This window comes from Pseudomonas fragi, assembly GCF_025426255.1.
GTDB classification, from domain to species: domain Bacteria; phylum Pseudomonadota; class Gammaproteobacteria; order Pseudomonadales; family Pseudomonadaceae; genus Aquipseudomonas; species Aquipseudomonas kulmbachensis.
In genome coordinates this window covers 113,338-169,201 of record NZ_CP104861.1, presented here as the reverse complement: position 1 = coordinate 169,201, position 55,864 = coordinate 113,338, and the positions used below count along the sequence as shown (strand labels likewise).

Sequence of the window (55,864 nt, the reverse complement as noted above, 5' to 3'; positions counted from 1 at the left end):
GAGGCCGCGTACATGAAATTTCGTTTTTTGCTCTGGATGCTGGGCTTTCTGATGGGCAAAGCCAGCCGTAAGAATCCTGCATTTCAGCAACAATTGGCTGAAAAGGATCTGGTGTTCCAGTTGCAAACCCTGGACGGCAAAGTGGCCCGTCATTTCAAGGTTAAAAACCAGCGCATCACCAGTCACAGCGGCATGTACCCCGAGCCTGCGTTTGCTATCGCCTTCAAAGATGCCGCCTACGGCTTCGCCACGCTGCAAGCGAAAAACAAGCAGTTGGCGTTTATGACCGGGATTCAGGACAAGTCGATTCAGATCAAGGGCAACCCGGCGCTGGTAATCTGGTTCCAGGGCCTGACCAAGTACCTCAAGCCGCGTAAAAAACCGAAGGTTTAAGCGTTACGGGTATTTGTAGCAGCTGCCGAAGGAACGAGGCTGCGTTCGATTGCGAAGCGATCGTAAATCCTGAACATACGGTTTTTCTATAAAAACCCATGACCTGGTTTTACGACGGCTGTGCCGCCGGACGCAGCCTCGTTCCTTCGGCAGCTGCTACGTGAAGCATCAGTTCTGGCTGAACTTCGCCGCCATTTCACGCAGCAACACCTCGGCCTCAAGCACTTTGCCGACCACCGCTTCAGCCTTGTCGCGAGGCACGCCCAAGCGGTCAAACAATGCATCCGGCAATGGCGTACAAGCCCCCTGCCCAATGCCGCGACTACGCAGCAACCCCAGCGCTACGCACACCAGATTCGGAAATTGCGCGTCTGTGCCGACGTAGTCCGGATCGTGCTGAAAACGCACCGCTATCGCCAATTCGTCCGGCATTTCCCAAAAACCCATCAACCAAGCGCCCATCTGCTCACGGCTGATACCCAGCAAGTGCTGTTCGATCACGCTATGACTGACGTGGGGATTAACTTCAAGATGACGGCAAATCAGCGAAAAATGCGGCGGAAACACATAGGCCAGCAGCAAATAACCAAAGTTGTGCAGCAGCCCCGCCAGGTAAGTCAGGCCGACTTCAGGGCGATGCTCACGAGGCATGGCACGGGTCAGCCCTTCAATCACCGCAGCGGTGTAGATCGACTGCTGCCAGTACGGAGTACTCGACTGCGGGTGATCCTTGGGCAAGCTCAGGGTTTTACCCAACGACAGGCTAAGCGCCAGGTTGATCACTAGATCAACCCCCAGCACCCGCACAATGGCGTCTTCAACCGAACGGATCTTGCTCTGTGACGCGTAGTACGAGGATGACGCCCAGCTCAAGACTTGTGCCGCCAGAGCCGGGTCAGTTTCGACAACGCTGGTCACTTCGTCGATGGTGACTTCAGGGTCGGAGCGCAACCGCATGATTTTGCGCACGCTCTCTGACAGCGGCGGCAGCTCGATGGTAGCTTCAAGTCGTTGCTGAATACGCCGTGCGGTAAATGCCTGGACCGCCTGGGTGATTGCCTCACCGTCGTCACCGGCATGATCCCGGTTGAGTTCGATCGTGCTCAAGGGCACACCAAAACGACCGGCGCTGGCGTTGCTGAGCAGGCGTTTGAAGTCCTCCCGGGAAATTTCCAGCATTATCCCCGACTCGCCGGCGCTGATGAGCAGCGAAGGCTGCAACAGCAATTGCTCTTCGTACAGGCAGGGTGAGTTGGTCAGCGCTGGCAAACCGGGCAGCAGGCTCAGGCCATGTTTGTCGAGCAGAAGTTGCAGGCGATCCGGCGCAACGGCGGTCATGCGGCGTCCGATCAAGTCGGCCAGCCGGTTCAGATCAAGCAAATGGCTCTGCGTATACAGCACCATCAGGGCGCCCACCGAATCATCGAGCAGTACGGCCTGCACCTTGCGCGCCGGGTCAAGCCCAGGGTGATCGGTAACTTCGCGGTAAGCGATGGCCAAGTCACCGAGCAAGCGCCCGATAACAGATGGCGTGCTCGCAACGGCAGGGGCGCTGGCAACTTCAGTCATGGTCTGCATCCGTTCTCTACAACTCAAATTTGATAAGCCGTTACTTGATCGGCCGCAGAGCCATTTCCTGAATGATATTTACACCTGACCGTATTGCTGACCGTGCCGCAGCCAGCGATCCAGCAAGGGGCTGACGTGGCTCGGCCAGCGCTCGATCAACGCCTGGGCAGCCTCGCGCACGGCGGGCAGCAGGTCGGCATCGCGCATCAGGTCGGCGACCTTGAACTGCAGAAGGCCGGTCTGGCGGGTGCCGAGCATCTCGCCGGGGCCGCGCAGTTCAAGGTCTTTTTCAGCAATCACGAAACCGTCGTTGGTCTCGCGCATGATACCCAGGCGCTGACGGCCAATTTGTGACAGCGGCGGGTGATACAGCAACACGCAGTGGCTCGCGGCGCTGCCCCGGCCGACACGCCCACGCAATTGGTGAAGCTGGGACAGCCCCAGACGCTCGGGGTTTTCGATGATCATCAGGCTGGAATTGGGCACGTCGACGCCTACTTCAATCACCGTGGTCGCCACCAGCAATTGCAGTGCACCGGCCTTGAACTCGGCCATGACCGCGGCCTTTTCCGCAGCTTTCATACGCCCGTGGATCAAGCCGACGCGCAATTCGCCCAAGGCGCTGGAAAGGTCTTCGTAGGTGGTTTCAGCGGCCTGGCAGGTCATCTCTTCCGATTCCTCGATCAGGGTGCAGACCCAATAAGCCTGACGCCCTTCCGCGCACGCGGCACGCACTCGCTCGATCACTTCGAGGCGCCGCGTGTCGACTACCAGCACGGTGTTGACCGGGGTTCGGCCAGGCGGCAGTTCGTCGAGGATCGAGGTATCGAGGTCGGCGTAGGCACTCATGGCCAGGGTGCGCGGGATCGGGGTCGCGGTCATGATCAACTGGTGCGGACACATGACGCCGCCCACGCCCTTGTTGCGCAGGGCCAGACGTTGCTGCACGCCGAAGCGATGTTGTTCGTCGATGATCACCAGCGCGAGGTTCTTGAACTGCACATGGTCCTGAAACAGAGCGTGGGTGCCGACAACCATAGGTACGCCGCTGGCGATTTGCTCCATCGCCGCCACACGGGCCTTGCCCTTGAGCTTGCCGGCCAGCCAGGCAACTTCAAGCCCCAAAGGCTCCAGCCAGCGCTTGAAGTTGATGAAGTGCTGTTCGGCGAGAATTTCCGTGGGGGCCATCAGTGCCACCTGATAGCCCGCTTCAAGCGCCTGCAAGGCCGCCATCGCCGCGACGACCGTCTTGCCGGAGCCTACGTCGCCCTGAATCAGGCGCAGCATGGGCTCGGGCTGGCTGAGGTCGTAGGCAATTTCGTTGCCGACCCGGCTCTGTGCGCCAGTCGGCGGAAAACCCAGATTGGCGAGAAACTGCACCGGCAGCTTTTTCGCCTTGGGCAAGGCGGGCGCCTGCTGGGAACGCAAGCTCTCACGCAGACGCTGCTGGGACAGTTGGTGAGTCAGCAGTTCTTCAAAGGCCAAGCGGTGCTGCGCCCAGTGATGGCCCAGGGCGAGCTCTTCGACGTCTGCATCGGCGGGCGGCTGATGCAAGTAGCGAATGGCTTGGTCCAGCGGGGCCAATTGGTAGTCCTTGGCCAGTTCTGGTGGCAACCAGTCGGGCAGGCTACGCGGACCGAGCATGGCCAGGCTTTGTTGGCTGAGCTGGCGCAGACGTTGCTGGGTCAGGCCTTCGGTTGTGGGATAAATCGGTGTCAGCGTGGTATCGACGGGGGGCGGCTCATCGCCCGTGATGGCGCGGTATTCGGGATGATAAATCTCCAACCCCGAAGCACCGGGGCGAGCCTCACCATAGCAACGCACTTCGGTGCCGCGCTTGAGGCTGTCTTTTTGCGCATTGCTGAAGTGATAGAAGCGCAGACTCAGGCCGCCGGTGCCATCGTTGATCCGCACCAGCAAGCTGCGGCGCTTGCCCATGACCACATCAGCACCGATGACCCGGCCTTCAACCACCGCATCCTGTCCGGGGCGCAGGGCGCCAATCGGCACCACGCGGGTACGGTCCTGATAGCGCAACGGCAAATGGAACAGCACGTCCTGGACGTTTTCCAGCCCGACCTTGGCCAATTTCTCGGCCATAGCCTCGCCCACGCCCTTGAGCGCGGTGACCGACACTTTCGACAACTCGGTCATCGGCAGGCTTACTTCACGGCAGGCGGCTTGGCCACCGAACACAGGCGGATCGAGTCAGCGAGAATTTCAATCGCCTTGGGCCGCGGAAAACTCGCGCGCCAGGCAATGGCCACTGTGCGGAACGGTACCGGCGGGGTCAACGGACGCACGGCCAGAATGCCGGGAGCGTAGTGGTGACTGTCGACGGCCGACAACGGCAGGATCGAAATACCCAGGCCTGAAGCCACCATATGACGGATGGTTTCCAACGAACTGGATTCAACCGTGGTGTGCATGGCGCCATCATTGCCTTTGGCCACGGTCGGGCACGCTTCAAGCACCTGATCGCGGAAGCAGTGACCTTCGCCCAGCAACAGCAGGCTCTTGTCGTTGAGCAGGCTGGCGTCGATGGTGTCTTTCTTGGTCCAGGGGTGTTCGCTGGGCATCAGCACGTAAAACGGCTCGTCGTACAGCGGCAAGGTCAACACGTCTGCTTCATGGAACGGCAGGGCGATGATGATCGCGTCGAGCTCACCGTTGCGCAGTTTGTCGCGCAGGACGTGAGTGAAGTTTTCTTCGATATACAACGGCATCTGCGGAGCGACCCGGTGCAGTTGTGGAATCAGGTGCGGGAACAGGTACGGGCCCACGGTGTAGATAGCGCCCACTTTGAGCGGGGCGGTCAGTTGGTTCTTGCCAGCTTGGGCCAGCTCGCGAATGCCCTGGGCCTGCTCCAGCACCTTCTGTGCCTGGGCCACAATGGTTTCACCCACCGGGGTCACGCGCACGGCGCTTTTGCTGCGCTCGAAAATCAGCACACCGAGTTCGTCTTCCAGTTTTTTCACACCTACCGACAGGGTCGGCTGGCTGACGTGGCAACGCTCAGCGGCATGGCCGAAGTGTTGCTCTTGGGCGAGGGTAACGATGTAGCGTAATTCTGTAAGCGTCATAGCGGGCGTCCCTGTGGTTGCGGGCCAAGCATAGCGGCTGCAATCGATAGACGCACGTTATCAGACATTACCCTCAGAGCTACAGTAGCCAATCATTGAATGACTGGTTTTTTATCCATACCGCAGATGCATAAAGGGCACCCTGAGGTGCCCTTTATGATGTTATCGCCGACGTTTATCGATGGAATAAACGAACGGTGCCACGATCTCGATGCTGCCATTGGTCAGCATCTCGGGCGGCGGCTTGGGCAATGGTTGTGCCCGGCGAATCATTTCCAGGGTGGCCCGGTCCAGATCAGCATTGCCGGAGCGCCCTACCAACTCGTAGGACAGCACCTTGCCTTCAGCATCCACCACGAAGCGCAGACGGTTCAGGCCTTCCTTGCCACGAGATTGCGCAGCAGGCGGGTACTTTTTGTACTTGCCCAAGTGGTTCAGCAAAGTACCTTCCCAACTGGCTTTGGCCGCCAGTTGTTGAGCCGATGGCCCTGGGGCCGGTGCGGCGGACTTCTCGCTGGTGTTCTTGGTCGGCGTCGCGTCGCTGGGTTTCTCTTCTGAAGGCTTCTCTTTGACCGGTTCCTGTTTCTCCACAGGCTTGGGCGGTTGAGGCTTTTGCTTGGGTTTGACCGGCTTGGGTACAGAAATCTTCGGTTTAGGCGCTTCGGCCAGCTTGGGTATCGGCAACTCTTCCACTGGCGCCGGGGGTTGTGGTGGTGTCACCACTTTAGGCGGCGCAGGTGGAGGCGGTGCGGGCAGTGGTGCCAGATCAACCATCATCGCCTGTGGCGGAAGTTCGATCGCGCGCGGGCTGGACCATTGCAGGGCAAGAATCACTGCCACTGCATGGACACCCAATACCACGGCCAGGCTGGTTGCGTAACGCGTCATCTTTTGGCGCGCTATGGTCATTTCTTGGCTGCCGTCTCAAGTCCGACCAGACCCACCTTCAAGTAACCGGCTGCGCGCAAAGCATCCATCACGCTCATCAGGTCACCGTAGTCCACGCCTTTGTCAGCCTGGAAGAAGATCGTCGTGTCTTTGTTGTTGTGGGTCCTGGCATCCAGGGTCGGGCCCAGGGCTTGAACCGTAACCGGCTCTTCACCCAGATACAGGCGCTGGTCAGCTTTGACACTGAGAAATACCGGTTTCTCGGGACGAGGTGCCGGTTTGGCACTCGACGCTGGCAGGTCAACCTTGATATCTACAGTGGCCAGCGGTGCTGCCACCATGAAGATGATCAGCAGTACCAGCATCACGTCAATAAAGGGGGTGACGTTGATTTCATGGTTCTCGGCGAGATCGTCATCGCCTTCTTTTAAATGCAGGCCCATGGCCGATTACCCCACTTTCACCATGTGCGGTTGCGAGCTACGCTCGGGCGGCAAGTGATCGAGGTCACGGCTAACCAACAGCAACACTTCAGCAGACGCATCAGCCACCTGAGCCTTGTAACCGGTGATGGAGCGGGCGAAGACGTTGTAAATCACTACCGCAGGGATCGCTGCAACCAGACCCAGTGCCGTGGCCAGCAGGGCTTCGGCAATACCCGGTGCAACAACGGCCAGGTTGGTGGTTTGAGTTTTGGCGATACCGATAAAGCTGTTCATGATGCCCCACACGGTACCGAACAGGCCGACGAACGGCGCAGTGGAACCGATGGTGGCGAGCACGCCCGTGCCGCTGCTCATGTTGCGACCGCAAGCCGCCACCAGACGCTCAAGACGGAAGCTCACACGCTCCTTGATGCCTTCTTTTTCGCGGCTATTGGCCGACAGACGCATTTCTTCGAGCGCGTCCTGGACCAACAAATGGGCCAGGGTACCTTCTTTGGCCGCAGATTCGCTGGCTTCCTTAAGGGTACGGGCTTTTTTCAGGTTGGCGATTTCAACGCGCAGACGACGCTTGGCGCCCAGGACTTCAAAGCCTTTGGCAATCCAGATCGTCCAAGTAATGATCGAAGCGATAGCCAAGCCGATCATCACGATCTTGACGATGATGTCCGCGTTTTTGTACATGCCCCAAGGCGACAGGTCATGGGCCATGCCCAAGCTGTTGTCGTCTTCGGCACTGATTTGCGGTGCGTCATCGGCAGGGGCAACTGCACCTTCAACCAGTGTAGGATCAGTCGCACCTGGTGTTGCAACAGGTGCCGGAGCAGCAGCTTCAGTGGCAGCATGCACGGCTGGGGTGGCAGGTTCGTCGGCAAATGCCGCGACAGGTGCCAGCATCAAGCTGAACATCAGTGCCACAACCCCACGCCAGACGCGTGTTGGGCTCAAAGGCTGGGTTGGCGAAGCGGTGGGATGATTGCGTGTCATGCTAGCCGGACCTGAGAAAAGTAATGAGGTAATGCCCTACAACGCGGTGTAAGACCAAGGGCAAAATGATGGGTTATTATTGCAAGTAATTCTTGTTAACAAAAGCAATAGCATCTGTTTTTTTCGAAAGTCACGACTTTGGTCGTGTCCATTTACGTCACTTTGTAACTTTTCATTAGGAATTCTGCGATGTCCCAAGTCTCTGTTTTGATCGTCGGATGCGGCGATATCGGGAGCCGCCTGGCTGTTCAGTTGCTCGATAAAAACTGGCAAGTGCATGGCCTGCGGCGCTCCATCGACCGGTTGCCTGCAGGCGTCATCGGGGTAGAGGGCGACTTGTTCAGCGAGCACTGCCCGCAGCAATGGCCAACGGGTCAGATCGACTATGTGGTGTACAGCGCGGCAGCGACCGAGCATGACGAAGCGGGTTATCAGGCAGCGTATGTCCAAGGGCTGAAAAACACGCTGAACTGGCTTGAGCAAAACGGTCAGCGGCCAAAGCGCCTGTTGTTTGTGTCCAGCAGCAGCGTTTTTGCCCAGAAGGATGGGGAGTGGATTGACGAGACATCCCCTGCCCAAGCGTCGAACTATTCGGGCCGGATCATGCTCGATGCCGAGCAGGTGGCACTCAACAGCGGCCTTGCGGCCAGTGTGGTGCGTCTGACCGGGATCTACGGGCCGGGCCGCGAGTGGATGCTGGGGCAGGTGCGCAAAGGTTATCGAGTGGCCGTTGACCCACCGATGTATGGCAACCGGATTCATGCCGATGATGCTGGCGGGTTTTTAGCTTTTTTGCTTGAGGCAGACCGCGAGGGCAAAGCGCTGGATGATTGCTATATAGGCGTTGATAACGCGCCGGTGCCTCTGGCTGAGGTCGTGGGTTGGTTGCGCGAGCGTTTGGGTATTACCGAATGGGCCGCCGAAACCAGTACGCGCCGGGCGGGCAGCAAGCGCTGCAGCAATACCCGCGCCAAGGCGCTGGGCTGGGAGCCGCGCTACTCGAGTTATCGCGAGGGCTATGCCCAAATTTTGGATGGGAAGGCGTAGGTTGACGCGAAACCTGTAGCCGCTGCCGAAGGCTGCGACAAGGGCCGAAGGACCTTCGATTTCAGTAAAAACCGGGGGCGCCACGCAACCCATCGCAGCCTGTGGCAGCGGCTACATAGCGCGGTTTTTGGCGATCAACTACAGCTTTTCCAGGGACCACTCGAGCTTGCCTGGGTAAAACTGAGGCATATCATCGGGCTCGGCGGAATCCAGCGCCTGGAAGATTTCAAGCCTAGGGCCATTGCGGACAAAAATGTGCGCTGCGCCAATCTCACCTTGTTGCAACCAGAGGCTGTCGTGTTCGCCACTCATCGAAGCGCAGTCACCCGCCAGGCACAGTACGTAATTCTGGGTGTTGGGCAAGCCGTTGACTTGGCCGTCGGCTAAAAAGGTCACCTGATTACCCTTGCCCATGCCGCTGGTCACACGCCACTGGCCGCCCAAATAGGCAGAATTGAGTGCTGTTTCAAAGCTTGCACCCAGCGGTGCGTCGCTTGCAGCAGTGATCCGTGGACGAACGAAAGGTTGGCGCGGCTCGGCATCAGTCTCGCCCTGGATCAACTCTTCACCTTCCAGGCTCAGGCCCGTGGAGCTGCTCCCATAAAAGCTGACCTGCCACGTACCATCGTCTTCAGGTATCAACTTGCCTTCAACCGACTCAAAGCCGTTGGTGTAATTGGCCGTAGCGTTTTTGGCGTCGATATCCCACTCAAGGTTTGGCCCATAAGCCAGCAGGGCTTCACGCAAATTACCGCCATGGGCAGCTGCGTCGATTGCAGCCTGGTTGATCCAGACACCACTGATGTCGCGGTGAGCGGGTTTGCTGGCACAACCACCCAAAACAACGGCGAGTAGTGACAACACGAGCGCTTTGCGCATGGTGGGATCCTTTTGAAACAAGGAAGAGCGAGGGTTGGCGCAGCATGAAGAGGCTGCGCCGAGGGTGTTACTCAAGTACCAGAATAGCGTCCATCTCAACCTGCGAACCCTTTGGCAGGGCTGCAACGCCAATGGCGGCGCGGGCCGGGTAAGGCTGTTCGAAGTATTTACCCATGATTTCGTTGACCTTGGCGAAGTGGCTCAGGTCCGTCAGGAAGATGTTCAGCTTGACGATGTCCTTGAACGAACCACCAGCAGCTTCAGCCACCGACTTCAAGTTTTCGAAAACCTGGATGGTCTGTGCTTCAAAGCCTTCAACCAGCTCCATGGTTTTTGGGTCCAGCGGGATTTGACCGGACATGTAGACAGTATTGCCAGCTTTGATCGCCTGAGAATAAGTACCGATTGCAGCAGGTGCCTTGTCGCTGGTGATAACAGTCTTGGACATGGGTGACTCCTTGTAATTAGATGGCTACGCACGCATACGAGTGATGCGGATAACCCCGGTAAGGGCGCGCAGTTTTTTGATCACGCGAGCCAGGTGCACGCGGTCGTGCACACTGACTACCAGTTGGACCACGCTGATGCGACCATCGCGTTCGTCCATGCTGATCTTTTCGATGTTGCCGTCGGCGGCGTTGACGCTGCTGGCCAGCAGCGCAATCAGGCCGCGCTGGTGCTCCAGCTCGACGCGCAACTCGACGTTGAATTCGCCGGTAACGTCCTTGGCCCACGAAAGCTGGATGCATTTTTCGGGGTTGTGGCGGATTTCACTGATATTGCGGCAGTTGTCCAGGTGCACAACCATGCCTTTACCCGCAGACAGGTGGCCGACAATCGGGTCACCCGGAATCGGCGTACAGCATTTCGCGTAGCTGAGCACCAAACCTTCGGTACCGCGAATCGCCAGCGGACCTTCCGGGCTCGGCAACGCCTCGCCTTCGCCCAGCAAGCGGCGCGCAACCACATAGGCCATGCGATTGCCAAGACCGATGTCTTCGAGCAGGTCTTCGATCTGTTCCAGGCGGTATTCCTGCAGCATCGCCTGAATACGCTCGGCCGGGATTTTCTCCAGCGCGCTGTTGAAACCGTTCAGTACCTTGTTCAGCAGGCGTTCGCCCAGATTGACCGACTCGGAACGGCGCTGCAGCTTGAGCGCATGCCGAATGTGCGTACGCGCCTTGCCGGTAACCACAAAGTTGAGCCATGCCGGATTGGGGCGGGCACCGGGAGCGCTGACGATCTCGACCGTGGAGCCACTTTGCAGTGGTTCGGACAACGGCGCGAGACGGCGATTGATCCGGCACGCAATGCAGCTGTTGCCGACGTCGGTGTGCACCGCGTAAGCGAAGTCGACCGCCGTGGAGCCTTTTGGCAGCTCCATGATCCGGCCTTTGGGCGTGAACACATAAACCTCGTCCGGGAACAGGTCGATCTTCACGCTTTCGATAAATTCGAGGGAGTTGCCTGCGCGCTGCTGCATTTCCAGCACGCCCTTGACCCATTGCCGCGCCCGGGCGTGAGTGCCCGTGTGCTGCTCGTCACCACTGGATTTGTAGAGCCAGTGAGCGGCGATACCGTTGTTGGCCATTTCTTCCATTTCACGGGTACGGATCTGAATTTCGATCGGTACGCCATGCATGCCAAACAGCGTGGTATGCAACGACTGATAGCCGTTGGCTTTGGGAATGGCGATGTAGTCCTTGAAACGCCCCGGCAGGGGTTTGTACAAATTATGTACAGCACCCAGCACGCGGTAACAGGTGTCGACCTTGTCGACGATGATCCGGAACGCGTAAACGTCCATGATCTCGTTGAAGGCCCGACGCTTGCCGCGCATCTTTTTATAGATGCCATAGATATGCTTTTGACGACCGCTGACTTCGCCCTGAATGCCGTCGATGGCCAGACAGTGACTTAGCGATTCTTCAATTTTGTTGACGATTTCCTTGCGATTGCCCCGGGCGCGTTTGACCGCCTGATAAATGCGCGCGGAGCGCATCGGGTACATCGCCTTGAAACCGAGGTCTTCGAATTCGATACGAATGCTGTGCATACCCAGCCGATTGGCAATGGGTGCATAGATTTCCAGGGTTTCCTTGGCAATCCGTCGGCGTTTTTCGCCGGACAGCACTTCGAGGGTACGCATGTTGTGCAGACGGTCAGCCAGCTTCACCAGGATCACGCGGATATCGCGTGCCATGGCCATGGCCATCTTCTGGAAGTTTTCAGCTTGGGCTTCGGCCTTGGTTTCGAAGTTCATCTGAGTCAGCTTGCTGACTCCATCGACCAGATCGGCCACGGTTTCGCCGAACTGCGCGACCAGCGCTTCCTTGGCAATACCGGTGTCTTCAATGACGTCATGCAGCATGGCCGCCATCAGGCTCTGATGGTCCATATGCATATCGGCAAGGATGTTTGCCACTGCCAGCGGATGCGTGACATAAGGCTCGCCGCTACGTCGGCGTTGGCCGTCGTGGGCTTGTTCTGCGTAGAAGTACGCCCGGCGGACCAGATTGACCTGGTCCGGGCCGAGGTACGCCGACAAGCGATCGGCGAGGGCGTCTATGCTCGGCATGAGGAAACCTCCTGCCAAAACTTTTTACCCTTCGCCGTGCTACGTCGACCGGGCATAGGCTTAGTTCGCCTCGTTGGACTCGTCCTCGAACGCTGCGAACAGCGGTTCGTCTTCGACGATTTCAGCGTTGGCGATAAACTCGTAGCTCATCAGGCCTGCAGCGATTTCACGCAAGGCAACAACAGTAGGCTTGTCATTTTCCCACTCGACCAAAGGCTCTTTACCGCCGGTGGCCAGTTGACGGGCACGCTTGGTAGAGAGCATGACCAGCTCAAAGCGGTTATCCACGTGTTCTAGACAGTCTTCAACGGTTACGCGGGCCATGGTCTTCCTCGTAGCAAATGCAATATGCGCGCTGCCCGGATGGGCAAGCGGACTAAACAGTTTAAAAAATCACCAGCCAATAGGGAAGCGCTGATTTTTCGGGCACTGCCCCAAAAACCTCTGTAACCGCCAATGTAAAGCCCTTACAGGGGTTTTGGGAAGAGTTGTTTAACCGAGCAGTTCGGCCAGTAATTTGCCAAATCGCTGCTGCTGACGTTTTTGCTGGAGCCGATTGGCGCGGAAAATGGCCTTCAGATCCTCAAGCGCCAGGGCGAAATCGTCATTGATGATCAGGTAGTCATAGTCGACATAGTGGCTCATTTCGCTCACGGCTTCGCGCATCCGGCCGTCAATGATCTCGTCGCTGTCCTGACCACGATTATCCAGTCGCTGGCGCAGCGCTTCCTGGCTAGGCGGCAAGATAAAGATCGAACGCGCCTGCGGCATCAGCTTGCGAACTTGCTCGGCACCTTGCCAGTCGATTTCCAGAATCAGGTCATGACCTTCATCCAGGGTCTGCTGCAAATGGCTTTGCGAGGTGCCATAAAGGTTGCCGAACACCTCGGCGCGCTCCAGGAAGTCACCGTGCTCGATCATTTTCACGAACTCTTCGCGCTCGACAAAATGATAGTTCACGCCATTCACTTCACCTGGGCGCATGGCGCGAGTGGTGTGCGAAACCGAAACCCGGATTTGCGGCTCAACGTCGATCAACGCTTTGACCAGGCTGGTCTTGCCTGCGCCCGAAGGGGCAGAAACGATATAAAGGGTGCCAGTGCTGTGGGTCATGTCAGGGAATGCCTTACTCAATATTCTGTACTTGTTCACGCATCTGCTCGATCAACACTTTGAGGTTGACCGCCGCTTGGGTGCTGCGTGGATCGAATGCCTTGGAGCCCAGGGTATTGGCCTCGCGGTTCAGCTCTTGCATCAGGAAGTCCAGGCGCCGACCCGCAGCACCAGCGGACTTGAGCACGCGCCGCACTTCAAGAATATGGGTGCTCAGGCGATCCAGTTCTTCAGCCACGTCGCTTTTTTGCGCCAGCAAGACCATTTCCTGCTCAAGACGCTGCGGATCAAGCTCGGCCTTCATGTCGGCAAAGCGATCGAGGACCTTTTGACGCTGGGTGGCGAGCATCTGTGGCACCAACTCGCGCAGAGTCTCGACGTCGCCTTCAATGGCGGTCAAACGCTCGCTGATCAAGCGCGCCAGCTCCGCGCCTTCGCGCTCGCGACCATTTTTGAGCTCTTGCAGACCTTGCTTGAACAACGCCAGCGCCTGAGTGTTCAGGGCTTGCGGATCGCTGGCGTCCGCCACCAAAACACCGGGCCAGGCCAGCACTTCCAGCGGGTTGAGCGGGGCCGGGTGCTTGATCAGGCTGGCAATGGTCTCGGCAGCTGCCACCAGTTGCGCGGCGCGCTCACGGTCGACTTGCAACGGTTTGCCGGTGGTTTCTTCGGTGAAGCGCAAGGTGCATTCCAGCTTACCCCGCGAAATCCCCTGACGCAGCGCTTCACGCACCGCACCTTCGAGGTCACGGAAAGATTCAGGCAGACGCAGGTGCGGCTCCAGGTAGCGGCTGTTGACCGAACGCAGCTCCCAACTCAGGGTGCCCTGAGTGCCAACGCTTTCGACGCGGGCAAAGGCGGTCATGCTGTGCACCATGGACGGTACCTCGCGATCTGATGAAATAAGCCTGACGGCAATTAAGGCGAAGGATTGTAACGCAGTGCAGTGGGTGGCCCCAAATGGCGTCTGTCGTAAAGGCACTTAAACCTGTAACCGCTGCTGCAGGCTGCGATAAGGGCCGCAGGACCTGCGCTTTAAATGTGAAGAGCGGGGTCGCTACGCAACCCATCGCAGCCTGCGGCAGCGGCTACAGGATTGGATTGCTTTAAAAATGTGCCCTGTTGGTCTACGGCCTTTATAATGCTCGGCAGTTTTCCGTCCCGTACAGGTATCCCACATGAAACGTCCAAGTGGTCGCGTTGCCGATCAGCTCCGCCCGATCCGCATCACCCGCAACTACACCAAACACGCAGAGGGTTCTGTACTGGTCGAGTTCGGTGACACCAAAGTCATCTGCACCGTCAGCGTCGAGAACGGCGTACCACGCTTCCTTAAAGGTCAGGGCCAGGGTTGGCTGACTGCCGAATACGGCATGCTGCCACGCGCTACCGGCGACCGTAACCAGCGTGAAGCCAGCCGCGGCAAGCAAGGCGGACGCACCCTGGAAATCCAGCGCCTGATCGGTCGCTCCCTGCGCGCCGCGCTGGACATGTCCAAGCTGGGCGATATCACCCTGTACGTCGACTGCGACGTAATCCAGGCGGATGGCGGCACCCGCACCGCGTCCATCACCGGCGCCATGGTTGCTCTGGTAGACGCTCTGAAAATCATCAAAAAGCGTGGCGGCCTCAAGGGCGGCGACCCTATCAAGCAGATGATTGCAGCGGTATCGGTGGGCATGTACCAAGGCGTACCGGTGCTTGACCTGGACTACCCTGAAGACTCGGCAGCCGAAACCGACCTGAACGTGGTAATGACCAGCTCAGGCGGTTTCATCGAAGTACAGGGCACTGCCGAAGGCGCACCGTTCCAGCCTGAAGAGCTGAACGCCATGCTGGCATTGGCACAAAAAGGCATGAACGAAATTTTCGCCCTGCAACAAGCTGCATTGGCCGACTAATTAGCCGGATTGACTGTCAAAGCCTTCAAACGACCTACCGGAGAACGCCATGAGTGAGCTGGACCTTTCAAAACCAGAACCGAGCCGAGACGCTCGCAAATGGGCCATGTTCTGTCATTTTTCGGCGTTCCTCGGGATGTGGTTTCCGTTTGGCAGCCTGATCGGCCCGCTGATCCTGTGGCAGGTAAAGCGCGAGAGCGATCCCTTTATCGATGACCAGGGCAAGGAAGCAATGAACTTTCAGATCACCGTGGCAATTGCTTCGGCCATTTGCTACGTGCTGATGTTCGTGCTGGTCGGCTTCGCCTTGCTCGGCCTGGTGCTGATCGGGGCAGTGGTGCTGGTGGTGATAGCCGGGGTCAAGGCCAATGACGGAGTGGTTTACCGCTACCCCTTCACCTGGCGCCCGCTCAAGTAACAATTCCGAGCCTGTAGACGCTGCCGCTGGCGGTGGGGGCTACAGGTTTAGACCAAAAAAATGCCCGTATCTTTCGATACGGGCATTTTTTATGACGGCGAAAAAACACTTAGATTGTCAGTGTCCAGTCGTAGTCCACGATCAATGGCGCATGTTGCGAGAAGCGTGGCTGACGCGGCAAACGAGCGCTTCGTACAAAGCGGCGCAAGCCCGGTGTCAGCAACTGGTAGTCGAAACGCCAGCCCAGATTCAGCATCTCGGCCTGTTCGTTGTCCGGCCACCAGCTGTACTGGTCGCCTTCGCGGCTGACTTCACGCAGGGCATCGACATAGCCCATGTTGCCGACAATCTCATCCATCCAGGCCCGTTCAGGCGCCAGGAAACCAGGCGATTGCTGGCTGTCACGCCAGTTTTTAATGTCGAGTTTCTGCTGCGCCACATACAGCGAGCCGCAGTAGATGTACTCACGACGCTTGCGACGCTGCTTATCCAGATAGCGTGCAAAGTCGTCCATTAGCTTGAATTTTTGATTCAAGTCTTCATCGCCATTCTGCCCCGAAGGGAGCAGCAAGGTCGCGATGCTGACCTTATCGAAATCGGCTTGCAGGTAGCGCCCGTAGCGATCGGCCGTCTCGAAGCCAAGCCCGGTGATGACTGCTTTCGGTTGCAACCGCGAATACAAAGCCACACCGCCTTGGGCAGGGACTTCAGCTTCACAGGCATAAAGAAAGTAGCCATCGAGCTGGTAGGCTGGATCGTCCAGTTCAAAGGCGGAGGCGCGGGTGTCCTGCAGGCAGATAACGTCGGCATTCTGAGCTTGCAGCCAACTGAGCAAACCGCGCTCGACTGCCGTCTGAATACCATTGACGTTCACACTGATGATCCGCATAAATGGCCCCAAAAATCACGTGCGTGTATGATACACGCGGTCTTACTAATTAGCTAAATCCGTGGTATCTGGGGCTTTTTTCATGCAAGCGTATCAGCGCGACTTCATCCGTTTTGCCATCGATCGCGGCGTACTGCGCTTCGGTGAGTTCACCCTGAAGTCGGGGCGTACCAGTCCTTACTTCTTCAATGCCGGCCTGTTCAACACAGGTTCTGCGCTGGCTCAACTGGGGCGCTTCTATGCGGCCGCCATCGTTGACAGCGGCATTTCCTTCGACGTGCTCTTTGGCCCGGCCTACAAGGGTATCCCCTTGGCTGCGACCACCGCCGTCGCGCTGGCCGAGCACCACGATCGCGATCTGCCATGGTGTTTCAACCGCAAGGAAGCCAAGGCCCACGGCGAAGGTGGCAGCCTGGTCGGCTCGCCGCTTGAAGGCGATATCCTGATCATCGACGACGTGATCACGGCCGGCACCGCCATCCGTGAAGTCATGCAGATCATTCAGGCTCAGGGCGCCAAGGCGGCAGGCGTGATGATTGCCCTGAACCGCCAGGAGCGCGGCAATGGCGAGCTGTCGGCAATCCAGGAAGTCGAGCGCGACTTCGGCATTCCGGTCATCAGCATCGTTTCGTTGAACCAGGTTCTGCAGTACCTGGCCGAAGACGAAACGCTCAAGCAATACCTGCCAGCCGTTGAAGCGTACCGGGCGCAGTACGGGATTTAACTCCCCGCCCATGAAAAAGCCCCGCCCGGATCGCTCCGGGCGGGGCTTTTTTTGTTCTGCTTAAGCCGGTTTGCTGTTGGTAATCAACGTACCCACACCAGTGTCGGTGAAGATTTCCAGCAACACCGCATTCGGCACGCGGCCGTCAACGATGTGCGCGGTAGTCACACCACCTTGCACAGCTTCCAGCGCGCAACGGATTTTTGGCAGCATGCCGCCGTAAATGGTGCCATCGGCAATCAGGTCATCCACCTGAGCAGTGGTCAGACCGGTCAGCACCTTGCCTTCCTTGTCCATCAAGCCCGCAATGTTGGTCAGCAACATCAGCTTCTCGGCCTTGAGGGCTTCGGCAACCTTGCCAGCCACCAGGTCCGCGTTGATGTTGTAAGACTCACCGTTTGCGCCTACGCCAATCGGCGCGATCACCGGGATAAAATCACCCTTGGTCAGCATGTGCAGCAGGTCGGTATTGATGCCGATGACTTCGCCCACATGACCGAAGTCGATGATTTCTGGCGTGGTCATTTCCGGTGTCTGACGGGTCACAACCATCTTTTTGGCGCGAATCAGGGTTGCATCCTTACCCGTCAGACCAATGGCGCTGCCGCCATGGCGATTGATCAGGTTGACGATTTCCTTGTTCACATGACCGCCAAGTACCATCTCCACCACATCCATGGTTTGCGAGTCAGTGACCCGCATCCCGTCGATGAAATGACTCTCGATGGACAAACGCTTGAGTAGATCACCGATCTGCGGCCCACCACCGTGTACCACGACCGGGTTGATACCCACGGCCTTCATCAACACGATGTCACGGGCGAAACCGGTTTTCAGGTCATCGTTCTCCATAGCGTTGCCGCCGTACTTGATCACCAGCGTCTTGCCGACGTAACGGCGAATGTAGGGCAGCGCTTCGGACAAAACCTTGGCGACGTTGGAGGCGGCATCACGTTCGAGGGTCATTCAGGGCTCCGGTAAAACTAGTCGATCAAAACGGTAGTGGGAGATCAGGGGCCACACGCTTCAGTTGAGCGTGAAAGACGTCCTTGATGCGTTGCAGTTCGGCCTCGGTTTCGGCCTCAAATCGCAGCACCAGCACCGGGGTGGTGTTGGACGCGCGAACCAGACCCCAGCCATGAGGGTAGTCAACCCGCACACCATCAATGGATGTCAGCTCGGCGGCGTCCCCCCATTGGGCGTCGTGCAGAGCTTCAATGATGCTGAATTTGCTCTCATCCGTCACATCGATATTGATTTCTGGCGTAGAAATATCGTTCGGGAAGGTCTCAAACAGCTCTTCGGCCGTCACCTGGCGCTTGCTGAGGATCTCCAGCAGGCGCGCGGCGCTGTAAATACCGTCATCGAAACCAAACCAGCGCTCTTTGAAAAAGATATGCCCGCTCATTTCACCAGCCAGCAGGGCACCGGTTTCTTTCATCTTCTTTTTGATCAACGAATGACCGGTCTTCCACATCAGTGGGCGACCGCCATTTTCCTTGATCAACGGGATCAGACGACGCGTGCATTTCACGTCGAATATGACCTCGGCCGTAGGGTTGCGTTGCAATACATCCTGAGCAAACAGCATCAGCAAATGATCTGCGAACACTATGGTGCCTGCATTAGTCACCACGCCCACGCGGTCAGCATCACCATCAAAGGCCAGCCCGATATCGGCATTGGTTTCTTTGACTCTGGCGATCAGGTCCAGCAGATTTTCAGGCTTGCTAGGGTCTGGATGGTGGTTGGGAAAGCTACCATCCACTTCGCAGAACAGCGGGATCACTTCACAGCCAAGGGCTTCAATCAATTGCGGTGCGATCACGCCGGCTACGCCGTTGCCGCAGTCCACCACCACCTTCAAGCGTTTGGCCAACTTGATGTCCCGGGTAATCACATCGGCGTAGCGCGGTAAAATATCAACGCGCTCGATGCTGCCTTCGCCCCAGGTCAGGTCGTTGGTTTTCAGTCGCGTGTGCAGCGCGGTGATTTGTTCGTCCGCCAGCGTATCGCCCGCGATCACGATTTTAAAACCGTTGTAGTTTGGCGGGTTATGGCTGCCCGTGAGCATCACACCCGACTTGCCCGCCAACACGTGAGTTGCGTAATACAGAGCAGGTGTAGGCACCAGACCCACATCACTGACCTTGCAGCCACTGTCCGCTACACCCTGGATCAAGCGCTCGACCAGCTCAGGACCGGACAAGCGTCCATCCCGGCCCACCGACACATGCGGTTCACCCTTGGCCAAACTCTCTGCACCGATGGCACGGCCTATCCAGTACGCGGTCTCAGGGGTCAAGGTTTGCGGGACCACGCCACGAATGTCGTAGGCGCGAAAAATGCTGTCAGGGAATTTTGGCGGGACCGAAGCGGGGCTAGTCATTGCGGGTGGGACTCCACGCTCAGAGGATTCAGTAAAACGTTTAAGGTCAGGCATCACGCCTGACCTGATACTGCAAAATCAGAGCTTGCCGGAATGGCCAAAACCACCAGCGCCACGCTGGCTTTCATCGAATTCTTCGACCAGTTCAAAGTGAGCCTGCACCACCGGTACCAGTACCAACTGAGCAATACGCTCGCCGATCGTGATGTTGAATGCGGTTTGGCCACGGTTCCAGCACGACACCATCAGTTCGCCCTGGTAATCGGAGTCAATCAGGCCGACCAGGTTACCCAGCACGATTCCGTGTTTGTGGCCCAGGCCCGAGCGCGGCAGGATCAGCGCGGCAAGGCCCGGATCGCCGATATACACCGACAGACCCGTCGGGATCAGCAGGGTCTGGCCCGGCTCCAGAACGGTGTCTTGTTTAAGCATGGCGCGCAGGTCAAGGCCTGCAGAACCTGGGGTGGCGTACTGTGGCAGCGGAAATTCGTTACCAATGCGTGGATCGAGGATTTTGGCTTGCAAAGCGTGCATACGAGTTAAACCTGGTTCAGACGTTCGGCGATAAAAGTGATCAGCTGGCGGGCAATCTTGCCCTTGCTGGTCTGGGCAAACACAGTGGCGTGCAGTTCGCGATCAATCACGCTGCACGCGTTTTCCTCGCTGTTGAAGCCGATGCTGGGGTTAGCCACATCGTTGGCCACAATCAGGTCGAGGTTTTTGTCTTTGAGCTTGCGCGCAGCGTAATCGAGCAAGTGCTCGGTCTCTGCAGCAAAACCGACACTAAAAGGGCGATCAGGGCGCGAAGCGATGGTGGCCAGAATGTCTGGATTGCGCACCATCTGCAGCAACAGGCCGTCACCCTTGGTAGGGTCTTTCTTGAGCTTTTGCGGGGCTACGACTTCCGGGCGGTAGTCTGCAACTGCAGCGGATGCAATAAACACATCACAGGGAATCGCCGCCTCACAAGCTGCGAGCATGTCCCGGGCACTGACCACGTCGATGCGGCTAACCCGATCCGGGGTCGGCAAGTGAACCGGGCCTGTGATCAAGGTTACGCGAGCACCGGCTTCAACTGCCGCTTCGGCCAGAGCAAAGCCCATTTTCCCGGAGCTGTGGTTGGTGATGTAGCGCACCGGGTCGATGTTTTCCTGGGTCGGGCCAGCAGTAATCAGTACGTGCTTGCCGGTCAGCACCTGACGCTGAAAGCACTCGGCGGCGCAGTGCACCAGATCATCTGCTTCCAGCATGCGACCAAAGCCTACATCTCCGCAGGCCTGGCTCCCGGAGGCCGGGCCAAATACGCGCAAACCGCGGCTCTCAAGCAATCGGGTATTGGCCTGGGTAGCCGGGTCACGCCACATGGCCTGGTTCATTGCAGGCGCGATGGCGACCGTTGCATCAGTGGCGAGCACCAACGTGGTCAGCAGATCATTAGCCAAGCCTTGGGCAAGACGAGCGATAAGGTCAGCGGTCGCCGGGGCGATCAGTACCAGATCGGCCCACTTGGCCAGTTCGATGTGGCCCATGGCCGCTTCAGCCGCCGGATCGAGCAAATCCAGATGAACGGGGTGCCCGGACAACGCCTGCATGGTCAGAGGGGTGATGAATTCGCTGCCGCCGCGGGTCATCACAACCCGTACTTCCGCGCCTTGGTCCAGCAGACGACGAACCAGCTCTGCACTCTTGTAAGCCGCGATGCCGCCGCCGACGCCCAAAACAATGCGTTTTCGATACAGCCGCTGCATAGGCCTGCCTTTTAGTTCGATGATGACTGCGCGGAAAATGGCCAAATGCCACGCAAAAATGATGGGCTAAGATAACACAGCGCCTGCCAGGGAACAGCGGCGCCCACTTACAAGGAGGTGTTATGAGCATTCGAGATTGGCCCGCGGCCGAGCGCCCGCGCGAGAAGCTTTTACAGCACGGATCATCCAGTCTTTCCGACGCAGAGTTGCTGGCAATTTTCCTGCGCACCGGGGTTTCGGGCAAAAGCGCAGTTGATCTGGCGCGTCATTTACTCACCGAGTTCGGCAGCCTGCGGGCCTTGCTCGAAGCCGATCTACGCGCATTCTGCCGCCAGCTCGGGCTGGGCCCCGCCAAGTTCAGCCAGTTGCAGGCGGTACTGGAAATGAGCCGTCGTCACCTGGCCGAGCGCCTGCGCCGCGACAGTGCTCTGGAGAGCCCGCAAGCAGTTCGCGACTATCTCAAGTCGCTGCTGCGCCATGAGCCGCACGAGGTTTTTGGCTGCCTGTTTCTGGACTCAAAACACCGCATGCTGGCCTTTGAAATACTCTTTAGAGGCTCCATCGACAGCGCCAGCGTTTACCCACGCCAGGTGGTCAAGCGCGCACTTGCGCACAATGCCGCAGCGGTAATTTTCTGCCATAACCACCCCTCCGGTATCACCGAGCCGAGCCAGGCCGACCGCACCTTGACCAAACGCTTGACCCAAGCGCTGGATCTGATCGAAGTGCGGGTGCTGGATCATTTTATTATCGGCGATGGCCAGCCGCTTTCAATGGTCGAGCACGGCTGGATGTAAGGCTCAAGGCTTGACGCTGACCGTCGAAAAGTCCTGACGCCCAAATGGACTTACCTGATAACCCTGTACGTCTTTACGGGTGAGTGCGTAAGCCGTTGGATGCGCCAGTGGCAGCCACAGCGCCTGCTGCTGAATCAGCGCTTGAGCCTTCTGATACAACGCGCTGCGCTTATCCTGATCGCTGAGGGTTTTACCCTGACTGATCAGAGCGTCCAGAGTCTTGTCGCAATAACGCGCAAAGTTAGTCCCGGACTTCACTGCCGCACATGAAAACTGCGGCGTGAGGTAATTATCCGGGTCGCCGTTATCACCGGCCCAGCCCATAAACAGCAGATCATGCTCGCCCGCCTTGGCGCGACGAATCAGTTCCCCCCACTCGATCACCCGAATATCGGCCTTGACCCCAACCTTGGCCAAATCAGCCTGCAGCAACTGCGCTCCCAGGCTCGGGTTCGGGTTGAGCACGCTGCCTGATGGGCGCGTCCAGATAGTGGTTTTAAAACCATCTTTAAAGCCCGCCTTGGCCAGCAATTCACGGGCTTTTTGCGGATCGTGCGCGTAACCCGGCAAGTCCTTGGCGTAACTCCAGGTCGTGGCCGGATAAATACCATTGGCAGCCTGTGCGCTGTTCTCGAATACGGCCTTGAGGTAAGTCTGCTTGTCGAAGGCCAGGTTGATCGCCTGACGCACTTCAGGCTTGTCCAGTGGTGGGTGTTGACTGTTGATCGCCACAAACGCGGTCATGAAGGCCGGGGTTTGCGCCACCGCCAACGCGGGATCCTTGGCGGCAGCTTCCACATCCAGCGGCTTGGGCGAGAGTGCAATCTGGCACTCATTGCGGCGCAATTTCTGGAGCCGTACGTTGGCGTCCGGGGTAATCGCAAAAATCAGCCCATCAACCGCTGGCTTGCCCGCAAAGTAGTCGGGGTTGGCCTTGTAGCGCACCACTGCATCTTTCTGGAATCGACTGAACACAAAAGGCCCGGTGCCAATCGGCTGGCTGTTCATCAACTCGGGAGTACCCGCCTTCATCAACTTATCGGCATATTCGGCCGAGTAGATTGACGCGAAACCCATGCTCAAAGCCGGTAAAAAGGTCGAGTCCGGGTGGCTTAGAGTGAAACGCACGGTCAGCGGGTCTGGGGTTTCAATCTTTTTGATCAGCTCGGGCAACTGCAAGGATTGTGCGTGGGGGAAACCGCTTTGAGCCACTTTGTGCCACGGATTGGCGGGATCAAGCATGCGTTCGAAACTGAAACGCACGTCATCGGCATTCAACTCTCGGCTCGGGGTGAACCAGGCCGTGCTGTGAAACTTGACCCCGGGACGCAGCTTGAAGTCGTATACAAGGCCATCAGGAGACACTGACCAGCTTTGCGCCAGACTGGGCACCAGCTTTGCGGATTGAGCGTCAAAATCCACCAGACGGTTCATCAGGACGTCTGCCGAGGCATTGGTGGTGCTGAGCGAGTTGTACTGCACCACATCGAACCCTTCAGGGCTGGCCTCGGTACAAACACTCAAGGTGGCCGCCTGAACTAGCGGGCTCAGGCAAAAGGTGAGCAAAAAGGGGACGGCAGCGAGGCGCATGATCTGTTTCCTTTACAAGTCGATGAGGCCCATCTGCAAGTGCAGTCTGGAAAAGGCTAACCCTAGTGCTCTGATAGAAAAATGACTACTTTTTAATGGCTGTAACCGCTGCCGAAGGCTGCGAAAAGGCCCGCAGAGTCTTCAATTATCGTGAAAACGCGACCCTTTTGTGCTCGCTCGCAGCCCTCGGCAGCGGCTACAAGCCGAGATTAATACCTGAACCCTTGTACCCCGCGACGAGCGGTAAATCGCTGTAAGGCATAGACGCCGCGTGGATTGGCGTTAAAATGGCGGCTTCATTAATTACAGCAAATCACACTGCTTGTTGTTGCTCTTTAGTCTTTCTGGTATAAAGCAGCGCTCTTTTCTAGGGGCCCGGTTCCTGCGTTTGTAGGTGTAGCCGGTAAGACCCTTAAAGAAACGCGGCGCCTGGCGCCATGACTGAGAGATTAAGCGGCCAACCCATGCCGGGTTGGGCATGTGGTTTTAGAGGGCTGAGGCATGTCGAGAGTCTGTCAAGTTACCGGTAAGGGTCCGGTGACTGGGAATAACATTTCCCACGCAAATAACAAAACCCGTCGTCGTTTCCTGCCGAACCTGCAGCATCACCGCTTCTGGGTTGAAGAAGAGAAACGTTTCGTACGTCTGCGCGTATCTGCTAAAGGCATGCGTATCATCGACAAGCGTGGCATTACTGTCGTGCTGGCCGAAATCCGCCGTGCTGGCAAGATCTAAGGGAGCTAATCATGCGTGAATTGATCCGTTTGGTGTCGAGCGCTGGTACAGGCCATTTCTACACCACTGATAAGAACAAGCGCACCACTCCGGACAAAATCGAAATCAAAAAATTCGATCCGCGGGTTCGCAAGCACGTGATCTACAAAGAAGCCAAAATCAAGTAATTGGTTTTTCTTCTTACGAAAAAGGCCCATATCTCACGATACGGGCCTTTTTTGTGCTCGCGAACAAAACAAAAAGCCCTGCCATCAATACATTGCAGGGCTTTTTTTATTCCGGGCCAGTAGCCTCAGGATTTCTGTTCAAACACCACGTAAATTTTCCGACATGGTTCCAGCACCTCCCACGTGCCCTTGAAACCAGCCGGGATCACAAAGCGATCACCGGCCCGCAGAGTCTTGGCGTTACCTTCCTGGTCACGCAAAACTGAAACGCCCTGCACGATTTCACAGTATTCATGCTCGGTGTAATTGACCGTCCACTGGCCCACAGCACCTTCCCACACACCAGCGCTCATCTGCCCACACGGGCTGTTGTAATGGTTGTGGATAACTTGTTCGGGGCTGCCTTTAAGCACCTTTTCGGGTGCAGGGCTGAAACGGTCAGCCTGGGTATTGGCAGTGCTGAAGTCGACTACGCTTGCGATGCTCATAATTGTTATCCCCCCGAAATTGCGACGTGTGTGGTCAGTAAAACCAAAGTCTATGTTTATTAAAACGAACAAGCCATGCCGTTTGCGACACATGTGTCAAATATATTGAAAGTTCGTGGGCCACTGGTTTAGGGTGGCGCATGTCTCGTGCCAGTCAATTTAGTGGACTGGACAGCATCCCTGACGCGCCACATGAAAAAGCCGGCGCTTCTATTTTTAACAAGAGGAGGACACTCGAATGACCACCCTGACGCGTGCTGACTGGGAACAACGGGCCCAACAGCTGAAAATCGAAGGTCGCGCCTACATCAACGGTGAATACACCGACGCGGCCTCCAGTGAAACGTTCGAGTGTCTGAGCCCGGTCGATGGCCGCTTGTTGGGCAAGGTTGCCAGCTGCGATAGCACAGACGCCCAACGCGCCGTAGAAGTTGCCCGCAAGACCTTCGAATCTGGCGTCTGGTCGCGCCTGGCCCCGGCCAAGCGCAAAGCTGCAATGATCCGCTTTGCTGGCCTGCTCAAGCACAACGCCGAAGAACTGGCCCTGCTTGAGACCCTGGACATGGGCAAACCAATCAGCGACTCACTGGGCATCGACGTGCCCGGCGCAGCCGGTGCGCTGAGCTGGAGCGGCGAAGCCATCGACAAGATTTACGACGAGGTTGCTGCTACCCCGCACGATCAGCTGGGCCTGGTGACCCGTGAGCCGGTAGGCGTTGTCGCTGCCATCGTGCCGTGGAACTTCCCGCTGATGATGGCGTGCTGGAAACTGGGCCCGGCTCTGTCGACCGGTAACTCGGTGATCCTCAAGCCGTCCGAAAAATCCCCGCTGACCGCCATCCGTATCGCCGCACTGGCTGTTGAAGCCGGTATCCCGGCAGGTGTATTCAACGTGCTGCCAGGCTATGGCCATACCGTCGGCAAGGCTCTGGCCCTGCACATGGACGTCGATACGCTGGTGTTCACCGGTTCGACCAAGATCGCCAAGCAGTTGATGATCTACGCGGGCGAATCCAACATGAAGCGTATCTGGCTCGAAGCCGGCGGCAAGAGCCCGAACATCGTCTTTGCCGACGCACCGGACCTGCAAGCGGCTGCCGAGTCGGCTGCCAGCGCCATTGCCTTCAACCAGGGCGAAGTCTGTACCGCAGGTTCGCGCCTGCTGGTCGAGCGCTCGATCAAGGACAAATTCCTGCCGCTGGTGATCGAGGCCCTCAAAGGCTGGAAGCCTGGCAACCCGCTGGACCCGGCAACCACCGTGGGTGCTCTGGTTGATACCCAGCAAATGAACACCGTGCTGTCGTACATCAAGGCTGGCCACAGCGAAGGCGCAAAACTGGTAGCGGGCGGCAACCAAATCCTGCAAGAAACCGGCGGAACCTACGTTGAACCGACCATTTTCGACGGCGTTAGCAACGCAATGAAAATCGCCCAGGAAGAAATCTTCGGCCCGGTACTGTCGGTCATCACCTTTGATAGCGCAGCAGAAGCCATCCAGATTGCCAACGATACGCCATACGGCCTGGCGGCTGCGGTGTGGACTGCGGACATTTCCAAGGCTCACCTGACGGCCAAAGCCTTGCGCGCCGGCAGCGTCTGGGTCAACCAATACGATGGTGGCGACATGACCGCTCCGTTTGGTGGTTTCAAACAGTCGGGCAATGGCCGTGACAAGTCACTGCACGCATTCGACAAGTACACCGAGCTGAAGTCCACCTGGATCAAGCTGTAACAGCATAAACGCTCCCACAATTGCTTTAACCCTATATTTTTAGTTATCCACAGGAGCACAGACATGCGTTGGGCGACTTATTTCGCCGTGCTGGCCTCGGTCCTCAGTGTCGGCCTGGCACTGGGCGTGAGCATGCCGCTGGTGTCGTTTCGCCTCGAAAGCTGGGGCTATGGCTCATTCGCGATTGGCGTCATGGCAGCCATGCCGGCGATTGGCGTGCTGCTCGGCGCCAGCGTTGCCAGCAAACTGGCTGCCCGCTTTGGCACGCCCAGCCTGATGCGCCTGTGCTTGTGGTGTGGCGCGCTCTCTATCGGCTTGTTGGCGCTACTGCCCAGCTACCCGGTGTGGCTGGTGCTGCGCCTGGTGATCGGCGTGGTGCTGACGATCATCTTTATTCTCGGTGAAAGCTGGATCAACCAACTGGTGGTCGAGCAATGGCGTGGCCGCCTGGTGGCGCTGTATGGCTCTGCATATGCCTTGAGCCAACTGTCCGGGCCACTGCTCTTGGGCGCAGTCGGTTCTGAGGGCGATTACGGGTTTTGGATCGGCGTGACCTTACTGATCCTCGCACCTTTGCTGCTGATGGGCCGCGATGGCGCACCCACCACTGAATCGTGCAGCGTGACCTTCATTGATCTGTTGGGATTCTGTCGGGGGTTGCCAGCCATTGCCTGGGCCGTGGCGCTGTTTGCAGCCTTTGAGGCGATGATTCTGACACTGCTGCCCATCTACTGCCTGCGTCAGGGCTTTACCGCTGACATTGCGCTGGCGATGGTCAGCACCGTGGTGGTGGGCGATGCCCTGCTGCAACTGCCGATCGGCGCGCTAGCCGACCGCCTGTCCCGCCGTTCACTGTTTACCGGCTGCGCAGTGCTGTTGATGCTGTCGAGCCTGGCGGTGCCGTTTCTGCTCAATACCCTGCTGATCTGGCCGCTGTGGGTGATCTTCGGCGCCAGCGCCGGGGGTCTGTTCACCTTGTCGCTGATATTGATCGGCGAACGCTACCGCGACGACGCTCTGGTACGGGCCAACGCCCACGTCGCGCAACTGTGGGGCATCGGCTGCCTGATCGGGCCATTGGCCGCAGGTGCGGGCAGCCAGTGGATCAGCGGGCATGCCTTGCCGCTGTTTATGACCGCAGGTGCACTGGTGCTGGTGATTCTGGTATTGCGCCAAGGGGCATTCGGGGCGGAACAGGCTGCCGCACAGTAGCTACAACATCCTCTCCAACCCCACACGCTTGCTGAACCAAGCGTTGAGCCGGCGCCACCAATTGCCCGGCTCCCGATGCAGTGTGTGCAACTGGCCATTGTCTTCAGTCACCCAGACAATCTGGCCCTGCTCCAGTTTCGGCTCATAACTCAAGGCCGGGGCCATGCCCTGCAGGGCCAGTTTTCGGGCTTCGGCGGCCAGTTCCGGGCTATCCACCAGCACCCCGACCTCGGTATTCCACAAGCCCGAACGCGGATCGAAATTGAACGAGCCGATAAACGATTTCTGCTGATCAAAAATCATCGCCTTGCTGTGCAGGCTCGAATCCGAACTCATCCCGTGCTTGAACAAGTGGGGACCACTGCCACCGCTGCTGCCCGGCTGACGGCGCAGCTCATAGAGTTTTACGCCATGCTCCAGCAACGCTTTGCGATATGGCGCATAACCGCCGTGCACAACGGGCACGTCTGTCGCTTCCAGCGAATTGGTCAATAAACGTACATCAACCCCGGCATCGGCACGCCCCGTCAGGTACACCAACCCGGTGTTACCCGGCACAAAGTAGGCTGAAATCAGGATCAGTTCCTGACTCACTCCCGCCAGTTCCGGCGCCAATTGCGTGGTCAGCAGCAAATGCGAGTCGGGCTCATCCCGGGCCAGCACCTTGCTTGGGGCATCCCACAACGCCTGATTCCAGGCCCAGATCAGCTCGTTGCGCCAAACGTCCAGCTGCGGGTTGGTTTCATACGATGCCAGCTCCTGGAACAGCGCAGGGTTGCGTTGTTGCGCGCGCTTGAGCGACGCCTCGAGTTTTTTGCGGGCTTTGCCCAACTCATGCACAGACAGGTTGGACGAGGCAAAATCACCAATCGGCTGGCTCAGGGCACTGTTCCAGTACTGGTCGAAGCTGTGGCCCAACTGCTCGGCCACCGGACCGACGCTAAGCAGGTCAATATCGGTGAAATTCAGCTCCGGTTTGGCATCGAAATACTCATCGCCCAAATTGCGCCCACCCACAATCGCCACGCTGTTATCGGCCAGCCAAAGTTTGTTGTGCATGCGCCGGTGCTGGCGCGAGAGGTTGAACAGTCGCCCCATCGCCCGCGTCACGCCGGTTCCACGCCCCAGTTGCAGCGGGTTGAACAGCCTGATTTGAATATTGGGATGGGCCGCGAGGGTCGCCAGAACATCGTCCAGGCCATCACTGGCGGTGTCATCGAGCAGGATCCGCACGCGCACGCCGCGATCTGCCGCCTTGATCAGTTCATCAATCAACATGCGGGTGCTCAACCCGTCGTGGACGATGTAGTACTGCAGATCGAGGCTGCTTTGAGCATTACGAATCAGCTCGGCCCGGGCCCTGAACGCTTCACCGCTGTTGGGTAGCAGGCGAAACCCCGAGCGGCCCTGATATGGCGCAGCCTGGGCCTGAATCGAACGGCCAAAGGCCGAGTCTGCAGCAGGTAACGCCTGCGTCGGTTCACGGGGTACGTCCAACGTGGCACAGCCTCCCAGCAACACAGTCAAAAACAATGCACAGAGTGATTTCAACGCTTAGAGCCTCGAGCCAGACGTCACAAAGGTAATTAAACGGTTTCTGCCAACAGTTTGCTGGCCGCCATCCCGACCTTGCGCACCGCGTCTTCGAGCTGTGGCGTTGGCTTTGCAGCGTAGTTCATGCGCAAGCAGTTGCGGTACTTGCCCGATGCCGAAAAAATACTGCCCACCGCAATCTGTACCCCCTGCTCCAGCAACACTCGATTGAGGCGCAGGCTATCAAACCCATCCGGTAGCTCAAGCCACAGCATAAAGCTGCCCTGGGGCCGACTGGCGCGGGTTCCGGGTGGAAAGTAACGACTGATCCAGCCCAGCATCAGGTCACGATTGCGCTGATATTGGCTACGCATTTTGCGCAGATGCGGCTCGAAATGACCGTTTTTCAAAAAGTCGGCAATCGCCAGCTGCGGCTGTGGCGCCGTAGAACCGGTGCTGATGTATTTCATGTGCAGCACCCGCTCCAGGTATCGCCCCGGTGCAACCCAACCGACGCGTAAACCAGGGGCCAAGGTTTTGGAAAATGAACTGCACAGCAGGACCCGGCCATCATCGTCGAAAGATTTGATCGTACGTGGGCGAGGGTAGGTGTAGGCCAATTCGCCATACACATCGTCTTCGATAATCGCCACATCAAAACGCTGGGCCAGGGTCACCAATGCCCGTTTGCGGGCCTCGGGCATGATGTAGCCCAGCGGATTGTTGCAGCTGGGCGTGATCTGGATCGCCTTGATCGGCCACTGCTCCAGTGCCAGCTCCAATGCTTCGAGGCTAATGCCGGTCAGCGGATCGGTGGGAATCTCCAGCGCCTTCATGCCCAGCCCCTTGAGGGTTTGCATAGCACCATGAAAGCTCGGCGAGTCGACCGCCACAATGTCACCCGGCTCACACACCGCGCGAATACTGCACGACAGTGCTTCATGGCAGCCGGTAGTAATGACCAGATCTTCAGCACCCAGTTGGCAGCCAGAGTCGAGCAACAGACGCGCCAACTGCTCGCGCAGGCCCAGCACCCCGTAGACGTTGTCGTAATACAGACCAGGCAAATCCAGACGCCGGCTAATCTGCGCCAAGCTGCGCAATAGCGGCTTGATGGTTGGCGTGGTGACATCGGGCATGCCGCGTCCCAACTGGATCACGTCCTTTTGCGGCACCGAGCGCACCAGTTCCAGCACCTGCTCCCATTGCGAGATTTCCACCGGGCGCTGAGCCGGTTTACCCATGCCAGGCAGGGCAGGCAACTCACGCTCTATCGGCACAAAGTACCCGGACTTCGGGCGCGGCGAAGCCAGCCCGTTGTCCTCCAGCAACCGATACGCCTGCTGCACCGTGCTCAGGCTCACGCCATGCTCGGCGCTCAGCGCCCGCACCGAAGGCAAGCGGTCGCCAGGGCGATAAAAGCCCTGCTCGATGCGCGTACCGAGCAGCTCGGCAAGATTGACGTAAAGGGTCATGGCAGGGCTCCCGCAGAGTAAACCAGTACAGATTGAGGAAAAACCAAGGATTCAGCGTTTAAAACGCCGTATCTGTATGCACGTAAAACAACTTTGTTGAATCTGTCATGGTTTTGAGCGCAAGGCCATCATGCTGACTCATAGCAATCGAGTCAAAAGGAGCTGTCTGATGAATGGTTTGAGCGATGTCCGTCTGACGCTGCACAGCCAACAATTAGTGGCCGAGCATGAAGCTCGTCAAGTCACAAGCACCCCGCCCGGGCTTGGACGCTGGGGCCTGTTCTGGCACCGCGCACGCAGCCGCCGCGCCCTCCTCACCCTGGACGAGCAACAACTGCGTGACGTAGGCCTGAGCCCCGAAATGGCCCAACGTGAAGGCTGCAAACCGTTTTGGCGGCCGTGAATGCTGAGGTGGAACCGTAGCAGCTGCCGGACGCAGCCTCGTTCCTTCGGCAGCTGCTACGCAATGACTTGCAGCGCAACATGGAGTTTTGCTTCTGACTGTCAACCCAGCTCTTTCAACCGATGCCACAGCATCCCCAGTGCCAGCAACGGTGAACGCAGGTATTTGCCGCCGGGGAAGGTGATGTGCGGGACTTTGGCGAACAGGTCAAAACCGTCACTGTGCTGACCACTGATGGCCTCGGCCAGCAACTTGCCCGCCAGGTGCGTCGCGTTAACCCCGTGCCCTGAGTACGCCTGCGCGTAATACACATTGGGCTGGTCTGGCAGACGACCGATCTGCGGCAAGCGGTTGGCACCGATGCCAATCATGCCGCCCCACTGATAGTCGATTTTTACGTCTTTCAGGTGCGGGAACACTTCAAGCATTTTTGGACGCATGTACGCTGCAATGTCCTGCGGGTCACGCCCCGAATAATGACAGGCCCCACCAAACAACAAGCGACGGTCCGCCGACAACCTGTAGTAATCCAACGCCACGCGCTGATCGCACACCGCCATGTTTTGCGGCAGCAAAGCGTGAGCCTCGGCTTCGCTCAACGGCTCGGTGGCGATGATGTAACTGCCTGCAGGCAGCACTTTTCCACTTAGTTGCGGATTGAGATCCTTCAGATAAGCGTTACAACCCAACACCAAACTTTTGGCTCGCACCGAGCCCTGCGCCGTGTGTACCCGCACTTCGGGGCCGTAATCGATACGGGTCACGGCAGAGTGTTCATACAGCTTTACACCCAGTTGCGCAGCCGCCGCCGCTTCGCCCAACGCAAGGTTTAGCGGGTGCAAATGCCCCGACCCCATATCGATGAAGCCGCCAACATAGCGATCCGAGCCCACCACGCTGTGCACCTCATTGGCTTGCAGCAGGCGGGTTTCGTGGCGGTAGCCCAGATTGCGCAGCTCCTGGGCCTCCTCGGCAAAACCTTCAAGGTCGCGGGGTTTGTTGGCCAGGTCGCAATAGCCCCATGTCAGATCACAGGCGATATTGAAACGCTCCACGCGCTGGCGAACGATTTCCACCGCCTCCAGCCCCATCAGTTTCATTTGCCGCACGCCGTCCTTGCCGATAACCCCTTCAAATTGCTCAAGGCCATGACCCACCCCGCGTATCAACTGGCCGCCATTGCGCCCACTGGCACCCCAGCCAATCTTGTGAGCCTCGAGCAAGACCACACTCATGCCGCGTTCGGCCAACTCCAGCGCCGTGTTCAACCCGGAGAAGCCACCGCCCACCACGCACACGTCAGCCACCAACTCGCCTTGCAGCACCGGATGATCGGGCTGCGGCAAGCTGCTGGCGGCGTAATAAGAGGCGGTGTGCTGGCTGCGCTGAACCGGGGCGCTCATGGGGGTAATCCTGATTATTGATGTGTGGAAAATTTGACGGAGCATAAGCCGGGCCATTCCCGCGGGGCAAGAACAGCCGGGCGGCGCTGTCTAGAGTAGGGGTTTTAGGGCAAACTCTATGGCCTTTTGAAAATCGGTAAATCCTGGATGAGCTGCAACAGTCACAAGATCCGCTTTCTGCGGCAACAAATCCCCTCGTTTGAATGCGTGCCGGGTTGCCATGACTGCTGCGGGCCTGTGACCACCTCATCCGAAGAAATGGCCCGGCTGCCACGCAAGACCCCCGCCGAGCAGGAAGCCGCGATGGACGAGCTGAACTGTGTGCATCTGGGGCCTAATGGCTGCACGGTGTATGAAGAACGTCCGTTAATCTGTCGTCTGTTCGGCACTACGCCGACCCTGCCATGCCCCAATGGCCGCCGCCCGGTGGAGATGATTCACCCCAGCGCCGAGAAACTGGTGCATGAATACATCGCCAGTACACGCCAGGTGCTGGTTTGACTGTGGGGTTGAGTTAATCCGCAATCGGCAAATTCAAGCTCTCTTTCACTTCTTCCATCACGATATAGCTCTTGGACTCACGCACATGGGGCAGTTTGAGCAGGATGTCGCCCAGCAGCTTGCGGTATGAAGCCATCTCGCTGATCCGTGCTTTCACCAGATAGTCAAAGTCTCCCGACACCAAATGACACTCCAGCACGTGGGGCAACTTCAACACCGCACGTCGGAACTCATCGAAGGTGTCGCCAGACTTGTAGTCCAGACTGATTTCAACAAATACCAGCAGGCTGCCCTGCAAATGCTGCGGGTTGAGCCGGGCGTTGTAGCCCATGATGATTCCTTCGCGCTCCAGCCTGCGCACCCGCTCGGTGCAGGGCGTAGTCGACAGCCCGACCTTCTCTCCCAGCTCGGTAAACGAGATGCGGCCATCGACCTGGAGGATGCGCAAAATATTGCGATCAATCTTGTCCAACTCACGCTTTGTTTGATGATTTGTACGCATAGGAGATTCTCCTCCGTGAAAAGCGTTTTGGCCGAGAATTGTCGCCAAATATAGCTGCTTATACAGTGAATTCCACTACTCAATGATTCATATACTGCGCTCATCTTCGCTTTGAACAATAAACGTCTGCGGCTGGCCGCGATGAGGGATATAAATATGCGAGTTATGGTATTGGGTGGCGGCGTTATTGGTACTGCCAGCGCCTATTATCTGGCCCGAGCCGGTTTCGATGTGGTCGTCGTAGACCGTCAGCCAGCCGTTGCAATGGAAACCAGTTTTGCCAACGCCGGCCAGGTGTCCCCAGGCTACGCTTCGCCGTGGGCCGCGCCGGGTGTGCCGCTCAAGGCAATCAAATGGTTGCTGGAGCGCCACGCCCCTCTGGCAATCAAGGCTACCACCAGTATTGACCAATACCTGTGGATGGCGCAGATGCTGCGCAACTGCACCGCCAGCCGCTATGCCGTGAACAAGGAGCGCATGGTTCGTCTGTCCGAGTACAGCCGTGACTGCCTCGACGAATTGCGCGCCGAAACCGGCATCGCCTACGAGGCCCGCAACCTGGGTACTACTCAACTGTTCCGTACCCAAGCACAACTGGATGGTGCTGCCAAAGACATCGCCGTACTCAAAGAGTCCGGCGTGCCTTACGAACTACTCGACCGCGCTGGCATTGCCCGCGTCGAACCAGCACTGGCCAATGTTACCGACATTTTGACCGGAGCCCTGCGCCTGCCAAATGATCAAACTGGCGACTGTCAGATGTTTACCACTCGCTTGGCCGAAATGGCCAAGAACCTGGGTGTGGAGTTCCGCTTCGGCCAGGATATCCAGCGTCTGGACTACGCAGGCGACCGTATTAATGGCGTGATGATCGACGGCAAGCTCGAAACTGCCGATCGCTATGTACTGGCACTGGGCAGCTACTCGCCGCAGTTGCTCAAGCCGCTGGGCATCAAGGCACCGGTTTATCCGCTCAAAGGCTACTCGTTGACCATCCCGATTACCAATTCGGACATGGCCCCGACTTCGACTATTCTCGACGAGACCTACAAGGTTGCGATCACCCGTTTCGATAACCGCATCCGCGTTGGTGGCATGGCTGAAATCGCCGGTTTTGACCTGTCGCTGAACCCGCGTCGACGCGAAACCCTGGAGATGATCGTCAACGACCTTTATCCTCAGGGCGGTGATCTGAGCCAGGCCAGTTTCTGGACCGGCCTGCGCCCGACCACACCGGACGGCACGCCGATTGTGGGCGCGACCCCATTCAAAAACCTGTTCCTGAACACCGGTCATGGCACGCTCGGTTGGACCATGGCCTGCGGTTCCGGTCGTTTCCTGGCGGATGTGATGGCCAAAAAGACCCCACAAATCAGCGCCGAAGGCCTTGATATTTCCCGCTACGGCAACCACCAGGAGAATGCAAAACATGGCAATCCAGCGCCAGCTCACCAATGAACGCATGAGCCAGATCGTTGCCCATAACGGTACTGTTTACCTGTCCGGGCAAGTCGGTGACGACATGAACGCCGGGGTAGAGCAACAAACCCGCGAAACACTGGCCAACATCGAGCACTTGCTGGACCTGGCGGGCACCGACAAAAGCCGCATCCTGTCGGTCACCATCTACCTCAAAGACATCGATGCCGACTTTGCCGGCATGAACAGCGTATGGGATCAGTGGCTGCCTAAAGGCGTCGCACCGGCCCGCGCTACCGTTGAGGCCAAGCTGTGCGAACCTGAAATTCTGGTCGAACTGTCTGTCGTGGCTGCACTGGCGTAGGCTTTTTGATCACATAACAGTCCCTCTTGCGGTGCAGCACGCAGTTTACGCTGCGGGTTTGCACCGTTTTTTTATTCAATTGCCGTTAGAAGCCCGCCGCCATGCGCCCAGCCCGTGCCCTGATCGACCTCCAAGCCCTGCGTCACAACTACCAACTGGCCCGTGAAGTCACGGGGGCCAAAGCCCTCGCTGTGATCAAGGCCGATGCCTACGGCCACGGAGCCGTGCGCTGTGCCCAGGCCCTTGAGGCTGACGCCGATGGTTTTGCCGTCGCCTGTATTGAAGAAGCACTGGAGCTGCGCGCTGGAGATATTCGCGCGCCCATCCTGCTGCTCGAAGGTTTTTTTGAAGCTGATGAACTGCCGCTGATTGTCGAACACGACTTCTGGTGTGTGGTGCATTCGCTGTGGCAACTCGACGCAATCGAGCAGGCCAAGCTCGCCAGGCCGATCCAGGTATGGCTAAAACTGGACAGCGGCATGCACCGCGTCGGCCTGCACCCGGGCGACTACAAAGCCGCTTACCAGCGCCTGCAAGCCAGCGCCAACGTGGCCAAAATCGTGCTGATGAGCCACTTTGCCCGCGCCGATGAGCTGGATTGCACCCGCAGCGTAGAGCAAGTCGCTGTGTTCCTGGGAGCCCGCGCCGACTTAACGGCTGAAATCAGCTTGCGCAACTCGCCGGCTGTGCTCGGCTGGCCACGCGTGCCAAGTGACTGGGTACGACCGGGCCTGATGCTGTACGGCGCCTCGCCATTTGAAGAGCCCCAGGCCACTGCATCACGCCTGCAGCCGGTGATGACCCTGGAGTCAAAAGTAATCTGCGTGCGTGAATTGCCTGCCGGCGAGCCAGTGGGCTATGGCGCAAAATTCATCACCCCGAAACCCATGCGTATTGGCGTGGTGGCCATGGGGTACGCCGACGGCTACCCGCGCCAGGCCCCGACCGGCACTCCCGTCCTGGTGGCCGGTGTACGCAGCCAATTGCTGGGTCGGGTCTCGATGGACATGCTGTGCATCGACCTCACCGAGGTGCCACAAGCAGGCCTGGGCTCGACGGTGGAGTTGTGGGGCAAAAACATCCTCGCCAGTGAAGTGGCGGCCAAGGCTGACACCATTCCTTACCAGATTTTCTGCAACCTGAAACGAGCGCCACGCCTCTATTCCGGGAGCTGATCGGTTGTATCCAAAGTGCGGGGCCAACCGGGCACGCAGGTTTGAAGTCGAAGTGTTGTAAATACTGAACGCTATCGCCATGATGGCGGCTTCTCGACCTGAATCTGACCCCTAGGAGGCTCCCGCATTGGACGTCGGTGAACGACTGCAATCCATCCGCAAACTGAAAGGCCTGTCACAACGTGAACTCGCCAAGCGTGCGGGCGTCACCAACAGCACCATTTCGATGATCGAAAAGAACAGCGTGAGCCCTTCAATAAGCTCCCTGAGAAAAGTGCTGAGTGGCATTCCCATCTCCATGGTCGAATTTTTTTCCGAAGAAATCCTTCAAGAAAACCCGACTCAAATTGTCTACAAAGCCAATGAGCTGATCGACATTTCCGATGGCGCCGTGACCATGAAACTGGTCGGCAAGGCACATCCGAGCCGGGCCATTGCATTTCTCAACGAGATTTACCCACCGGGTGCCGATACCGGGGACGAAATGTTGACCCATGAAGGTGAAGAAACCGGGATTTTAGTAGAAGGTCGCCTAGAGTTAACCGTAGGCCTTGAGACCTTCGTGCTCGAAGCAGGCGACAGCTATTATTTCGAAAGCTCAAAGCCACACCGTTTCCGTAATCCGTTCGACGTTGCGGCGCGACTAATCAGCGCAGCCACCCCGGCGAACTTCTAAGAACAGAGGCGCCCTGCTTGTTTGCAGAGGCACCCATTGATGCATTTCGCCGGCTCTATTCCCCCTTTGTCTTTAGGGTTGTTTCAGAGAGGCGGGCTAACCGTTATACTTTCGCCGCCCGCGAAACCGTGGTTGTGGGCGTGAATAGCCACCATTGAGGGTGAACGCGTGAACCTAATTATGAAAATGCTGGCCGTACCAGCAGCAGTATTGGCCCTATGGGCTGTCAACGCTCAGGCAGCAACGAACGATGACATCGCTAAACGTCTTGAGCCAGTCGGCAAAGTCTGTGTTCAAGGCCAGGAATGCAAAGGGATGGACGTAGCAGCCTCTGTGGGCGGCGGCGGTGGCATGACACCGGACGACATCATTGCCAAGCACTGCAACGCATGCCACGGCACCGGTCTGTTAGGCGCACCGAAAATCGGTGACACCGCAGCCTGGAAAGAGCGCGCCGATCACCAGGGCGGCCTTGATGGCATCCTGGCCAAGGCCATCACCGGTATCAACGCCATGCCGCCAAAAGGCACGTGCATGACCTGTACCGATGACGAGCTCAAAGGTGCAATCGAGAAGATGTCCGGTTTGAAATAAGCCGATCCTCTCTGAAAAAGCCGCTGATGGGCGGCTTTTTTGTGCCTGCGATTTGAACAGACCCGTTGCGCGCCCTTGCTCTTTGCAACCAAGACCGGCCACTCTCTGTCACATCTCTATACACGGATGGTTTTGGAGGGTCAGATGGTGCAGTCCTGTTCGATCGAGCGTGCAGTCGATGATGTGCTGGCGCGTCTACCGATGCATATTCACCTTGGCCTGCCGTTAGGTCTGGGCAAGGCCAACCGGTTCGTCAACGCGTTGTATCAGCGCATCAGGCAACTGCCCGAGCGCCAGCTGACGATCTACACCGCCCTGAGCCTCGGCCGCCCGCCGCTCGGAGATGGTTTGCAGCGGTTGTTTCTTGAGCCTTTTATCGAACAGGTTTTTGGCGATTACATCGAGCTGGATTACCTCGCCGATCTGCATCACAACCGCATGCCCGAAAACATCCACGTCGAGCAGTTCTTTATGCAGCCGGGCAGCCTGCTCAACAGCCCTGCGGCCCAGCAGGATTACGTCAGCAGCAATTACAGCCACGCAGCCCGCGATATCAATGCCTGCGGCCTGAACCTGGTGGCGCAGATCATTGCCCGTCATCCACAAGAGCCAGGACGCCTGAGCCTGAGCCTGAGCTGCAATCCGGACATTACCCTCGACTTATTGCCCATGATTGCCAAGCGCCGAGACGCTGGCGAGACCATCTTGATAGTGGGTCATGTGCACAGTGACTTGCCCTATATGCCGGGTGATTCTGAGCTTGGCGTGGAGGACTTTGACCTCCTGATCGACGAAGATGAGCGCACAACGCTGTTTTCTACCCCCAATATGCCGGTTACCCTGCAAGATCACTTTATCGGCTTGCACGCCAGCACCCTGATACGCGACGGCGGCACCTTACAAATTGGCATTGGCTCGATGGGCGACGCCCTGAGCGCCGCTTTGCTCGCACGTCAGGGCGATAATGAAGGCTATCGCAGCCTGCTCGACGAGATCGATATCACGCCCTGGCGCACCCTGATTGAACAGCAGGGCGGCGTCGAACCATTCGTCCGCGGCTTGTATGGTTGCAGCGAAATGTTTGTCCACGGGCTGATGGTACTGGCCGATGCGGGGATTGTACGGCGCAAGGTCTACCCTGATGTGGAACGGCAAACCCGGGCCAATGCAGGGACCCTCGACGAAAACCTGCAAAGCGACGGGGTGAGCATCCACGGCGGCTTTATCCTCGGCCCCCGCGACTTTTACCAGCGACTACGGGAACTGCCCCACAGCAAGCGCTGCGAATTCAACATGACCGCCATCAGCTACATCAACGAGTTGTATGGCCAGGAAGACTTGAAACGCCTGCAGCGACGCGATGCCCGCTTTGTGAACAGCGCCTTCACCGCCACCTTGCTCGGCGCTGCGGTGGCCGACCAACTGGAAGACGGCCGGGTGCTCAGCGGAGTCGGCGGGCAATACAATTTTGTCGCCCAGGCCCACGCGCTGCATGACGCTCGCTCGGTGATCATCCTGCGCAGCTGGCGTGAATCGGGCGGTGATGTGAGTTCCAACATTGTCTGGGAATACGGTCACTGCACCATCCCGCGGCATCTGCGCGATATTGTGGTCACCGAATACGGCATCGCCGACTTGCGCGGTAAAACCGATCGAAAGGTCATCGAAGCGCTGCTCAATATCACCGACTCGCGCTTCCAGACCGAACTGATCGCGCAGGCGCAACAAATCGGCAAACTGCCCAAGGACTTTTGCCTTGATCCACGTTTTGCCGATAACAGCCCTGAACGCTTGCAGGGAATAGCCGCACGACACTCGCACTTGTTCCCGGAATACCCGCTGGGCAGCGATTTCAGCGCGCAGGAGCAAGACCTGCTGCGAGCGCTGAATTGGCTCAAGAGCAAATTCAAGCTCACGCAAATCTACCAGCTGGGCAAAGCCACACTGGACGCACCCTCGCCGCAGGCATTCCCCGAGCACTTGGCGCGCATGCAACTGGCCCAGCCAGACGGACTGCGCGAAGAGCTGTATCAGCGCTTGCTGCTGGCAGGGTTGCAAGCAACCAAGGTTTTGTAGCAGCTGCCGTAGGAACGAGGCTGCGTTCGGTTGCGAAGCAATCGTAAATCCTGAACCCCGGATTTACCTGATACACCGTGGTACCCGGTTTTACGACGACTGCGTCGTCGAACGCAGCCTCGTTCCTTCGACAGCTGCTACAGGTGTGCATCAGCCGTCGGCAGGTTTACTCGATAAAGGTCACTTTACCGCCAGCCAGGGATTGCACCCGGGCCAATGATTCAACGCGATAACCCTGTGCGTCCAGCTCGGCACGGCCGCCCTGGAACGACTTCTCGATCACGATGCCCAGGCCTGCCACAGTAGCGCCAGCCTGCTTGATGATCGAAATCAGTGCCTGCGACGCTTTGCCGTTGGCCAGGAAGTCGTCGATCACCAGTACGCGGTCACTGCTTTGCAGGTGGCGCGGGGAAATGGCAACGGTGCTTTCGGTCTGCTTGGTGAACGAGTACACGGTGGCCGACAGCAGGTTTTCAGTCAAAGTCAGAGACTGGTGCTTGCGCGCGAAAATCACAGGTACACCCAAGTTCAAGCCAGTCATCACGGCAGGAGCAATGCCCGACGCTTCGATGGTGACGATCTTGGTGATGCCCGAATCCTTGAACAAACGCGCGAACTCGTCGCCGATTTCTTTCATCAGCTGAGGGTCGATCTGATGGTTCAAAAAGGCGTCGACCTTCAAAACCTGATCGGAAAGCACGATGCCTTCTTCGCGAATTTTCTTGTGCAGTGCTTCCAACGTAACGTCCTCAAATAGCGCTTATGCGCTGAAGGTAGAGTAAAAAATAGTCAATTCTAGCGTTTTAGCATCGCGCGTATATCGGCTAATGCCGTATTTCCGCGAACCGCCTTCACTTCGGTGGGGGTATCGTCGTTGCCTTCCCAGGCCAGATCGTCCGGCGGCAACTCATCGAGGAAGCGACTCGGCGCACAATCGATGATCTCGCCGTACTGCTTGCGCTTGGCGGCAAAGGTAAATGCCAGCGTCTCACGGGCACGGGTAATACCCACGTAGGCCAGACGCCGCTCTTCTTCAATGGTGTCCGCTTCAATGCTGGAGCGGTGCGGGAGGATTTCCTCTTCCATGCCCATGATGAACACGTAAGGAAATTCCAGCCCCTTTGAGGCGTGCAACGTCATCATCTGCACGCCTTCGGCACCGTCTTCCTCTTCCTGCTGGCGCTCAAGCATGTCGCGCAGTACCAGCTTGCCGATGGCTTCCTCAATGGTCATGCCACCGTCTTCGTCTTTCTCGAGGGTGTTTTTCAACGCCTCGACCAAGAACCAGACGTTGGACATGCGATAGTCCGCCGCCTTTTCGCTGGAGCTGTTGGTGCGCAGCCAGTTCTCGTAGTCGATGTCCATGATCATGCTGCGCAGCGCAGAAATCGGGTCTTCACCCGAGCATTGTTGACGCACACGGTCCATAAAACGCTTGAAACGCGCCAGACGGTCGGTGAAACGGGCGTCCAGATGCTCACCCAGACCGATTTCGTCGGTGGCGGCATACATCGAGATTTTGCGTTCAGTCGCGTAGTTACCGAGCTTTTCCAGCGTGGTCGACCCGATCTCACGACGCGGGACGTTGATCACCCGCAAGAAAGCGTTGTCGTCGTCCGGGTTCACGATCAGACGGAAGTAAGCCATCAGGTCTTTCACTTCCTGACGTCCGAAGAAGCTATTGCCGCCCGACAAACGATACGGAATCTGATGGTGTTGCAGCTTCAACTCAATCAGCTTGGCCTGATAGTTACCGCGATACAAAATAGCAAAGTCGCTGTACGGCCGGTCAGTACGCAGGTGCAGGGTGAGAATTTCGACGGCAACGCGTTCGGCTTCGGCGTCTTCGTTGCGACAGCGAATCACCCGGACTTCATCGCCGTGGCCCATCTCGCTCCACAGTTGCTTTTCGAACTCGTGGGGATTGTTGGAGATCAGTACGTTGGCGCAGCGCAGAATACGGCTGGTGGAGCGATAGTTCTGCTCCAGCATCACCACTTTCAAGGACGGGTAATCGTCCTTGAGCAGCATCAGGTTTTCCGGGCGCGCGCCACGCCAGGCATAGATCGATTGGTCGTCGTCACCCACCACGGTGAACTGGTTACGCTTGCCGATCAGGTACTTCACCAGCAAATACTGGCTGGCGTTGGTGTCCTGGTATTCATCCACCAGCAAATAGCGAACCTTGTTCTGCCATTTTTCAAGAATGTCGGCGTGCTCTTCGAACAACTTCACCGGCAGCAGGATCAGGTCGTCAAAGTCCACTGCGTTGTAGGCCTTGAGCGTGCGCTGATAGGCGGTGTAGACAATGGCCGCCGTCTGTTCTTTAGGGCTGCGCGCGTTTTCCAGCGCCTGGGGGGGCAGGATCAGGTCGTTTTTCCACGAGCCGATCATGTTCTTTATCTCGTCGACCCCGTCGTCGCCCGAGTATTCCTTTTGCATGATGTCGGTCATCAGCGCTTTGACGTCTGCCTCGTCAAAGATCGAAAACCCCGGCTTGTAGCCCAGCCGCGCATGCTCCTTGCGGATGATGTTCAGCCCCAGATTGTGGAACGTGCACACCGTCAAGCCTCGGCCTTCACCCTTCTTGAGCAGGGTGCCGACACGCTCTTTCATCTCGCGGGCGGCTTTGTTGGTGAAGGTCATGGCGACGATGTACTGGGCACGGATGCCACAGTTCTGGATCAGGTGCGCGATTTTGCGGGTAATCACGCTGGTTTTGCCGGAACCTGCGCCGGCGAGCACCAATAGAGGGCCGCCGACGTAGCTCACGGCTTCTTGCTGCCGGGGATTGAGTCGGGACATAACGAGATCAGGGGTCGTGTGTAAAAAGGGCGGGCATTTTAACAGGCTGAGCAGATATTGCTGCCTCTGTGCGACGGTGTGACATGCCACATCATCTAAATTTGCCGCTTTTGTTACTTTCGCGCAGGATGCAAAGAGTATTAACGGCTAGCGTTCGGCTATTACCATAAATACCGCAGCACGTATTTGATAACCAATGCCATTACCATTGGTTACTGACACGTCATAATTCCATCGCCCGATTTTTTGCAGAGTCTAGGGAGCAAGCTTGTTTACGCCTGTCGAACCCTTGCGTTTTCTGCTACTGGCCGAAGAACCATCTTGGGCAGCATTGTTGCGCGAGTGCCTGGCACCTATGGGCAGCGCAGCCATCATGATTTGCGCGCCGAACTGGGAGTCTGTCAGCCATCTGTTCGAGAATGATCGCAATGCGCTACTCCTGACCACCCCGGCCTTGCAGCCTTCAGCGGGTCGCTGCAGCTTGTCCACGATTTTGCTGCTTGATGCCGAGCCTGCGACGATGCCCCAGGCTGTCAGTGACTGGCTTGTAAGCACCAGCCTGACACCTGATGTTCTGCGCCGCTGCCTGCGTCATGTGCGCGAACGTGGCCTGCTGGAGCACACGTTGCAGCGCCTGGCCGAAGAAGATCCTTTGACCGGTATCGCCAACCGCCAGGGTTTTCAAACCCTGCTGGCCGTGCGATTGGCCGAAAGTGACGGGCGCGGCATTGCCCTGGGCCACCTGGACCTGGACAACTTTCGTCACGCCAACGATGCGCTGGGGCATCAGGCTGGCGACCGGCTGATCCTGCAAGTGGTAGCACGGCTCAAGAGCCAGCTCGAAGCCGGCGACCAACTGGCGCGGCTGGGAAGCGATGAGTTCGCCCTGTTGATCAACACCCATCGTGCCCCCGAGCGGGCCGAATGGATGGCCGAACGCATCACCGAGGTAATGGCCGAGCCTTACTGGATTGACGGCGAAAGCCTGCTGATCGGCTGCAGCCTGGGCATCGCCCATGCCCGCGCCAATGCCGGGGCAGATCCATTGATGTGGCACGCACACATCGCCATGCAGCAAGCCAAAAGCACCCAAGGCTGCACTTTTCATGTGTTCAATGAACGCATCAACCGTAATGCCCGCAGCCTGGCCGACCTTGAAAGCGAGCTGCGCCGAGCCCTGCGCCGTGACGAGCTGGAACTGCATTACCAGCCGCGCCTGGATCTGGGCACCGGCCAGATTGTCGGGCTGGAAGCGCTGGTGCGCTGGCGTCACAGCGAGCGCGGCTTGCTCGCGCCCAGCGAGTTCGTACCTCTGGCCGAGCAGAGCGGGCTGATCGTGCCGCTGGGCTACTGGGTCATTTCCCGGGCCCTGCGTGATATGCAGGCGCTGCGCGAACAAGGGCTGGAGCCGTTGCATATGGCGGTTAACCTGTCGTTCCGCCAGTTTCAGGACAGCCAACTGCTCTCGACGCTTAGCCGTCTGATCATCGAGCGCGGGGTTGAAGCACAATGGCTGGAATTTGAACTGACCGAAACAGCCGTGATGCGGCGCAGTGACCTGGTCAAGCAGACGATGGATGCCCTGGGCCGACTCGGCGTGCGCTTTTCGCTGGATGATTTCGGTACGGGGTTCTCATCGTTTGTGCACCTCAACAGCCTGCCGATTGCGTTGCTCAAGATCGACAAAAGCTTCGTTGGCGGCATGGAAGACCGCGAAGAGAACCGAAAACTAGTGCACGCCATGATCAACCTGGCCCACAACCTCAAACTGGAAGTGGTCGCCGAAGGTGTCGAAACCCCTGAACAATTGGCTCTTTTAAGGGATTTTGGCTGCGATCAGGTCCAGGGCTACTTCATCAGCAAACCGCTGCCGCTGACAGATCTGGTAGCGTTTTTGACGCTTGGGGCTCAGCAGCAGGTGCCAATTTCACTCTAAATTTGTAGGCAGAGACCTGTAGCAGCTGCTGAAGGAACGAGGCTGCGTTCGGCGTGATGCAGCACCCCGACGCAGTCGCCGTAAATCCTGAGAGCTGGATTTAACTGACACACCGCAGTGTCTGATTTTGCGACGGCTACGCCGCCGAACGCAGCCTCGTTCCTTCGGAGCTGCTACGCCCTACACACTACACCGCGCTCAAGCCCGCGACTTTCTGTGCCTTGCGCTCCTGCTTGAGCATGCGCCGCATCTTCCACTCGAATGCCAGCGTGAGGCTCACCGACGCACAGGCCAGGCCCAGCGCCAAACCCCACCACACACCGGTCGGGCCCCAGCCGAAGGTAAACGCCAGCATCCAGGCCATCGGTGCACCAATCACCCAGTAGCAAAACAACCCCACCAAAAAGGTCGTCTTGGCGTCCTTGAGTCCACGAATGGCGCCCATGGCAATGGTCTGCGCACCATCAAACAGTTCAAACCAGGCCGCCACGGCCAACAGGCTAACTGCCAACTCGAACACCGGACGGAACGCCGGATCGTTGTAATCCAGGAACAGGCCGATCAGTTGGCTCGGCAAGAACCAGAACACCACAGAAAAACCCAGCATGATCACCGCGCCGCAGCCGATCCCGACCCGGCCCGCCAGTCGTGCCCGCTGCAAATCACCGCCGCCATAATGCTGGCCAATGCGCATGGTGATCGCGTACGACATGCCCGCAGGCACCATAAACGCCACTGATACGATTTGCAGCGCGATTTGGTGCGCCGCCAGTTGCGTACTGCCCATGGTGCCCATGCACAACGCAGCAAAGGCAAACAGCCCGACCTCCACTGCGTATGTACCGCCAATCGGCAGGCCGAGGCGCCACAGCTCGCGTAGATAAGTCAGATTAATCCGCGACAGACCTTTACTGATTGGATATGCGTCGTAGGCCGGATGCCGATGGATATGCCAGGCCAGACCCAGCGCCATGCAGGTCGCCACAATCGCCGTGACCAGACCGATCCCCATCAACCCCAGTTTTGGCAGGCCGAACATGCCGGTAATCAGTGCGTAATTGAGCAAGAAGTTGGCCACCGTGCCAATCAGGCTGATCACCATCACGGGGGTCGCCCGGCCCATCGCACTGGTAAAACCACGCAACGCCATAAAAGTCATATAGCCGGGCAGGGCGAACGGCAACAGCAGCAGGAACTGGCCCGCGGCTTCGACGTTGCTGGGCGTCTGGCCAAACAACAAGAGCAGCGGTTTGATATTCCACAGCATCACTGCGCCACCCAGGGCCAGGGCCCAGGCCAGCCACAACCCGGCCTGCGTCAACCGGGTCGCGCCTTCAATATCGCCCGCGCCCTGACGAATCGACACCAGCGTACCCACGGCAGCAATCACGCCGATGCAGAAAATCGATACGAACGAATAGCTCGCCGCACCCAGACTCCCGCCAGCCAGAGCCTCTGGGCTCAAGCGCGCCATCATCAGCGTATCGGTGAGCACCATCAGCATGTGAGCCAACTGCGAGGCGATCAGCGGCCCTGCCAGCCGCATAATGGCCCAGAGTTCGATACGTGCAGGATGCTGTTTGATCATCTGTTCGATTTCTATAGGTTCGTTGAAAGGCTTGATTCTCGGCGGGTAGAGTGTTTTAAGCAAAGGGATAAAAACGATCACTGGCATGATTAAAACTCATACCAAGATTAATAACTTGCGCCTCCTTCTGTTGCGCCATAGGAACATTCGCAATGTCTCGTAGCCTTCCTCCGCTTTATGCCTTGCGTGCCTTTGAAGCGGCAGCTCGCCACAGCTCGTTTACCCGGGCAGGAGAAGAGCTGTCGATCACCCAAAGCGCCGTGAGCCGCCATATCAAAACCCTGGAGGCGCATTTCGCCTGCCGGTTGTTTAAACGCAGTGGCCGCAGCCTGCAGCTCACCGAAGCCGCTCGCCTTTTGCTACCGGGTGTTCGCGAAGGTTTTGCCGCCCTGGAGCGCGCCTGTACCACTTTGCGCGCCGAAGATGACACCTTGCGCATGAAGGCCCCCTCGACCCTGACCATGCGCTGGTTACTGGCCCGTTTGAGTCGCTTCCGTCACCTGCAGGCGGGCAACGAGGTGCAACTGACCAGCGCCTGGATGGATATCGATAATGTGGATTTCAATCAGGAACCGTTCGACTGCGCCGTGCTGTTGAGCAACGGTCACTTTCCACCTGACTGGGAGGCCACGCTGCTGTTCCCGGAGATGCTGATCCCGGTCGGCGCGCCCACTGTGCAAGGTGACCAACCCTGGGACGCCAAACGACTGGCCGCCACAGAACTGTTGCACCCCACGCCCGACCGCCGTGACTGGCGGCGCTGGCTCGACTGCATGGGGCTTAGCGGGCAAGTATCACTCAAGGGTGGGCAAGTGTTCGATACCCTGGAGCTGGGCATGATCGCCGCCGCCCGGGGTTACGGCATTTCCATGGGCGACTTGCTGATGGTTGCCGAGGACGTCGCCCAAGGCCGCCTGAGCCTGCCGTTTGCGGCCGCCGTGGCCAGCGGCGAGAATTACTACCTGGTCTGGCCCAAGACCCGCCCCGGTGGCGAGCGTTTGCGGCGCCTTAGCGACTTTTTGCAACACGAAGTCGCGGCGATGGAACTGCCGGCCGTGCAACGGTTGAAGTAAACCGGCTTGATCACCCGCTGACAGGCCGATACTGCAATGCCTCCGCAAGATGCTTGCGTTCTATGTTTGGCGTTTGCTCAAGATCAGCCAATGTCCGCGCCACTTTCAACAACCGATGTGCGGCGCGCAGTGACAGGGTCATTCGCTCGCAGGCCGTCTCCAGCCAGGCGTTATCCACATCACTCAACGTGCACTGGCTGCGCACACCCGGCAGATCGAGAAAGGCATTGGCACAACCCTGACGCTGCAACTGACGCTCACGCGCTGCTGCCACTAACACCGCAGCCTTGGCTGTGGTCTCGCCCGAGGCAAGCGACGGGTTGAGCGATGTGGTTTCACGGGCCACGGTCAGATGCAAATCGATGCGATCGAGCAACGGCCCCGAGAGCTTGTTGCGATAGCGCTGGATCTGTTCCGGGGTACAACGACATCGGCCCGTGGGCTCCCCAAGATAGCCACAGGGGCAGGGGTTCATCGCCGCAACCAGCTGGAAGCGCGCCGGAAAACGCATTCGATCCCGGGCCCTGGCAATTACGATAAAGCCGGACTCCATAGGCTCCCTCAAGACTTCCAGTACCTTACGATCGAACTCGGGGAGTTCATCCAGAAACAACACCCCGTGATGCGCCAGCGTAATCTCCCCCGGCTGTGGTTTTGAACCGCCGCCCACCAGAGCCGGGCCGGAGGCCGAATGGTGCGGCTGACGAAACGGACGCTGCGGCCAGCAGCTCAAAGGCATATGGCTGGCCACCGACGCAATGGCCGCGACTTCCAGCGCCTCTTGCTCGGTGAGTGGCGGCAACAAGCCGGGCAGACGGCTGGCCAACAGGGTTTTGCCAGTGCCGGGCGGACCGGTAAACAGTAAATTATGGCTGCCTGCAGCCGCGATCAATAATGCCCGCTTGGCTGAAAGCTGCCCCTGTACATCGCTCAGATCAGGATAGGGTTTGCTCAGGTGCAGCAAACCGCTGGCGGTGTAAGGCTCAATCACCGCGCGACCAGCGAAATGCGCCACTATCTGCAACAAGTGTTCGACTGCGATCACCGTCAACCCGGCGGCCAGGCATGCCTCTTCGGCATTGGCCAGCGGCACTACCAGGGTACGGCCTGCCGCACGTGCCGCCAACGCGGCAGGTAACACGCCCTGAACTGACCGGATTGCCCCGGACAACGCCAGCTCGCCCAGACACTCGACCTGTTCCAGAGCGGCCACCGGTATTTGCCCGCTGGCTGCCAAAATACCCAAGGCAATGGCCACATCAAAGCGTCCGCCGTCCTTGGGCAGGTCGGCGGGCGCCAGATTGAGAGTGATACGCCGAGCGGGAAAATCCAGTGCGCAATTGAGAATCGCACTGCGTACCCGCTCTTTACTTTCCTTGACCGCCGTTTCGGGCAAGCCGACCAGCGTCAACGCCGGTAAACCATTGGCCAGATGCGCCTCGACCGTAACGACAGGCGCCTCCACACCCACCTGGGCGCGGCTGTAAACGATAGCCAGAGCCATGGCTCATTCCTTGAGTTCGCAAAAAACCCATCCTGCGCGAATCAGAAACCAGGGGCAGGATTGGAATGGATACCGGATGTGAATGGGCATGGGAACACTGCGTACGATCTGCCTGGCGACGACGCCTGAATTCTGGCTGAACCTGCAAACCACTTACGACCTGCGCAAAGCAGAAATCGAGCGTGGCGCAACGATTCGCGAGCAGGTTGAACCCATTCACAACTGCGCCTGACACTCACTCTCCCAACGCTTTGGTCCCCAGGTCCTCAGCCAAGCGCAGCAAATAGCCGTCAGGATCGAGCACCAAAAAGTTGCGCTCGCCAAACAACACATCGTTGCTGCGATACCAGCGCTCTTCGAGGGGTTTGCGCAGGCTGTGGCCAGCGACCTCAAGACGGGCGATCAGGCTCTGGGCGTCCGGGCACTTGATCGAAAGGTTCATGCCTCGACCGAATGGCGGCTCCAGCGGGCCGACACGCCAGGACGACTCTTCAAGGTCATCCTGCTCCAGCATCAGCTGGCTGCCATGGAACGACAGGAACGCAAAATGATCCTCGGGCCGTTGGTACTCGACTTTGAAACCGAGCACCCCACAGTAAAAATGCAGGCTGCGGGCAATATCCGAGACGATCATCTCGGGCACTAACGGGTTCATGACCAACATACAAAAACATCCTTGTTCATATGAAGTGCACCGCCTTCGAGCGTTATTCGGTCGGCGGCAGCAGCTTGGCTTCCAGCTCGGCCACTTTGGCTTCAAGGCTTTCAAGACGAGCACGGGTACGGGCCAGTACCACCATCTGGCTATCGAACTCTTCGCGGCTCACCAGATCCAGTTTGCTGAAACCACTTTGCAGCAAAGCTTTGAACTGGCTTTCGATTTCGTTGCGCGGCAGCGCGGTTTCGCCACTGAACAAACGTGAAGCGTGGCCACCGAGGGCATCGAGAAGATCTTTGGGCGCGAGCATGGATAAGGTCCTTAAAACTGATGGCAGCGAGTGTATCACGGGGTGTCGGGGCTCAATGCCGACGGCTTTCTGCACATTTTTCGCGCATTGCCCCTACAGCCTACGCACCATCTTCGAGCACAAACAACCCGCCGAATCAGGCCAAAAGCCATCAACTTACGCTAAATCGCTGTAATTAATGATTTTTCCAGACATGGCAAGGTTTCTGCTTAGACATACATGACTCATGCACTGATGCAGTAGCTGTGACGAAGGCAGTGCGGCAGGTGGTTCAAGGAGTGTTTTCGTCACCAGCGACTTACACACGTTGTACAGCCTGAAGAAGGCTGACGATGCGTTACAAAGCCAGACACTGCGCTTAGACTTGAGCCGGGTTTGTTTTCCTGGGGCAAGTCCACCAATTCGGGAGAAGTTTCATGAAGCTAGTCACCGCCATTATCAAGCCGTTCAAGTTGGATGACGTGCGCGAGTCGCTGTCTGAGATCGGCGTACAAGGCATTACCGTTACTGAGGTCAAAGGCTTCGGCCGGCAGAAAGGTCACACCGAGCTGTATCGCGGCGCGGAATACGTGGTCGATTTCCTGCCAAAGGTGAAGATTGATGTCGCCATTGACGACAAGGATCTTGATCGGGTTATCGAGGCGATAACCAAGGCTGCCAACACCGGCAAGATTGGTGACGGCAAGATTTTCGTGGTCAATCTGGAACAGGCTATTCGCATCCGTACCGGCGAAACCGATACCGACGCAATCTAAGCCGCCAAACCCCAACGCCCCAGGAGAAAACACTATGACTCTGCGTAAATTCGCAGGGCTCGGAGCCCTGCTGTCTGTTGTAATGCCTGGCCTGGCCATGGCGGCAGACGAAGTGGCTGCTCCAGTCCTCAACTCCGGCGACACCGCCTGGATGCTGACTGCAACCGCTTTGGTGCTGTTTATGACCATTCCAGGCCTGGCGCTGTTCTACGGCGGCATGGTGCGCTCCAAAAACATTCTTTCTGTAATGATGCAGTGCTTCGCCATCACCGGTCTGATCAGCATTCTGTGGGTCATTTATGGCTACAGCATCACGTTCGACACCGCGGGGATGGAAGCCGGCGTCGTTAACTACAATTCGTTCATCGGCGGCTTGGGCAAAGCGTTCCTGGCAGGTATCACACCCGCCAGCATTACCGGCCCGGCAGCGCTGTTCCCTGAGGCCGTGTTTGTCACGTTCCAGATGACCTTCGCCATCATCACGCCGGCCTTGATCGTAGGTGCGTTCGCTGAACGCATGAAGTTCTCGGCCATGCTGGTTTTCATGGGCGTGTGGTTCACCCTGGTCTATGCACCGATTGCGCACATGGTCTGGGGCGGCCCGGGCTCGCTGCTCGGTGATTGGGGCGTACTGGACTTCGCTGGCGGCACGGTGGTGCACATCAACGCCGGTATCGCTGGCCTGGTGGCGTGCATCGTGCTCGGCAAGCGTAAAGGCTACCCGACCACCCCAATGGCTCCGCACAACCTGGGTTACACCCTGATCGGTGCCGCCATGCTGTGGATCGGCTGGTTCGGCTTTAACGCAGGCTCCGCAGCTGCCGCCAACGGCACTGCCGGTATGGCGATGCTGGTCACTCAGATCGCAACTGCCGCCGCCGCATTGGGCTGGATGTTTGCCGAGTGGGTCACCCACGGCAAACCAAGCGCACTGGGCATCGCCTCGGGCGTGGTCGCCGGTCTGGTTGCTATCACTCCGGCAGCAGGCACCGTTGGCCCAATGGGCTCGATCGTAATCGGTCTGTCGGCTGGCGTGATCTGCTTCTTCTGCGCCACCAGCCTCAAACGCAAACTGGGCTACGACGACTCCCTGGATGCATTCGGCGTACACGGCATCGGCGGCATCGTCGGCGCGATCCTCACCGGTGTATTTGCAGCCCCTGCACTGGGCGGTTTCGGCGCAGTGACCGACATCTCGGCCCAGGTCTGGATCCAGTTCAAAGGCGTCGCCTTCACTGTGATCTACACCGCAATCGTGACCTTCATCATCCTCAAGGTACTGGATGCAGTGATGGGCCTGCGAGTGGCTGAAGAGGAAGAGGCTGTGGGCCTCGACCTGGCTCAGCACAACGAGCGGGGCTACAACCTGTAATTTGACCTCTAAAAAAACCCGGCATGCCGGGTTTTTTTTTGCCCGTAATAAGGCGATATTCTCGGTAATGAAATGATTTGCCCTACACGTTACGGGGGTCGCCAAGTTCTACGCTTGTTGTAGTGAAGAATACTTGCGACACAACTCGACTATTAGCCGCTTTGCTTTTTTCTTCAGCACGCTAGAATGCGCGCCGAGGGCAGAAAACAATGCTCGAGTACGACGAAAGCGAGGATGATCTCCCGACGCTTTCAAGGCCCGTGAGCCGTGCTGCCGGAGCATCTGGCACTGGGCGCCTGGCAAGGTGTTTATTCAGACGGACGCCGTAATGATGTCGGTATTCGTCAAGCCCTCTTCACGTTACAACGCTGAAGAGGTGCAAGCCGCGGTTTGCCCAAGGCTACTTTTTCACCAGCGGCGGTCGACAGTTGCCACAGCTGGTCTATAACTAATCTGCTTTACGTATGTCATGGGGTAGAACATGAGCGACGACGATCTGGAAAATGATGACCTCGAAGTAGGTGAAGACGACGAAACCGAGGATGGCCTGGAAACGGCAGCCGAGGACGTTGCAGATGACGACGGTGGCGATGATGCTCCGGTCCCTGCGGCCAAAGGCAAATCCAAGGCTGCAGTGTCAGTCGATGACCTGCCGAGCGTAGAAGCCAAAAACAAGGAGCGTGATGCTCTGGCCCGCGCCATGGAAGAGTTTTTGTCCAAAGGTGGCAAGGTGCAGGAAGTTGAGGCCAACGTGGTGGCAGACCCGCCCAAGAAGCCTGACAACAAGTACGGCAGCCGCCCTATCTAAGGGTTAGCTGTTTGCTTGAAGAAAAAACCCGCCGTCGCTGCGGGTTTTTTTGTGGGTGATGCAAATACAACACTAATCCCCGTAGCAGCTGACTCGCGGAGCGAGGCTGCGATCGGCTGCGAAGCAGTCGCAAAATCAGACACTGCAGTGTACCCGTCAAACTCGGATCTCAGGTTTTACGGCCGCTTCGCAGCCGATCGCAGCCTCGTTCCTTCGGCAGCTGCTACGGAGCGTATTGCCTGCGCTGCTGGCCCTAGCCAAGTGCTTTCAACACTGCCGGTAACTCGCTCAAGCAGCCAATTTCAGCATCCGGGGCCCTGTCGCCATCCCAGTGCTTGCCACCCGGGTTGAACCACACCGCACGCAAGCCCGCCAATTGCGCCCCGGCAATATCATCGCCGGGGTGGTCGCCCACATGCACCGCCGCACCCGCCGCTACGCCACCGCGCAGCAGGGCTTCGTGAAACAGGCGCGCATCCGGCTTGGCGATACCGATGTCTTCGGCGCACAGCACAAATTTGAAGTGATGCCCCAAGCCGATTCGCCGCACATCCGCGTTGCCATTGGTGACCACGCCCAAGGTGTAATCCCGGGCCAGCGCAATCAAGGTTGGCTCAGCCTGCGGGAATAGGTGCAACGCATGGCGCGCCTCAATAAACACCTCAAACGCATCATCTGCCAGCGCGGCTGCATTCTCGTAACCCGCGCCGTGCAGCGCATGGAACAGAATCCGCCGACGCAGTGCGCTGATCCGGTGCTTGAGCTGGGGTTCTTCACTCAACACCCGCTCGCGAATCGCCTGAAAATGCCCGACTTCGACAACGCCCAGTTTTGGCGCGTTCTCCATCAACCAGTCACGCAATACGGCTTCGGCGCTCACAATCACCGGTGCTGTGTCCCACAAGGTGTCGTCGAGGTCGAAAGTAATCAGCTCAATCGTCATTCACTGTCCTTACTGCGTTTGGCCCGTGGGTGGGCGCTGTCGTAGACCGATGCCAGATGCTGGAAATCCAGATGGGTATAGATTTGCGTGGTTTTGATGTCCGCGTGCCCGAGCAACTCTTGTACGGCGCGCAAATCCTGGGAGGATTCCAGCAAGTGGCTGGCAAATGAATGGCGCAGCATATGCGGGTGCAGGTTCTGGCCCAGCTCACGTTCCCCGGCAGCCTTGACCCGCACCTGGATCGCACGCGGCCCAAGGCGTGTACCGCGCTGGCTGACGAACACGGCGTCGTCCTGCGGGTTGGCCAGCGCCCGCATCGGCAACCAGGCCTGTAGCGCCTCCCGGGCCTTTTTACCAACAGGTAAGACGCGAGTCTTGCTGCCCTTGCCGAGCACCTCGACCAGCCCGTCAGCCAAGTCCAACTGATCCAGATTAAGCCCGGTCAACTCCGACAAGCGCAGCCCCGAAGAATAAAACAGCTCCAGAATGGCCTGATCGCGCTGGGCCAAAAAGTCGTCCTCGACGCCCCCTTCCAGCAATTGCAGAGCACGATCGGTATCCAGGGTTTTAGGCAGGCGGCGCTCACCTTTGGGCGGGGCCAGACCGTTTGCCGGGTCGTGGTCGCACAAGCCTTCGCGATTGAGATAGTGATAAAACCCGCGCACCGCCGACAGCAAACGCGCAATGCTGCGTGAGGATTGGCCTTGCTGATGCAGACGCGATACCAATTGACGCATGCGCTGGATATCCAGTGCAGTCCAGCTGGCGATTGATTCCTTGGCGCAGAACGCCAGCACCTTGTTCAGGTCGCGGCGATAGGCCTCCAGCGTATGGGGCGACACCTGGCGCTCACTGCGCAGGTGAATGCAGTAAGCGTCCAGTTGCCGTTCCATCTAACGTACCGAGCGCAGAGCGTTGGTAAAGCGCGGCAACACCCGGCCCAGTACTTCGGCAATGTAGCCGAGGAACAACGTACCCACCGTGCTTTTGTAGTGCTGCGGATCACGACTGGCAATCGCCAATACGCCGTGCAAGCCCAGGTGATTGAGCGCCACCACGGCAGTCGAACCAATTTGCTTACGCTGCTCTTCGCCAAACAGAAAGTCCAGTTCATGCTCGCGCAGGCTGCCGCTGACGGTTTTGCCTTCAGTCAACAAACCACCCAGCGCACGCTGTGCATCGGCACTGCTGACCCAACGCCCGACCGGCATCGGATTGTCGCCAAACAGCACCAGGCTGACAAAAGGCACCTGAAAGTCATGACGCAAGCTGTCTTCAACGGCAATCACCAGCTCATCAAGGCTGGTGGCGTCCATCAAGGCGAGGTTCAGGCGCCGAGTCTTTTCGAACAGGCGGTCGTTGTCACGGGCCACGTCCATCAACTGCGACAAGCGATGACGCATCTCGATATTACGACCACGCAACAGCTCCAGTTGGCGCTCCACCAGCGAAATTGTGTCACCACGCTGGTGCGGAATACGCAGCGCCAGCAGCAGCTCATCACGCTGGCTGAAGAAGTCCGGATGCGCCTCTAGATAAGCGGCAACGGTGCTTGCTTGCGAGTTATCCACAGGTACATCGAGGTCTGAAGGCTGCGTCTTGTCGGTCATCGGTTGCGCTCGCTCATAAACGGACTTGTCCTTCGTAAACACGCATCGCCGGGCCGGTCATGATCACTGAATGGCCAGGACCTGCCCATTCGATGGACAAACGGCCACCGGGCAAATCAAGGATCAGCGGTGAGTCCATCCAACCCTGGCTGATCGCAGCCACAGCGGCGGCGCAAGCCCCGGTGCCGCAGGCCTGGGTTTCCCCGGCGCCACGTTCCCAGACCCGCAGTTGCCCGCGCTGACGATCAATTACGTGCAGAAAACCGACATTGACCCGCGCCGGAAAGCGCGGGTGATGTTCAATTTTTGGGCCCAGCTCATGCACCGGCGCGGCGTTGATATCGTCGACACGCAATACCGCATGGGGGTTGCCCATAGACACGGCAGCCAACTCAACAGTCTGCCCGTCGACATCCAGTTCGTAGCTCAGCGCTTGCGCGTCGGCCACAAACGGGATGTCGGCCGGGACCAGACGCGGCGGGCCCATGTCGACACTGATTTGCCCATCACTGCGCACGTTCAGTTCGATGATGCCGCTTTTGGTTTCGACCTTGATCTGGCGCTTGGTGGTCAAACGCTTGTCGAGCACAAAGCGCGCAAAACAGCGCGCA

At 58.1% G+C, this 55,864-nt stretch carries 55 protein-coding genes and 2 pseudogenes (1 of these 57 cut by a window edge); 24 read left to right on the top strand and 33 right to left on the bottom strand.

Annotation, left to right across the window (positions count from 1 at the left end):
- Positions 1-12: 12 nt before the first annotated feature.
- The gene (locus N7D90_RS00845) at positions 13-393 is read left to right on the top strand and encodes a helicase (RefSeq protein ID WP_261740466.1); all 381 of its coding nucleotides are present in this window, start codon (positions 13-15) and stop codon (positions 391-393) included.
- Between the two features lie 168 nt (positions 394-561).
- Here the strand turns inward: N7D90_RS00845 and N7D90_RS00840 are convergent, their stop codons facing one another.
- The 6 genes from N7D90_RS00840 to exbB form a co-directional block, all read right to left on the bottom strand.
- Positions 562-1,962, bottom strand: coding sequence for an aminoacyl-tRNA deacylase and HDOD domain-containing protein (locus N7D90_RS00840; protein ID WP_261740465.1), 1,401 nt, complete (start codon positions 1,960-1,962; stop codon positions 562-564).
- A 78-nt stretch (positions 1,963-2,040) separates the two neighbouring features.
- A complete protein-coding gene (gene recG / locus N7D90_RS00835; RefSeq protein WP_261742529.1) occupies positions 2,041-4,116 on the bottom strand; it encodes an ATP-dependent DNA helicase RecG in 2,076 nt (691 codons plus the stop codon).
- Between the two features lie 8 nt (positions 4,117-4,124).
- Positions 4,125-5,045, bottom strand: a complete 921-nt coding sequence (locus N7D90_RS00830; RefSeq protein WP_261740464.1) for a hydrogen peroxide-inducible genes activator — start codon at positions 5,043-5,045, stop codon at positions 4,125-4,127.
- A gap of 162 nt (positions 5,046-5,207) precedes the next feature.
- Positions 5,208-5,954: a TonB family protein gene (locus tag N7D90_RS00825; RefSeq protein WP_261740463.1), complete on the bottom strand. Its 747-nt coding sequence runs from the start codon at positions 5,952-5,954 to the stop codon at positions 5,208-5,210.
- Complete coding sequence (gene exbD / locus N7D90_RS00820) at positions 5,951-6,376, bottom strand: TonB system transport protein ExbD (protein WP_261740462.1); 426 nt, start codon at positions 6,374-6,376, stop codon at positions 5,951-5,953. Before exbD ends, N7D90_RS00825 begins: the two co-directional genes overlap by 4 nt.
- Before the next feature lie 6 nt (positions 6,377-6,382).
- On the bottom strand, positions 6,383-7,363 hold the full coding sequence (gene exbB, locus N7D90_RS00815) for a tonB-system energizer ExbB (protein WP_261740461.1): 981 nt from the start codon (positions 7,361-7,363) through the stop codon (positions 6,383-6,385).
- Between the two features lie 189 nt (positions 7,364-7,552).
- On the opposite strand from exbB, the gene N7D90_RS00810 reads away from it, so the two are divergent.
- Positions 7,553-8,410, top strand: coding sequence for an SDR family oxidoreductase (locus N7D90_RS00810; RefSeq protein ID WP_261740460.1), 858 nt, complete (start codon positions 7,553-7,555; stop codon positions 8,408-8,410).
- Between the two features lie 138 nt (positions 8,411-8,548).
- Here the strand turns inward: N7D90_RS00810 and N7D90_RS00805 are convergent, their stop codons facing one another.
- From N7D90_RS00805 to N7D90_RS00780, 6 genes are all read right to left on the bottom strand, one after another.
- Positions 8,549-9,289 carry a hypothetical protein gene (locus N7D90_RS00805; RefSeq protein ID WP_261740459.1) on the bottom strand — a complete coding sequence of 247 codons (741 nt, stop codon included), beginning with the start codon at positions 9,287-9,289 and terminating at the stop codon, positions 8,549-8,551.
- Between the two features lie 67 nt (positions 9,290-9,356).
- Positions 9,357-9,737 (bottom strand): RidA family protein, encoded by a 381-nt coding sequence (locus N7D90_RS00800; RefSeq protein ID WP_153432836.1) that lies wholly within the window; start codon positions 9,735-9,737, stop codon positions 9,357-9,359.
- Between the two features lie 24 nt (positions 9,738-9,761).
- On the bottom strand, positions 9,762-11,867 hold the full coding sequence (gene spoT / locus N7D90_RS00795; RefSeq protein ID WP_261740458.1) for a bifunctional GTP diphosphokinase/guanosine-3',5'-bis pyrophosphate 3'-pyrophosphohydrolase: 2,106 nt from the start codon (positions 11,865-11,867) through the stop codon (positions 9,762-9,764).
- A 60-nt stretch (positions 11,868-11,927) separates the two neighbouring features.
- Complete coding sequence (rpoZ, locus tag N7D90_RS00790) at positions 11,928-12,191, bottom strand: DNA-directed RNA polymerase subunit omega (protein ID WP_003437783.1); 264 nt, start codon at positions 12,189-12,191, stop codon at positions 11,928-11,930.
- Positions 12,192-12,359: 168 nt separating this feature from the next.
- Entirely contained in the window at positions 12,360-12,980 is a 621-nt protein-coding gene (gene gmk, locus N7D90_RS00785; RefSeq protein ID WP_095027645.1) for a guanylate kinase, read from the bottom strand.
- A gap of 13 nt (positions 12,981-12,993) precedes the next feature.
- Positions 12,994-13,857 carry a YicC/YloC family endoribonuclease gene (locus N7D90_RS00780; protein ID WP_261740457.1) on the bottom strand — a complete coding sequence of 288 codons (864 nt, stop codon included), beginning with the start codon at positions 13,855-13,857 and terminating at the stop codon, positions 12,994-12,996.
- Between the two features lie 301 nt (positions 13,858-14,158).
- Here N7D90_RS00780 and rph point away from each other — a divergent pair, with 301 nt between their 5' ends.
- Positions 14,159-14,881, top strand: a complete 723-nt coding sequence (gene rph / locus N7D90_RS00775) for a ribonuclease PH (protein ID WP_016782701.1) — start codon at positions 14,159-14,161, stop codon at positions 14,879-14,881.
- Between the two features lie 49 nt (positions 14,882-14,930).
- Positions 14,931-15,299 (top strand): DUF4870 domain-containing protein, encoded by a 369-nt coding sequence (locus N7D90_RS00770; protein WP_261740456.1) that lies wholly within the window; start codon positions 14,931-14,933, stop codon positions 15,297-15,299.
- A 109-nt stretch (positions 15,300-15,408) separates the two neighbouring features.
- Here the strand turns inward: N7D90_RS00770 and N7D90_RS00765 are convergent, their stop codons facing one another.
- Entirely contained in the window at positions 15,409-16,188 is a 780-nt protein-coding gene (locus tag N7D90_RS00765; protein ID WP_003437806.1) for an exodeoxyribonuclease III, read from the bottom strand.
- 82 nt (positions 16,189-16,270) lie between these two features.
- Here N7D90_RS00765 and pyrE point away from each other — a divergent pair, with 82 nt between their 5' ends.
- Positions 16,271-16,912 carry an orotate phosphoribosyltransferase gene (pyrE, locus tag N7D90_RS00760; protein ID WP_016782697.1) on the top strand — a complete coding sequence of 214 codons (642 nt, stop codon included), beginning with the start codon at positions 16,271-16,273 and terminating at the stop codon, positions 16,910-16,912.
- A 60-nt stretch (positions 16,913-16,972) separates the two neighbouring features.
- Here the strand turns inward: pyrE and argB are convergent, their stop codons facing one another.
- The 4 genes and pseudogenes from argB to coaBC form a co-directional block, all read right to left on the bottom strand.
- Positions 16,973-17,878: an acetylglutamate kinase gene (argB, locus tag N7D90_RS00755; protein WP_261740455.1), complete on the bottom strand. Its 906-nt coding sequence runs from the start codon at positions 17,876-17,878 to the stop codon at positions 16,973-16,975.
- A gap of 25 nt (positions 17,879-17,903) precedes the next feature.
- A pseudogene (locus tag N7D90_RS00750) lies at positions 17,904-19,277 on the bottom strand (phosphomannomutase/phosphoglucomutase); the annotation flags it as partial.
- A 102-nt stretch (positions 19,278-19,379) separates the two neighbouring features.
- Complete coding sequence (gene dut, locus N7D90_RS00745) at positions 19,380-19,835, bottom strand: dUTP diphosphatase (RefSeq protein ID WP_019828201.1); 456 nt, start codon at positions 19,833-19,835, stop codon at positions 19,380-19,382.
- A gap of 5 nt (positions 19,836-19,840) precedes the next feature.
- Entirely contained in the window at positions 19,841-21,049 is a 1,209-nt protein-coding gene (gene coaBC, locus N7D90_RS00740; RefSeq protein WP_261740454.1) for a bifunctional phosphopantothenoylcysteine decarboxylase/phosphopantothenate--cysteine ligase CoaBC, read from the bottom strand.
- 122 nt (positions 21,050-21,171) lie between these two features.
- Here coaBC and radC point away from each other — a divergent pair, with 122 nt between their 5' ends.
- The gene (gene radC, locus N7D90_RS00735) at positions 21,172-21,846 is read left to right on the top strand and encodes a RadC family protein (RefSeq protein ID WP_261740453.1); all 675 of its coding nucleotides are present in this window, start codon (positions 21,172-21,174) and stop codon (positions 21,844-21,846) included.
- A gap of 3 nt (positions 21,847-21,849) precedes the next feature.
- On the opposite strand, the gene N7D90_RS00730 is transcribed toward radC, so the two are convergent.
- Entirely contained in the window at positions 21,850-23,436 is a 1,587-nt protein-coding gene (locus N7D90_RS00730) for an ABC transporter substrate-binding protein (RefSeq protein ID WP_261740452.1), read from the bottom strand.
- A gap of 501 nt (positions 23,437-23,937) precedes the next feature.
- Between N7D90_RS00730 and rpmB the strand changes: the two genes are divergently transcribed.
- Both rpmB and rpmG read left to right on the top strand, forming a co-directional pair.
- Entirely contained in the window at positions 23,938-24,171 is a 234-nt protein-coding gene (rpmB, locus tag N7D90_RS00725) for a 50S ribosomal protein L28 (RefSeq protein WP_019410280.1), read from the top strand.
- Positions 24,172-24,182: 11 nt separating this feature from the next.
- A complete protein-coding gene (rpmG, locus tag N7D90_RS00720) occupies positions 24,183-24,338 on the top strand; it encodes a 50S ribosomal protein L33 (protein WP_003437824.1) in 156 nt (51 codons plus the stop codon).
- 125 nt (positions 24,339-24,463) lie between these two features.
- Here the strand turns inward: rpmG and N7D90_RS00715 are convergent, their stop codons facing one another.
- Positions 24,464-24,826 (bottom strand): cupin domain-containing protein, encoded by a 363-nt coding sequence (locus N7D90_RS00715; protein ID WP_261740451.1) that lies wholly within the window; start codon positions 24,824-24,826, stop codon positions 24,464-24,466.
- A gap of 238 nt (positions 24,827-25,064) precedes the next feature.
- On the opposite strand from N7D90_RS00715, the gene N7D90_RS00710 reads away from it, so the two are divergent.
- Both N7D90_RS00710 and N7D90_RS00705 read left to right on the top strand, forming a co-directional pair.
- A complete protein-coding gene (locus N7D90_RS00710) occupies positions 25,065-26,558 on the top strand; it encodes an aldehyde dehydrogenase (RefSeq protein ID WP_261740450.1) in 1,494 nt (497 codons plus the stop codon).
- A gap of 63 nt (positions 26,559-26,621) precedes the next feature.
- Entirely contained in the window at positions 26,622-27,770 is a 1,149-nt protein-coding gene (locus tag N7D90_RS00705) for an MFS transporter (protein ID WP_261740449.1), read from the top strand.
- On the opposite strand, the gene N7D90_RS00700 is transcribed toward N7D90_RS00705, so the two are convergent.
- Together N7D90_RS00700 and N7D90_RS00695 are read right to left on the bottom strand one after the other, a co-directional pair.
- Entirely contained in the window at positions 27,771-29,321 is a 1,551-nt protein-coding gene (locus tag N7D90_RS00700) for a phospholipase D family protein (RefSeq protein ID WP_261740448.1), read from the bottom strand. It abuts the gene before it with no gap.
- 35 nt (positions 29,322-29,356) lie between these two features.
- Entirely contained in the window at positions 29,357-30,778 is a 1,422-nt protein-coding gene (locus tag N7D90_RS00695; protein WP_261740447.1) for a PLP-dependent aminotransferase family protein, read from the bottom strand.
- A 169-nt stretch (positions 30,779-30,947) separates the two neighbouring features.
- Here N7D90_RS00695 and N7D90_RS00690 point away from each other — a divergent pair, with 169 nt between their 5' ends.
- Complete coding sequence (locus N7D90_RS00690) at positions 30,948-31,181, top strand: DUF1127 domain-containing protein (protein ID WP_261740446.1); 234 nt, start codon at positions 30,948-30,950, stop codon at positions 31,179-31,181.
- Between the two features lie 101 nt (positions 31,182-31,282).
- Here the strand turns inward: N7D90_RS00690 and N7D90_RS00685 are convergent, their stop codons facing one another.
- On the bottom strand, positions 31,283-32,584 hold the full coding sequence (locus N7D90_RS00685) for an NAD(P)/FAD-dependent oxidoreductase (protein WP_261740445.1): 1,302 nt from the start codon (positions 32,582-32,584) through the stop codon (positions 31,283-31,285).
- Positions 32,585-32,731: 147 nt separating this feature from the next.
- Here N7D90_RS00685 and N7D90_RS00680 point away from each other — a divergent pair, with 147 nt between their 5' ends.
- Positions 32,732-33,085 (top strand): YkgJ family cysteine cluster protein, encoded by a 354-nt coding sequence (locus tag N7D90_RS00680; protein ID WP_261740444.1) that lies wholly within the window; start codon positions 32,732-32,734, stop codon positions 33,083-33,085.
- Between the two features lie 13 nt (positions 33,086-33,098).
- On the opposite strand, the gene N7D90_RS00675 is transcribed toward N7D90_RS00680, so the two are convergent.
- Positions 33,099-33,587, bottom strand: coding sequence for an Lrp/AsnC ligand binding domain-containing protein (locus N7D90_RS00675; RefSeq protein ID WP_016782681.1), 489 nt, complete (start codon positions 33,585-33,587; stop codon positions 33,099-33,101).
- Between the two features lie 156 nt (positions 33,588-33,743).
- On the opposite strand from N7D90_RS00675, the gene dadA reads away from it, so the two are divergent.
- The 6 genes from dadA (at position 33,744) to N7D90_RS00645 (ending at position 39,891) form a co-directional block, all read left to right on the top strand.
- Positions 33,744-35,045: a D-amino acid dehydrogenase gene (gene dadA / locus N7D90_RS00670; RefSeq protein ID WP_261740443.1), complete on the top strand. Its 1,302-nt coding sequence runs from the start codon at positions 33,744-33,746 to the stop codon at positions 35,043-35,045.
- The gene (locus tag N7D90_RS00665; RefSeq protein ID WP_261740442.1) at positions 35,017-35,370 is read left to right on the top strand and encodes a RidA family protein; all 354 of its coding nucleotides are present in this window, start codon (positions 35,017-35,019) and stop codon (positions 35,368-35,370) included. The genes dadA and N7D90_RS00665 overlap by 29 nt, the downstream gene beginning before the upstream one ends.
- A 101-nt stretch (positions 35,371-35,471) precedes the next feature.
- Positions 35,472-36,545, top strand: coding sequence for an alanine racemase (gene alr, locus N7D90_RS00660; protein ID WP_261740441.1), 1,074 nt, complete (start codon positions 35,472-35,474; stop codon positions 36,543-36,545).
- 127 nt (positions 36,546-36,672) lie between these two features.
- Positions 36,673-37,221, top strand: coding sequence for a cupin domain-containing protein (locus tag N7D90_RS00655; RefSeq protein WP_261740440.1), 549 nt, complete (start codon positions 36,673-36,675; stop codon positions 37,219-37,221).
- A gap of 180 nt (positions 37,222-37,401) precedes the next feature.
- On the top strand, positions 37,402-37,815 hold the full coding sequence (locus tag N7D90_RS00650) for a c-type cytochrome (protein WP_261742528.1): 414 nt from the start codon (positions 37,402-37,404) through the stop codon (positions 37,813-37,815).
- A gap of 144 nt (positions 37,816-37,959) precedes the next feature.
- On the top strand, positions 37,960-39,891 hold the full coding sequence (locus tag N7D90_RS00645) for an acetyl-CoA hydrolase/transferase C-terminal domain-containing protein (RefSeq protein WP_261740439.1): 1,932 nt from the start codon (positions 37,960-37,962) through the stop codon (positions 39,889-39,891).
- A 166-nt stretch (positions 39,892-40,057) separates the two neighbouring features.
- Here the strand turns inward: N7D90_RS00645 and N7D90_RS00640 are convergent, their stop codons facing one another.
- A complete protein-coding gene (locus N7D90_RS00640; RefSeq protein WP_133075045.1) occupies positions 40,058-40,630 on the bottom strand; it encodes a xanthine phosphoribosyltransferase in 573 nt (190 codons plus the stop codon).
- A 56-nt stretch (positions 40,631-40,686) separates the two neighbouring features.
- On the bottom strand, positions 40,687-42,696 hold the full coding sequence (rep, locus tag N7D90_RS00635; protein ID WP_261740438.1) for a DNA helicase Rep: 2,010 nt from the start codon (positions 42,694-42,696) through the stop codon (positions 40,687-40,689).
- A gap of 373 nt (positions 42,697-43,069) precedes the next feature.
- On the opposite strand from rep, the gene N7D90_RS00630 reads away from it, so the two are divergent.
- The gene (locus tag N7D90_RS00630; RefSeq protein WP_395246962.1) at positions 43,070-44,632 is read left to right on the top strand and encodes a putative bifunctional diguanylate cyclase/phosphodiesterase; all 1,563 of its coding nucleotides are present in this window, start codon (positions 43,070-43,072) and stop codon (positions 44,630-44,632) included.
- 187 nt (positions 44,633-44,819) lie between these two features.
- Here the strand turns inward: N7D90_RS00630 and N7D90_RS00625 are convergent, their stop codons facing one another.
- Positions 44,820-46,220, bottom strand: coding sequence for a NorM family multidrug efflux MATE transporter (locus N7D90_RS00625; RefSeq protein ID WP_261742527.1), 1,401 nt, complete (start codon positions 46,218-46,220; stop codon positions 44,820-44,822).
- Between the two features lie 152 nt (positions 46,221-46,372).
- On the opposite strand from N7D90_RS00625, the gene N7D90_RS00620 reads away from it, so the two are divergent.
- Entirely contained in the window at positions 46,373-47,293 is a 921-nt protein-coding gene (locus N7D90_RS00620) for a LysR substrate-binding domain-containing protein (protein WP_261740436.1), read from the top strand.
- 10 nt (positions 47,294-47,303) lie between these two features.
- Here N7D90_RS00620 and N7D90_RS00615 read toward each other — a convergent pair whose 3' ends face one another.
- Complete coding sequence (locus N7D90_RS00615; RefSeq protein ID WP_261740435.1) at positions 47,304-48,797, bottom strand: YifB family Mg chelatase-like AAA ATPase; 1,494 nt, start codon at positions 48,795-48,797, stop codon at positions 47,304-47,306.
- Between the two features lie 106 nt (positions 48,798-48,903).
- On the opposite strand from N7D90_RS00615, the pseudogene N7D90_RS00610 reads away from it, so the two are divergent.
- Positions 48,904-49,029 (top strand): annotated as a pseudogene (locus N7D90_RS00610) (addiction module antidote protein, HigA family); the annotation flags it as partial.
- Between the two features lie 3 nt (positions 49,030-49,032).
- Here N7D90_RS00610 and N7D90_RS00605 read toward each other — a convergent pair.
- Both N7D90_RS00605 and N7D90_RS00600 read right to left on the bottom strand, forming a co-directional pair.
- Positions 49,033-49,461, bottom strand: coding sequence for a bleomycin resistance protein (locus tag N7D90_RS00605; RefSeq protein ID WP_261740434.1), 429 nt, complete (start codon positions 49,459-49,461; stop codon positions 49,033-49,035).
- A 43-nt stretch (positions 49,462-49,504) separates the two neighbouring features.
- The gene (locus tag N7D90_RS00600; RefSeq protein ID WP_261740433.1) at positions 49,505-49,765 is read right to left on the bottom strand and encodes an accessory factor UbiK family protein; all 261 of its coding nucleotides are present in this window, start codon (positions 49,763-49,765) and stop codon (positions 49,505-49,507) included.
- A gap of 416 nt (positions 49,766-50,181) precedes the next feature.
- On the opposite strand from N7D90_RS00600, the gene glnK reads away from it, so the two are divergent.
- The 3 genes from glnK to sutA all read left to right on the top strand — a co-directional run bounded on the left by glnK (position 50,182) and on the right by sutA (position 52,700).
- A complete protein-coding gene (gene glnK, locus N7D90_RS00595; protein WP_002555808.1) occupies positions 50,182-50,520 on the top strand; it encodes a P-II family nitrogen regulator in 339 nt (112 codons plus the stop codon).
- Between the two features lie 34 nt (positions 50,521-50,554).
- Positions 50,555-51,892, top strand: a complete 1,338-nt coding sequence (locus tag N7D90_RS00590) for an ammonium transporter (RefSeq protein ID WP_261740432.1) — start codon at positions 50,555-50,557, stop codon at positions 51,890-51,892.
- Between the two features lie 481 nt (positions 51,893-52,373).
- Positions 52,374-52,700 carry a transcriptional regulator SutA gene (sutA, locus tag N7D90_RS00585; RefSeq protein ID WP_261740431.1) on the top strand — a complete coding sequence of 109 codons (327 nt, stop codon included), beginning with the start codon at positions 52,374-52,376 and terminating at the stop codon, positions 52,698-52,700.
- A 253-nt stretch (positions 52,701-52,953) separates the two neighbouring features.
- Here the strand turns inward: sutA and N7D90_RS00580 are convergent, their stop codons facing one another.
- The 4 genes in view from N7D90_RS00580 to dapF are tightly spaced (at most 13 nt apart) and all read right to left on the bottom strand, a layout consistent with a single transcriptional unit that may run on beyond the window.
- Entirely contained in the window at positions 52,954-53,643 is a 690-nt protein-coding gene (locus N7D90_RS00580; protein WP_261740430.1) for an HAD family hydrolase, read from the bottom strand.
- Positions 53,640-54,536: a tyrosine recombinase XerC gene (gene xerC / locus N7D90_RS00575; RefSeq protein ID WP_261740429.1), complete on the bottom strand. Its 897-nt coding sequence runs from the start codon at positions 54,534-54,536 to the stop codon at positions 53,640-53,642. Before xerC ends, N7D90_RS00580 begins: the two co-directional genes overlap by 4 nt.
- Positions 54,537-55,253, bottom strand: coding sequence for a DUF484 family protein (locus N7D90_RS00570; RefSeq protein ID WP_261740428.1), 717 nt, complete (start codon positions 55,251-55,253; stop codon positions 54,537-54,539).
- 13 nt (positions 55,254-55,266) lie between these two features.
- Positions 55,267-55,864, bottom strand: partial view of a diaminopimelate epimerase gene (gene dapF / locus N7D90_RS00565; RefSeq protein WP_094999749.1) — the 3' portion only. 233 nt of this gene lie beyond the right edge of the window; 598 of the gene's 831 nt are visible here — the last part of the coding sequence; its start codon lies off the right edge, out of view — the gene reads right to left on this strand; the stop codon is at positions 55,267-55,269.

Bases quoted from the DNA above. Each gene is read 5' to 3' on its own strand.
- glnK (WP_002555808.1), top strand. From the start codon at position 50,182: ATGAAGCTAGTCACCGCCATTATCAAGCCGTTCAAGTTGGATGACGTG.
- N7D90_RS00665 (WP_261740442.1), top strand. From the start codon at position 35,017: ATGGCAATCCAGCGCCAGCTCACCAATGAACGCATGAGCCAGATCGTT.
- N7D90_RS00810 (WP_261740460.1), top strand. From the start codon at position 7,553: ATGTCCCAAGTCTCTGTTTTGATCGTCGGATGCGGCGATATCGGGAGC.
- N7D90_RS00645 (WP_261740439.1), top strand. From the start codon at position 37,960: ATGGTGCAGTCCTGTTCGATCGAGCGTGCAGTCGATGATGTGCTGGCG.
- rpmG (WP_003437824.1), top strand. From the start codon at position 24,183: ATGCGTGAATTGATCCGTTTGGTGTCGAGCGCTGGTACAGGCCATTTC.
- N7D90_RS00765 (WP_003437806.1), bottom strand. From the start codon at position 16,188: ATGCGGATCATCAGTGTGAACGTCAATGGTATTCAGACGGCAGTCGAG.
- N7D90_RS00780 (WP_261740457.1), bottom strand. From the start codon at position 13,857: ATGGTGCACAGCATGACCGCCTTTGCCCGCGTCGAAAGCGTTGGCACT.
- radC (WP_261740453.1), top strand. From the start codon at position 21,172: ATGAGCATTCGAGATTGGCCCGCGGCCGAGCGCCCGCGCGAGAAGCTT.
- N7D90_RS00615 (WP_261740435.1), bottom strand. From the start codon at position 48,797: ATGGCTCTGGCTATCGTTTACAGCCGCGCCCAGGTGGGTGTGGAGGCG.
- rpoZ (WP_003437783.1), bottom strand. From the start codon at position 12,191: ATGGCCCGCGTAACCGTTGAAGACTGTCTAGAACACGTGGATAACCGC.
- rpmB (WP_019410280.1), top strand. From the start codon at position 23,938: ATGTCGAGAGTCTGTCAAGTTACCGGTAAGGGTCCGGTGACTGGGAAT.
- argB (WP_261740455.1), bottom strand. From the start codon at position 17,878: ATGACCCTCGAACGTGATGCCGCCTCCAACGTCGCCAAGGTTTTGTCC.
- N7D90_RS00600 (WP_261740433.1), bottom strand. From the start codon at position 49,765: ATGCTCGCGCCCAAAGATCTTCTCGATGCCCTCGGTGGCCACGCTTCA.
- N7D90_RS00620 (WP_261740436.1), top strand. From the start codon at position 46,373: ATGTCTCGTAGCCTTCCTCCGCTTTATGCCTTGCGTGCCTTTGAAGCG.
- N7D90_RS00605 (WP_261740434.1), bottom strand. From the start codon at position 49,461: ATGTTGGTCATGAACCCGTTAGTGCCCGAGATGATCGTCTCGGATATT.
- N7D90_RS00845 (WP_261740466.1), top strand. From the start codon at position 13: ATGAAATTTCGTTTTTTGCTCTGGATGCTGGGCTTTCTGATGGGCAAA.
- rph (WP_016782701.1), top strand. From the start codon at position 14,159: ATGAAACGTCCAAGTGGTCGCGTTGCCGATCAGCTCCGCCCGATCCGC.
- dadA (WP_261740443.1), top strand. From the start codon at position 33,744: ATGCGAGTTATGGTATTGGGTGGCGGCGTTATTGGTACTGCCAGCGCC.
- N7D90_RS00675 (WP_016782681.1), bottom strand. From the start codon at position 33,587: ATGCGTACAAATCATCAAACAAAGCGTGAGTTGGACAAGATTGATCGC.
- N7D90_RS00715 (WP_261740451.1), bottom strand. From the start codon at position 24,826: ATGAGCATCGCAAGCGTAGTCGACTTCAGCACTGCCAATACCCAGGCT.
- gmk (WP_095027645.1), bottom strand. From the start codon at position 12,980: ATGACCCACAGCACTGGCACCCTTTATATCGTTTCTGCCCCTTCGGGC.
- recG (WP_261742529.1), bottom strand. From the start codon at position 4,116: ATGACCGAGTTGTCGAAAGTGTCGGTCACCGCGCTCAAGGGCGTGGGC.
- N7D90_RS00730 (WP_261740452.1), bottom strand. From the start codon at position 23,436: ATGCGCCTCGCTGCCGTCCCCTTTTTGCTCACCTTTTGCCTGAGCCCG.
- exbD (WP_261740462.1), bottom strand. From the start codon at position 6,376: ATGGGCCTGCATTTAAAAGAAGGCGATGACGATCTCGCCGAGAACCAT.
- N7D90_RS00840 (WP_261740465.1), bottom strand. From the start codon at position 1,962: ATGACTGAAGTTGCCAGCGCCCCTGCCGTTGCGAGCACGCCATCTGTT.
- exbB (WP_261740461.1), bottom strand. From the start codon at position 7,363: ATGACACGCAATCATCCCACCGCTTCGCCAACCCAGCCTTTGAGCCCA.
- pyrE (WP_016782697.1), top strand. From the start codon at position 16,271: ATGCAAGCGTATCAGCGCGACTTCATCCGTTTTGCCATCGATCGCGGC.
- N7D90_RS00695 (WP_261740447.1), bottom strand. From the start codon at position 30,778: ATGACCCTTTACGTCAATCTTGCCGAGCTGCTCGGTACGCGCATCGAG.
- N7D90_RS00590 (WP_261740432.1), top strand. From the start codon at position 50,555: ATGACTCTGCGTAAATTCGCAGGGCTCGGAGCCCTGCTGTCTGTTGTA.
- N7D90_RS00685 (WP_261740445.1), bottom strand. From the start codon at position 32,584: ATGAGCGCCCCGGTTCAGCGCAGCCAGCACACCGCCTCTTATTACGCC.
- coaBC (WP_261740454.1), bottom strand. From the start codon at position 21,049: ATGCAGCGGCTGTATCGAAAACGCATTGTTTTGGGCGTCGGCGGCGGC.
- rep (WP_261740438.1), bottom strand. From the start codon at position 42,696: ATGTCCCGACTCAATCCCCGGCAGCAAGAAGCCGTGAGCTACGTCGGC.
- N7D90_RS00825 (WP_261740463.1), bottom strand. From the start codon at position 5,954: ATGACCATAGCGCGCCAAAAGATGACGCGTTACGCAACCAGCCTGGCC.
- N7D90_RS00800 (WP_153432836.1), bottom strand. From the start codon at position 9,737: ATGTCCAAGACTGTTATCACCAGCGACAAGGCACCTGCTGCAATCGGT.
- N7D90_RS00650 (WP_261742528.1), top strand. From the start codon at position 37,402: ATGAAAATGCTGGCCGTACCAGCAGCAGTATTGGCCCTATGGGCTGTC.
- xerC (WP_261740429.1), bottom strand. From the start codon at position 54,536: ATGGAACGGCAACTGGACGCTTACTGCATTCACCTGCGCAGTGAGCGC.
- N7D90_RS00770 (WP_261740456.1), top strand. From the start codon at position 14,931: ATGAGTGAGCTGGACCTTTCAAAACCAGAACCGAGCCGAGACGCTCGC.
- N7D90_RS00690 (WP_261740446.1), top strand. From the start codon at position 30,948: ATGAATGGTTTGAGCGATGTCCGTCTGACGCTGCACAGCCAACAATTA.
- N7D90_RS00680 (WP_261740444.1), top strand. From the start codon at position 32,732: ATGAGCTGCAACAGTCACAAGATCCGCTTTCTGCGGCAACAAATCCCC.
- N7D90_RS00830 (WP_261740464.1), bottom strand. From the start codon at position 5,045: ATGACGCTTACAGAATTACGCTACATCGTTACCCTCGCCCAAGAGCAA.
- N7D90_RS00805 (WP_261740459.1), bottom strand. From the start codon at position 9,289: ATGCGCAAAGCGCTCGTGTTGTCACTACTCGCCGTTGTTTTGGGTGGT.
- alr (WP_261740441.1), top strand. From the start codon at position 35,472: ATGCGCCCAGCCCGTGCCCTGATCGACCTCCAAGCCCTGCGTCACAAC.
- sutA (WP_261740431.1), top strand. From the start codon at position 52,374: ATGAGCGACGACGATCTGGAAAATGATGACCTCGAAGTAGGTGAAGAC.
- spoT (WP_261740458.1), bottom strand. From the start codon at position 11,867: ATGCCGAGCATAGACGCCCTCGCCGATCGCTTGTCGGCGTACCTCGGC.
- N7D90_RS00710 (WP_261740450.1), top strand. From the start codon at position 25,065: ATGACCACCCTGACGCGTGCTGACTGGGAACAACGGGCCCAACAGCTG.
- N7D90_RS00625 (WP_261742527.1), bottom strand. From the start codon at position 46,220: ATGATCAAACAGCATCCTGCACGTATCGAACTCTGGGCCATTATGCGG.
- N7D90_RS00630 (WP_395246962.1), top strand. From the start codon at position 43,070: ATGATTTGCGCGCCGAACTGGGAGTCTGTCAGCCATCTGTTCGAGAAT.
- N7D90_RS00580 (WP_261740430.1), bottom strand. From the start codon at position 53,643: ATGACGATTGAGCTGATTACTTTCGACCTCGACGACACCTTGTGGGAC.
- N7D90_RS00705 (WP_261740449.1), top strand. From the start codon at position 26,622: ATGCGTTGGGCGACTTATTTCGCCGTGCTGGCCTCGGTCCTCAGTGTC.
- dut (WP_019828201.1), bottom strand. From the start codon at position 19,835: ATGCACGCTTTGCAAGCCAAAATCCTCGATCCACGCATTGGTAACGAA.
- N7D90_RS00570 (WP_261740428.1), bottom strand. From the start codon at position 55,253: ATGACCGACAAGACGCAGCCTTCAGACCTCGATGTACCTGTGGATAAC.